Below are 57,671 nucleotides of genomic sequence, written 5' to 3' on the forward strand. Positions count from 1 at the left end.
CAAAGTGGACAACAATACGTGGATCGCTCGGGCAGCTGCCACGGATGAGCACCTTGGGACCGTGGTGCTGCGCCGTGACCGAGATCTCAGTGCGTCTGAGATTCGCACCTTGGAACGTGGCGCGTTGGTCGTCGCCTTGGTTTTGCTGTTTCTCCGTGTCGAGGCGGAAGCGGAGCTCAGGGTACGCGGGGACCTGCTGAGCGACATTCTTACCCCGACTGCCGTGGATCCGGAGCGCCTGACCGAACTCGCGCGTAGACACGGCGTCCTCCTTGGCGCGGGCGTGTCCATCGCCGTGGCTCACCCACTTGGGGGGTTGAAGTCCGAAAGCCAGGCTTCTCGCGCAGCCGCAGCGCTGGCGTCCGAGGTGAAGGGGCTCGGCGGTGTGCACGAGCGTTCGATCGTCGTGCTGGCGGCTACGCCTCCTCGAATCCTTGGTCAACGTGTCGCCCAACGCTTTGCCGGCGCGACGGTCGGCGTCGCAGCGTGTCGGGACGGCGTCCAAGGCGTACGGGAGGCCTACCGCGACGCCGCGCAAACGATGACGGCGCTGCTGCGGCTGGGTCGAGAAGGCGACGTGTGCGACTCCGCGGACCTTGGTCTCACTCGCCTACTGCTCGGCGAATACAGCGCGGAGGACCTTGACCATTTCCTGGTGAGCGTGCTCGGTCCGCTACTCGAACACGATAGCAAGCGAGGAACTCAACTCCTTGAAACGCTTGCCACATGGTTCTCGACAGGCGGTTCCATTCAGGAGTGCTCGAGGAGGCTCCACGTTCACGCCAACACCGTCAAACAGCGACTCGAACGCGTCGGCGTTCTGTTGGGGCCTACGTGGCGCGACCCCGAGCGGCGCGTTGACCTGCAGGTCGCGATCCGCTTACACCGCTTGCGAGCGCATGGCTAGAACGACATAGGGACACGCTCATCTGTGTACCACCAAGCCACTGCCTGAACCCGCATGCCGTTCTAACGTCGTTGACGCCGAAGCAGTTGTCCCCTCGGTTCGTAGGGGCCGGGTTTGAGCAATTAGGGGAGTCGGCGTGGCGAACTTGCGGCGTGACTCGTTCCAGGGTGGCGGCCTTGCGGTTTTGCGCTTACCGCGCTGAAAGCCTTGGTCGCACCGATGGGGAACGAGATAAACCTGCTCGACCAGTATTCCTGTCGCGCTTGCGGTTGTCCTTGCTGCGAAACGCCTGAACGCGTACAACATGAACGCGCAATCATCCACAAGGGGCTAAATGGATGGAACTCCATCCAAGTTCGGGACGATTCTGGCGCACCCTTGAAAGGTTGAATTGCCGTGTATGAAGTTCAGACCGCGCGGGGACCCGTGCCGACAGACCAACTAGGCGCCACGCTCATGCACGAACACATCTTCGTTAGAAACGCTGAGCTCGAAGAGAACTTTCCGATAGCCAGGTGGGACGAGGAACGAGCCCACGAGACGGCGGTCGAGGGGCTGAATCGACTCCACGACAAGGGCATCCGGACGATCGTCGACCTTACGGTCATGGGGCTGGGAAGGTCTATTCCGAGAATTCAGCGTATCGCAAGGGCAGTAGATGTAAACATTGTACTGGCGACGGGCTACTACACCGCGCGTGACCTGCCCGGATACTTTCAGCACCACGGGCCCGGTCGTCTCGTCGATATGCAAGACCCGCTGGAGAAGACATTTCTTCGGGATATCCAGGTCGGAATCGGTGAAACCGACCTGAGAGCCGGCGTGATCAAGGTCGTTACCGATGAGCCAGGGCTGACGCCAGACGTTCAGCGTGTGATGCGCGCCGCGGCATGCGCCCAAATGGAAACCGGCGTGCCTATCAGCACCCATACGAATGCTCAGGCGCGAACCGGCCTGCTGCAACAGGAATTCTTCCGTCAGCAGGGCGTGGACCTGACGAGGGTTGTGATCGGACACTGCGGAGATACCACGGATGTCGACTACCTGATGGAGCTCATGGATAACGGCTCGTCGATTGGGCTCGACCGTTTCGGTGTCGACTGGGTCCTCCCTGACGATGAACGGATCGCCACGGCTGTGCGGTTGTGCGAGCTCGGATATGCGGATCGGATTACCCTTTCTCACGACGCTGCCTTCTTTCTGGTCAATTCGCCGCCCCGTCCGCGATGGACCCACTTCCGCATTTCTGACGAGATCTTGCCCGCTCTCCGTACCCGTGGCGTGAGCGAGAATACGCTGCAACAGATCATGGTCGACAACCCCGCGCGGATTTTGGGTGCGCGGTGAAGACGACTTATGCCCGCCGCGTCAATTCGGTCGTTGGAGCTTCTTGATGGCAGATACAGCCCGCGAAGTCTCGGATGTGCGCGCCGATCGGTCGGGGCACGTACTTGTCGTCCAGGTCGATCGCCCGTCAGCGCGAAACGCGTTCAGGTGGGAAACATGGACCGAACTGAACGCCCACCTGGCGGCCGGAGAAGCTGATCGCAGCGTGCGCGCCGTTGTCCTGACCGGGGCGGGTGGCGTCTTCTCATCCGGCGGCGATGTCAAGACCAGCGCTGCGGGTGGAACTGGCGTAATGGCGCCGGTGGCGAGACTTCAGCACGCTCATTCGGCACTTCGGTCGCTGGTCAACATGACGACGCCGGTCCTGGCGGCTATTGAAGGCTACGCGGTCGGAGTTGGTTGGAGCCTGGCTCAGGCCTGTGACCTGATCATCGCCGCCGAGGACAGCTACCTTTACGCACCCTTTCTCGAACGCGGTCTCGTGCCGGACGGCGGACTCGCATGGTGGCTCACCCGAAATGTCGGGCACCAGGCCGCCTTTGAGGCGCTTGTACTCGGTGGCCGGATCGCGGCGCCGGACGCTTTGCGTCGCGGGCTCATATCCCGGACGACCCCCAGGGGAGACGCGCTGCGTCACGCCGTCGAGATGGCCGAGGAGTTGAGCAAACTCCCGCCCGACACCGTCGCTCGTACGAAGCGCATGTTGCGTACCGCGCAGACCGACACCTTCCCCGCGTTCCTCGAGACGGAACTCATGAGCGCGGCCCTGAACGCGTATACCGACGCGCCTGACGAGGGGCGACGAGCCTTCAGCGAAGGACGCCAAGCCAAGTTTGGCTAGGAGCGATCCGTCGCCGGGTCGGGTGCTTCGAAGTGACGTCCACACGGGAGCTCCGGCGGCTTCTCAAAATGGGCGCACCCACGCAGGCCAAACGATCGAACCGTTGGAGAGGAAACCAATTGAATACGTCGGCGAATATCGCCACAACCATGATGACGGGGCACGCGGCGATGGCGCGAACGCTTGCCGACTGTGGCGTCGACACGATGTTCGGCGTCCTCGGTGACGCCAATATGTATTACGTGTCGGAGTTCCTCAAGCTTCCCGACACGCACTACGTCGGCTCCGCGATCGAGAGCGGGGCTCTGGGCATGGCGGACGGCTACGCGCGTACGACCGGTCGCGTCGGCGTGGCCTCGGTCACGCACGGCCCCGGCGCCGCGAACTGCATCAACGCCATCATCGAAGCCGTACGGGCGCGCACCTCGTTGGTCCTGCTTTGCGCGGACCCGCCTCCCGTGAAGCACTATCCCCAGGAGATCGACCTTCCCAGTCTCTTCGGCGGCACGGGCGCCCGGTACCACGTAGTGCTGGCCCCCGAGCATCTGGTCGAAGACATCGAGTCCTGCATCGCGTTGGCCAGCCGCGCGCGGGTACCCGTCGTGCTGAACGTTCCGTGGAGGATCGCGGACGGAGAAGTTCCCTACCAGCCGCAGAGTCCGGTGGGGCCGACGATCCGCGGTGGTAATCCGTCGCTCGACGATCTCGACGAGGCGCTTGGCGTCATCCTGAGCGCGCGGCGACCGCTGGTGGTGGCGGGGCGTGGCGCTGTGGAAGCGGGGGCGGGTCCCGCCCTGTCCCGATTGGCGGACCTCCTCGGCGCTCCGCTCGCTACAACCGCCGGCGCCAAGGACCTTTTCAAGGGCCATCCGTACAATCTCGGCCTGACGGGCGATGTGTCTGCGGCGTGGGCGTTCGACGTCATGAATGAAAGCGATTGTGTCATCGCGTTCGGCGCGAGTCTCACGCAGTTTTCGACATCGAACTACTCCCTGCTCCGCAGCCGCCGGGTGGTTCGATGTGACACAGATCCGACCAAGTTCGGACTGTACTGGCGCGCCGACGTCAATCTCTGTTTCGACGCGCGGGCCACTGCCGAGGCGATGATCGGGCAAATCGAAGCCGCTGGCACGGCCCCGTCGCCATTCCGGATCAACGCTTTGGGAGAGGGAACGCTGTCCCGGAATCCCCGCGAGGAATTCGTAGATCAAAGTTCGAGCGAATTCATCGACATGCGTGCTGCGATGGTACAGCTTGAGGAGCTGCTCCCGGCGAACAAGACGCTCGTCTCGGATGGAGGACGTTTCAAAATCGCCCCGTGGCGCTACCTTCACGTCGAGGACAGCAAGCGGTTCGTGCAGACCCTCGGCGCATGGGGATCGATTGGTCTAGCCATTCCCGTGGCCATCGGCAGTGCAGTCGCGTTTCCCGGCGACTTGACCGTATGTGCCTGCGGTGACGGCGGCGCCATGATGAGTCTCATCGAATTCTCAACGGCCGTCCGGCAGGGTTTACGGCTGGTACTGATCGTCATGAACGACGGAGCCTACGGTCCGGAAGTTGTGAGGCTCCAGGCCAGGGGATACGACCCCGCACCCAGTCTCATCGCTTGGCCAGAGTTCGCTGCGGTGGCCGAAGCCATGGGCGGACATGCACGTACTGTTCGGTCCGTGGCCGACTTGGTCGGTCTCCGCGAGCTGATCGCCGATCTCGATCGCCCGCTGCTGATCGACTTCAAGTGCGATCCGTTCGTGGATCCTCGCGTGTTCTAGTTCGGCGCTGGTTCTGTGCGCGGCGAAACACGGCGCAGTTCGGCGACCACCTCTGATAGATAACCGCAAGTCGGGCGGGCCGGAAAGTGTGGGCGAATATGAGAAATGTGACGGATGGCAAACTGCATTCTCTGCTCGAACCGGAGGGCATTGTCGTCTACGGCGTTTCGACACGTGCGGCCACTCCTGGCCACCGTATTATGCGATATCTTCAAGAATACGGTTTCTCAAAGCGTGTGGTCGGTGTCAGCCGCACGGCTGAAGAAGTGGCCGGCTTTCCCTGTGTGCCGGGCCTTGAGGATCTCGAAGGTGACGCACCTGAGCATGCTGTCGTCGTGGTACCCCAGAACGTCGTCGCGGAGGCCCTCCGCGATTGTGGCAGGCGCGGCGTAAAGACGGTGTCGGTGCTTGCCGCCGGCTATTCGGAACTGGGCAATTCTGGCCGTCAAATGGAGGTGGAGCTCACCGACATCGCTGCGGAATATGGGATGAGGGTTCTCGGGCCGAATTGTCTGGGAGTCGTGAACGCTCATACCGGGATGGTTGCCTCAGCCGGAACTGCGTTCGAGGTGACTCGGGTGATCCTCGGGCCCGTGAGCATCATTAGTCAAAGCGGGCTGGTAGGGACATATATCGCATCTCGCCTGCTTGATCAGAAAATCGGTATCCGATACCTCATCAGCACGGGCAATGAGGCGGACATCGACTTGGGTGAAGCCCTCGGTGCGGTGGGACGGGACTCGCACACGGACACCATCGTCATCTATGCCGAGGGACTGCGGAACGGTCCGCGTTTTGTCGACGGTCTGAGGACCGCACGCCAACTCGGCAAGCAGGTCATCGTACTGAAGGTGGGACGTACAGAAGTCGGCGCCGCCGCTGTCAGGTCCCACACTTCAGCCCTTGCCGGCGACGACGCGGTCTTCGATCACATGCTCGAGCGCTTGGGTGCCATGCGCGCCCACTCGATCACGGAAGTGACTGAAGCTGTCTCCCTGGCCTGTGATCGGAGCGCGGCACGAACGAGCGGGACCGACCGGATCGGAATCCTGACTATCTCCGGGGGGCTGGGCGCCATCGGGTCGGAGTTGCTCGTGGATCGAGGCTTTTCAGTTCCGCCCATGCCTCATGCGGTCCAGCAGGCGATGCGGGGTCTGCTTCCCTACTGCACTCCGACGAACCCTATCGATGCCACCGGGCAGATCGTCAGCGAGCCTGAGAAGTTTGCGGAGTTCCTGGCGATGACGGCTGACTCCGGATCGGTTGACGTCCTGTTCGTCCTGCTCGCATACGCGGGAGTTGGGCCATCGTTCCCCGTGCTGCGCCTTGGCATCGAGCAGATCGCGCGGTCGGGACCGCTGCGAGTCGTGTTGGTCGGGCAGTTCGGGGCTCGTGATCGGCAGGAACTGCGAGGGGCCGGCGTCTTGGTGGTCGATGAAATTGAGGATGGTGTGCGGTGGCTCGAGGTGCTCCGCAAGCTTCGGCGAGCGGAATCTCGAGCGAACGGCGTCGTTGAGCTTGTTCTGCCGCGCGGCCGTGCGACGGCCGGGCAACCCATCGACGAAGCGCGTGCCATGACGCTCCTGGCCGAATGCGGCGTCCCGGTTGCCCGCTTCGCCGTGGTGGACGCGGCTCGCGATGCACCTGGCGCGGCGGACCGCCTTGGCTTCCCCGTGGTGTTGAAGCGACTGGAGCCGGGCGTCGTACACAAGTCCGACCTGGGCCTGGTTCGTGTCCGCCTCGAAGATCAAGACAGTGTCGCTGCGGCCGCGGACGAGCTTGAGCAACGAGGCTCATCCGAAGGCCGATTCCTCGTGCAGGAGATGGTGCCGGGACCCCGTAACGAGTTGATCGTGTCAGCGTGGTACGACGACGTATTCGGACTCAGCTTTTTGCTCGGTTTCGGAGGCGTGCTCGTCGAACTCCTCCACGATCGCACAATTATGCTACCCCCGCTCTCAGCAGACGTCATCCGAGATGCCGTCGGAAGACTGCGGGGCGCTCAACTCTTCTCGGGTTATCGGGACCGGCCGGCCATCGATACGAGCCAGGTTCTTCGTGTGCTGGAGAAATTGCACGAATTTCTCATGAAGAACGATGACATCGTCGAGGTCGAGCTAAACCCGGTGCTCTTCGGAACCGCCGACGATTCGCCGGTTGCCGTTGATGCCGTCCTCCGCTCAAGGCTTGACCGCCCTTAGGCGCCGGTGTTCACCTGTGGAGCCCTTGTCGTAGATTGCACGAAGCATCTACACCGTCATTTTGTTGGTACCGAGGAACTGTAGGAGTTTGCAATGTACGAGGGTCCGGTGATTGATGCGTTCTTCCATCTCGGATGGACCAATAACGGGCCTGATGCTCCAACTGACCGGGAGACCTGGATGAACGACCCGATGAGAAGCCGGGTGATGCGTACGTTCGGTCAGGCAGGCATGGAATCCCGAACTAGCGAGGAGAGCATTGGTGACACCATCGGACTGATGGAAGACGCCGGTGTCGAGCTCGCGGTTCTCCAGGCGGGGCTCTTCTATTCGGGGTCGGCGGACGACGTCGAGGCGGCAGTCGCCAAGCATCACCACGTTGTTAGCACGACGGATAAATTCACCCATATCGGCACGATTCTGCCACCCCGGCAGGGGCCCGCAAGCTATTGGGACCTTCTGGAGAATCCTCGGTTGATTGCAGCGCACAAGGATCGGTTCGACATCCGGGGAATTCACATCATGCCGAGTCCCTGGGGAACGCCACCGAATGACAAGTGGTTTTACCCTTTGTATGCGAAGTGCGTCGAACTTGATCTTTGCGTCTTCTCCTACGTCGGTATGCCGGGGCCACTCTGGCCGACGTATCCGAACTATCCGCTGCACCTTGACGACGTCTGCATCGCCTTTCCGGAACTTCGGGTCGTAGCGCACCACATCGGTGACCCCTGGGTGGAAATGATGACACATCTGGCGGCCAAACACCGAAATCTTTACATCTGCACGTCTGCATGGTCTCCCAGGAGATACCCTTCGGAACTCGTGAAGTTCATGGCTGGCAGATGGCACGGTCAGGCGGGGGCCGACAAGGTGATCTTTGGAAGCGACCATCCACTGCTCCATATGACCAAGACTGTGCGAGATGCTCGAAACCTCGATCTCCCCGAAGCGGTCGTCGAAAAGTTCATGTATTCAAATATCAAGGCGTTGCTCGCACGGTGACTCATTCGCGGGTGGTCTCGACGGATCAATCTCAACCGGTGTCGGCGGCCTACCGTTGGCGCTAGGTATTGACGAAAGGTGTCATTTGAAGGTTGGCATTTTCACATACTTGACGGACTACGGGCCCAGCCCGATAGACGTTGGCCGCGCCGTGGAGCTCCACGGCTTCGAGTCGCTCTATGTTCCGGAGCACACGCACATTCCTGCGATTGGAAGTAGCTCGTGGCCGGGCGGCGGGACGCTCCCTCGTCGCAACGTCCGAACCTTGGATCCTTTCATTGCGCTGACGGCAGTAGCGTCGACCACCGAGCGGCTTCGGGTGGGGACCTGCGTGTCGTTGGTCGCGCAACGGGATGCAATTATCCTGGCGAAAGAGATCGGAAGCTTGGACCGCATCGCGCCGGGACGTTTCGATTTGGGGGTCAGCCCCGGCTGGAACGCTGAAGAGGCCGCCAACCACGGGGTAACCAAGCACCGGACCGCCAGGATGCTTGAAACAATCGAGGCGTTACGTGCCATCTGGGCCGGCGACCCTGCCGAATTTCACGGACGCTTCATTGACTTCGACCCAATCTACTCATGGCCAAAGCCTCGCGGCGATGTTCCGATCTTCGTGGCGGGGGGTGGACCGACGGTCCTGGAGCGGGTCCTGTCGCACGGCGACGGTTGGATTCCGCCTCGCTTCCCACTGTCGGACCTGCCCGCGGTGAGCGCTCGTATCCGCGAGTTGCGCGATCGAGCGGGCGAGCAAGGACGCGAACTCAGCGTCACCGTGTATGGGGCAGCGAACAGCGCAGCCGGTCTCGAGGCGTATGGCTCCGCCGGCGTCGATCGTGTGCTCCTCGAGCTCGAGGATCACGGAGGCGATCACGCGGCCGCATTCCGGCAACTGGACGATCTAGCACGTCTCTTGCGGGATCGCCGATGAAGACTGCGAGCCGTTGCGGGCGAGCGGACGACCAACGAAGCACGGCTGAGCGCACAGAAGGGAGAGGGGAGATGATCTTCAGCGGTTCGGGCGCGACCATGCCTAGTCGGGCTGCTCCGGCTCTGGGTGTGTGGTCCCTCATCGCGTCGGTAGATGTGTTCTATGCGCTTTGCTTGAGGGCACCCGATTTCGTCGTCCTCGACTGGGAGCACGGAAGCTGGAGCGCTCCAGACACGGATGTCGCGGTTCAACTCGCTGGACGCATGGGGATCGCGACCGTTGTCCGCTGCTCGGGCCCCGGTCAGCACGAGGTGCAGCGCGCGATAGATACAGGCGCTCAAGCCATCCAGGTGGCGGGCCTGCACGACGCCTCCGCGCTTGATGAGTTGGTCATTTCCTACTGCGAGCCCCCTCGCGGTCGACGTGGGTACTCCCCGTGGACATATCGCGCTCTTGGAGTAGGTGGGCCGTTTCCCGCGTCCCCGTTGCTGATCGCCCAGGCCGAGTCAGAGGCAGTTGCGAGGCTTCTTCTCGACGACGATGGGGACCGGTGGCCGGAGATCGGTGGCGTCTTCGTAGGGCGTTACGACCTCAGCGTCTCGATCGGCGAGCCGGGACGAATCGCTGCTGCAGGAGTACTTGATGTCGTCGCAAAGCTTGCCCAGCACTCGTCAGTTTCCGGTCGCTTGCTCGGGACAGTCGCAGTCGACCACGAGGACGCCGAGCGCGTCATGGCCCTTGGCTCCGTCTTCACCTCTGTTGGATCGGACAGGGACCTGCTGGTGCGCGGCTCCGTATAACAAGATAACAAGGGCCAAATGGCCCGAGTCGGCCGCGAACCGCAGATAGTCGGTTCACACATCCGGCGGCCGAGCGCGGTCGGCTTCCGGCCGATCCTGGACCTCCCGGTCTGCACACCCTGGTCGATCCCGGCCGGGCCCGGCCCGCAACGCGGGCAGCATCCGCGACGCTCGTGAGCGCCAGCAGCGCGCCGGCCACCTGACCGGGCCACACCCGGGCGCCAGCTCACCGGCGGCGGCCGACATCGGCAAACCCCGAATCCGCGAGGACGGCACCCGCCCGGCGTGCGCGGCGGCGACCGCACCGGCCGACATCGCCACCTGGCGTGTCCTGCACGGTCTGGCCGCCTGTGCCGCCGTGCACTCTCCTACCTGGATACCGCCGCCAAGCACGGGCAAGACAAGCCCACCGTTCGTCGAACGGCACCGACTGCCGAGTAGCCGCTCAAGGTGCCGCACTAGATCGACGTTTCCGCGCGAATTGGGGCGTCCCGGCGTTTCGCCGCCTCGCCGCCGGATTTACGCCCGATGGAGTCCAAACCGTAATGCACCGCCGAGTGCCATCAGAGCCGGTCCAGTGTCGCAATTCGCCGTCCCACGCGATGCGCGAACCATGTCCCTCCGGGACACCCAGTGACTTCATGTATGTCGGTTTGGCCATGGCGACGTCGGCGAACCCGATCTAGTGTGCAGACGGTGGAACACAACGGTAACCGGAGGTTCACGTGAACTGGGCCCCGTTGTGGGAGCCAATTCAGTCTGTACCGGCGGTTGCCCGGCTCGTTCCAGACGCCTCGCACCACCCGAAAGGCCGGGGAACCCGGCATCCAGCCACCTGACGCTTTGCCCAACGAGAACACCCCTAAGCACCCGCGTGTCCCGGTCAGCCGCGGCGCAATTCCCGGACCTAGCCGATGCAGGCCAGGGAAAGTGTTCACGATTCAAGGAGACCCAATGAAGGTGCGCAAGCGCGGTTCCAACGTCCGCTACGCAATCGGCTTATCTACTGTTCTGATCATGGGATCGCTCGCCGCGTGTTCGTCCGCCGGCGGCTCGGATGGTTCCGCCACGGGTGCCACGAAGGGTGACCCGATCGAGGTCCTGCAGACCGGCACCGTCGATAGTCCAATTCTCAGTGTTCCGGGTACGCAGATCGGCGGGGAGGTCGCGGTCGCGGCAATCAATGCGGCGGGCGGAATCAATGGACGCCCACTGAAGGTTGAGTTCTGTGACGACAAGTCGAACCCGTCCCTGGCGTCACAGTGCGTGCAGAAGGCCATGTCGAACGGGGCGGTCGCGCGGGTCGGCGGCTATGGCGTAAACGGAAATACAATTCTTCCGATCCTCGACAATGCGAGCATGGCAGACTTCGGCGGCTACCCGGCCACGCCGGTCGAAAACTCAAATCGAGTGTCATTCCCACTCGCAGCCGGTGCAAACATTTATGCGGGCTTCGGTGGGTTGGCTAAAGCGATGCACTCGGATGCACAGAAGTACCTCGTCGTGAACTCGGTCCTGAACGGTGTGGAAAAGCGTATTGAAATTGTCGACAAGAGCATGCAGGCGGCAGGTCTTGAGAGACTGAGCGGTGTAACCGTGCCAAGCAATACTGCCGACCTGTCGTCGATTGTCGGGCAGATCAAGCGGGCCGACCCCGATATCGTGATCGGCCTGCTGAGCCCGTCGGATCTGACGAAGTATTGGTCGGCCGCCAACGCCCTTGGCCTGACCAAGCCGCTCATGACGCAGACGAGCGGGCTTACGCCTGACGTGTTGAAGACGGCTGGTTCCGGACTGGCGTGGACAAGTTTCGCCACGGGATACCCGTCCTACAACGGCTCGGCACCAGGAGCTGCCGACTTCCGTTCCCAGATGGCGAAGTACGCACCTGGCAAGGAGCTCACCCTCGATGCTTGGGGGCCCTGGGTCGCGATGAATGCTCTCGCCTCGATCCTCCGGTCGATGAGTGGGCCAATCAACAGTGAGACCGTCCTGGCCGCGGTGAAGGGCACCAACTGTTTGAACGCCGCGTACCTCAAGTGCCTCGACTTGTCGAAGCCAGGCCCGCTCTCCGATTCGCCAGCGCTCCGCGTGGGCACGGTCTATCTGCTCACGGCCAAGGACGGTCAGTTCTATCCGACCGACTTCTCGGCCAGCATCTTCCCGGGCAGCAAGTAGGGACTGCGCAAATCGCCGGAAGGTCCGCTGTCGCGAGCGGACCTTCCCCAGGAGGTCTCTGGACGAAGCGGCGACGGTGCTCGCACCATGAGAGTTAGGCGGGGCACAGCGGCCGTCCCATCGAGACGCGATTGGCGGACCGTTTCGTTCCTGGGAAGGGTGACGGTGGAGTGTCGCGAAGCAGCGAAGGAATAGCCGCTCGGCTGATCGAACAGCAGATCCTTCAGCCCGTGCACGTCGAAGAAGTGGGTCCGTAGGAGGGCACCTGTGACAGAGCACTTGTCAATTCTCGTACTCGCCGCCGCTCCAGGGGCCATGATCGGGCTCCTGGCAATGGGCCTTATCACTGTCCATCGCAGTTCCGGGGTGCTGTACCTGGCTCAGCCCACGGTGGCGACGGCGGGCGGGTTTCTCTTTGTTGAATTCTCTCAGCGAATTGAGCCGCTTGCGGCAGTAATTGTGGCTTCGGCGCTCACCGGTGCCCTGTCGGTATTGATCCGCTTTATCGTAATGAAGCCGCTTCAGAACGCCGCCTCACTGACGAAGCTCGTGGCATCTATTGGCGTGTCCGAGATTCTCGCGGGAGTCCTCCTGATCCGGTACGGCCCCACCGTGTATCCAGCGGTGCCCGTTCTTCCCCAGGGCTCCGTCGAGCTCCCATTCGGTATTGCTGCGGGCATCGATCGCCTGCTGCTCTTGGCCATTGCCGTAGCCGTCACCGGCATCCTGTGGGCGGTCTACCGGTACACCAGATTCGGGCTGCAAACCAACGCGATCGCCGAGTCTCCATTCTTCGCCGGCCTGTTCGGTCTGCGCTCCGGAAGACTGGCCACGTTGAACTGGCTCATCGCCGGCGTACTTGCCGGATTCGCCGGATCTATTCTGACGTCGGTGAACGGGATCAGCGCCACTCAACTGACCGGACTCATCATTCCAATTCTGGCGGCGGCAGTGATTGGGCAGATGAGCTCGTTCCCGTTGGCCATGATCGGGGCGATTGGAATCGCATTCCTGCAAGCCGAGGCTTCGAATCAAACGAGTACACCGGGGGCGGCCGATCTCGCGCCGTTCGTGATTCTGCTAGCGGTTCTCATGATTCAGGGCGACAAGTCGGTCATGCGAAACTTCACCGCCCCGCGGCTACCCGCTCTTGGTTCGGGGCGTGTTCGGTGGGTGACCGCGGCGATAATATCCGGAGTTGTCCTGGCGTCGATCTACACGTGGATTTCTCCCACGCTGCTGCATGCGCTGCTGACCAACTTTGCCGTCGCGATCATTCTGCTGTCCATCGTCGTCATCACGGGCTTCGCCGGACAGCTACCACTCTCGAACATGGTAATCGCCGGGTTTGGCGCCTTCTGTGCTGCGAACGTTGCCGCGAAATGGGCCTGGCCGTTCCCGGCGGCCCTCCTTTTGGGCGTCGTCGTTGCGGGAGCACTTTCCGGTCTGCAGGCAATTCCCGCAATGCGGCTCAAGCCCGTGAACTTCGCTGTTGTTTCGCTCGCGTTCGGGGTGTTCATGTCATCGGCCGTCCTATTGTCGACCGAGGGGATCGCCGTCCCGGCGCCGACAGTCTTTGGCTTCGATGTCGGGATCATCAGGCATCCGGAAAACTATGCGGCCTTTGTGTTTGTGATCCTCGTCCTTGTCATGATCGCAGTTACCAACCTGCGCAGGAGCCGCTCCGGTTTGCGAATGATTACCGTGCGAGGAAACGAGCGCGTCGCCAGTTCGATAGGCATCAAGGTCTATTGGACCAAGGCGGTCGCGTTCGTGATCTCCGGCGCGGTAGCCGGCCTGGGCGGCGTGTTGATGGCCTACCAGGCGATCTGGCAGAGTTTCGAGGCGTTTACGCCTTGGGGATCCGCCCAGCTCATCTCATGGGCGACCGTAGGAGGTGTCGCATTGACGCCTGGTCCCGTCTTGGGGTCCTCGCTGGCGCCCGGAAGCCTTGGAACCCTGGTCGGTACCGCAGTTTATGATGACGCGGCCATTTTGGCGGCCGTTGGCGGAGTGCTGCTTATTCTCACGCTGATGGTTCACCCGGACGGCGCCGCAAACCTCGTTTCACAAGTGCGAGAGCGGGTTCGGCGCCGACGGGCTCCGGTCGCCCTCATCGCAGGAACTCCCAGAAGCGAATCCGTGGAGCACCAGAAGGCTCCTTTGATGCGAGCGGAAGGAGATCGCCACACTGGTCGCACCCTTCACGTGTCGGGTATCAGCGTCAACTTCGGGAAGGTTCAAGCGCTGACCGACGTGTCGTTCCACGTTCGGCCCGGAACGATCCATGGACTGATCGGATCAAATGGGTCGGGGAAGACTACCCTTCTGGATATCATCAGCGGCTTTACCAAGCCCAGCAGCGGCCAGATCCGTCTTGGCGACCAGCCGATCGACCATATGCCGGCGTGGCGCCGAGCCAGGCTTGGAGTCGGCCGATCGTTTCAAAACGGGCAGCTCCTGAGTGACTTCAACGTGCGCGAGAACATCCTCATCACAGGTGTTGCCACGGGAGGGTGGGCCGTCGTCGATCTTGTCGCGCCAAGGACTCCAAAGCTGGGGTCGACCGGTCTGGCGGTCGCACGAAAACTCGAACTCGATGAGGTGTTGGACGCGCGGATCGATTCGCTGACTCACGGCCGGCGCCAGATGGTGTCGATCGCAAGAGCGCTGTCGGCCGCCCCCGCGCTCGTGTTGCTCGACGAGCCGGCTGCCGGCCTGGACGACACAGAACGGCAGGAACTTCGTGACCTCCTGCGGCAGTTGGCGAGCGAGCTCAACATCGGCATCCTGCTGGTCGAGCACGACGTCGCTCTCGTGCTCGAGGTATGCGACATCGTCACCGTGCTCGACGGCGGATGTGTGATTGCTGAAGGTCCGCCGAGCTCCATTCGTGAGTCAGCAGCGGTGCGCGCTGCCTATCTCGGGGAGGAACTGGCCGCCGCAGAAGCTCGCGTCGAGGGAGTTGGAGGCGTCTCGTCGTGATCCCAGAAGGTGGCTCGCTGCCGCATACCAATTTGTCGAGGGGTCGAGGCATGGAGTCTGTTTTGTCCGCGCACGAACTCAGTTCGGGGTACAACCGCGTCCCAGTTGTTCGAGATGTGACTTTCCATCTGCATGCCGGAGAGGTGATGGCTCTGTTGGGAGCCAACGGCGCCGGAAAGTCGACGTTGATCATGACGCTCGCGGGTCAGATCCGGCCGTTGTCGGGCGAGGTGCGTATCCGCGGCAACACCGTGACCAACGGACTCGAAAAACGCGTCCGGGACGACAGGATCGCTGTGCTCACACAAGAGCGATGCGTGTTCATGACGCTCACTGCAAGCCAGAACATCATCTTGGGGGGTGGGACGGTCGATGAGGCGCTGACGATCTTTCCCGAACTGGAGCCCCACCTTGGGCGAAAGGTCGGCCACCTGTCTGGCGGTCAGCAGCAGATGGTGAGTGTGGCGCGAGCGATCTGTGGGCGACCGGCTGCGATTCTCGCTGATGAGGTGTCGCTCGGCCTCGCACCCAATCTGGTGGATCGGTTGTTGAGCGTGCTTTCCAGCGTTGCTCGGGATCGCGGCATCGCGGTTCTCATGGTTGAACAATTCGTTGGGAAGGCGCTGCACTATTCCGACCGAGCCTGTGTCCTCAGCCGCGGTTCCGTCGTAATGGAGGGGCCCAGCCAGGAACTGAACGAGCGGCAGTCCGAACTATATTCGCACTACGTCTGAGTTGTGGCGGACTTGCGGACCATGGCCGCGACCAGCACGGTCGCGACCGCCAGCATGATCGCGCTGGAGGCGAAGGGGCCGAGGTCGACATACCCTTCCTCTAGGACGTTGAGGTGCCGGTCCGCCCTTGGCTGGTCGCCCAGCTGCGGAAGCTCGCTGACACGGTTGCCTGGCCCGGTGGGGCTGCGCTCACGCTCATGCAGGGTGCCGTCTGGGGCCCTGCATGACGCGCTCGAGCGCGACCGCTGTCTCATGCGACTACGCGAGCGGCTGTCGGCGCCCACGGCTTCGACGACGCGACGAGCGCCAAAGGCATCTGCGGGAAGCCGCCGAAGCCCCGCAACCGAGAATCTGGATCGGTTCGTGACGACGCGCGGGAGCGACAGCGCGGCGGGGCGGATGTATTTCTCCGTGATCATGATGTCAGCGGTGGCCGTGCTACGGGTTTTCATGATCCCGGAGACTTGTGGTACGCGGGTGTACATCAGCGCTCCGTGATCATGAGAAACCGTGGTGTCGGTGCCGGGTGCGGCGTGATCGCGGAGAGTTCCGGTCGCTGGGCCGTGCGGCGGCCGACGCGTGGGGACGTGCGTCGCGGATCGTGCTCGCGCCGGGCGTTGGCACGCGCGGGGCGGGCGCCGGAAACCGGCCGCTGGGGTGTGGATGGGCCGCAACGGTGGCGACTACCAGCGCCGGCGCATTCGCCGGGGCTACCTGGAAGTCATCCACCCGGCTGTCCGGGTCGCGGGTGGAAGGTGCCCCCTGTTGCTGGCGCCGAAGTGCCGCACCTTCCACCCGCGCCCTGCTGCTTCACGCACGTTGCGGGGTTTGGGTACCTCATTCAACGTGCGTTTCACGCAACGCTCCGAGGATACGCCGGGTCGATAGGCGCCTGTCAACGCGTGCATGGCCGCGCCTATACTCTCCGCGACAGCGTCTGCGCGGCTGCGGAACGGTGGGAGCCACAGGCATGGGGGGACGACGCTCGCTGGCGGATCGCCTGAATCTGCTCTTCGCGACCTTCAAGCCCAACGACGGCGTCAACCGCGCCCGTTCCGACGGCGAGTATTTCAACAGCGAGATCGCCGAGCGGATCAACAAGGGAGCGCTCGCCGACCGGCTCCGGCAGGAGATGGACGCGCCGGTGACCATCAGTGGGGCGTACATCGGTGAGCTGCGCAGCGGCAAGGCCACCGACCCGCGGCTGAGCCACCTCAAGGCGCTCGCGATGGCGTTCGGCGTGCCGACGACCTACCTCGTCTCCGCCGACGACGACCCGGCCCTGGACGACGTCGAGGGCGACCTCTCGCGCCTGCGTACCATGCGCGAGCTCAACGTGCGGCAGGTTGTCCTCCGTGACGTCATCGGCCGCACCGGGCTGTCCTCGGCCAGCCAGCACGCGCTCAACTCCGTGCTGGCGCAGCTGCTCGAGCTGGAAGGCATCGACAACCCCGATCCGCCCGGGCGGGCTCGGCCGGAGCCGCCGGCGTGACCCGGCGCGGCCGCGTCGTCGCCGGGCTGTCCCTGCCGAAGCACGTCACCGCGGACACCCTCTGCGACGCCGTCAGCGCGCGGGTGGGCAAGCCGATCCGCCGGCTCTACGTGGCGATGCCGCCCGAGCTGCCCAGCGGCTGGGTCGCGGTGCGCGCGACGAGCCTGAGCATCATCATCGACGCCACCGCGCCGCGCTGGCTGCGCGACATGGTGCTGTGCCACGAGCTCGCCCATCTCGTCCACGGCCACCATCTGCTCGAGTTCGACGATCCCGAGGCGATCCGGCGGCTGCTGCCCAGCCTCGATCCGGCGGCGGTGCGCACTACCCTCGGCGAGCCGGTCGAGGGTGCGCTCGCCCGCACCTGTTTCGAGGGTGCCGCCGAGCGCGCGGCCGAGGAGCTCGGCACCGAGCTGTTCGAGCTGCTCAACCCGTGGCGCGGCGAACAGCGGTGGGACGTGCCGGAGCGCGCCGCCGGCGTCATCACCCGCATCGAACGCGCGCTCGGAGACTCCGAATGAGGCCGGCGTGAACGGGCTGCTGTATCCGCTCGCCGCCGCCCTCGCCTGGATCGCGCTGGCCTACCGGCTCGTGCGGGGCCTGCGCCAGGATCGCCGGGATCCGTCGCTGTACTCCGTCGGCGCGGCGTTCGCGTTGCTGGGCATCATCTTCACCGTGTCGACCCCCGCGGTGTGGGCGCGGATCGACCGGGTGGTGGCGATCCCCAACCTGTCGCTGCTCATCAGCCAGGGTTGCGTCATCGCCTTCTCCGGCACGATCCAGTGCATCATCATCTTCTGGACGCATCCGCGTCCGGGCGGCTGGCGGCTGGCGCGCCGGCGGATCGCCTGGGTGCTGGTCGTCCTTGTCGCGATGACGGTGCTGTTCACCGCCGCCGGCCGGCAGGACGAGCACCCGACCGACGCCGCCGCCACCTACGCGCAGGACCCGGTCTACGCGGCGTACCTCGGCTGCTACATCGCGATGGTGGCGCTCGGCTTCACCGACATCGTCCGGCTGTGCCTGCCCTACGCCCGCGCCGCCGGCCGCGTGTGGCTCAGCCGGGGCCTGCGGCTGACCGCCGCCGGTGCCGGCCTCGGCCTGCTCTACTGCGTGGTCCGCGCGGCGACCCTCGTCGAGGGCCGGCTCGGCACCGACCCGAAGCGGCTCGAGGCGCTCGTGCCGATATTCGCCGCGCTCGGTGCGATGCTCGTCATCGTCGGCCTGACCCTGCCGTCGTTCGGCCCGCGGCTGTCGCGCGTCGCCGCCTGGCACGCGCAGCGCCGTGCGTACCGTCGGATGTACCCGCTGTGGGAAGCCGTCACCGTCACCGTTCCCGAGGTCGTGCTGGACCCGCCGGCCTCGCCGGGCCGCGGCATCCTGCGCCACGTGGATCGGCGGCTGCGCCGGCGGGTGGTCGAGATCGGCGACGGCCTCCGCCAGTTGCGCCACCAGATGAGCGAGCCCGTGGCCGGTCGGCCGCAGGACGCCGCCGCGCAGATCCTGGTGGCCGGCCTCGCGCACGAGGCGGAGCGCCGCGCCCGGTTCGATGCGTCTGTGGCCGGCGGTACCGCCGGGGAGACCTCACGCGGCGACGAGCCGCAGCGGCGGGCGCGCTGGGACGCCTGGCGGGCCGCGCTGCCGGCGATCGGCCTCCGCTCGACGACCCCGGCCGGCGCCGGTGCACGGCCGACCGGGTCGGGCGTCGAGCACGAGGACTTCTCCGCCGAGGTGCGCCGGCTCGTCGCCGTCGCCAGGGCACTGCGCGGATCATCGATTCCAGCGGCCGAGGCCGCCGACCCGGCCGACATCGGCCAGATCGGGAGCAGGACATGACCACCGCCGCGATGGACGCGCTGCTCGCGGACCCGCACGGGTTCTCCGCGACGCTGCGCGCGAGCGGACCCGCCCATCGGTTGACGCTGCCCGACGGTTCGCCGGTCTGGCTGCTGACCCGCTACGCCGACGTCCGCGCCGCGCTCGCCGACCCGCGGCTGTCCCTCGACAAGCGCAACTCCGCCGGCGGCTGGGCCGGTTTCTCGCTCCCGCCGAGGCTGGACGCCAACCTGCTCAACATGGACGCACCGGACCACACCCGGATCCGCCGGCTGGTCGCGCCGGTGTTCACCCCGCGCCGGGTCGAGGCGCTCCGCCCGCGTATCGAGCGGACCGCGAACGACCTGCTCGACCGCCTCGCCGCCGCGGACACCGACGCCGACCTGGTGAGCGGATACGCCACGCCGCTGTCGATCGCGACGATCTGCGACGTGCTGGGCCTGCCCGACGCCGACGTGGATCAGATGCGCGCCTGGACCAACACCCTCATGAGCCCGCCGCCCGACGACCCGAAGGCCCCGGCCCGCGCGGTCATGGCGATCGAACGGTTCCTCGTGGACCTGATCCACCGCAAACGCGCCGAAATCAGCCGCAAGGGCGCCGAACGCAGCAGCGGCGAGGCCGGACGCGCAAGCGGCGAGGCCGGCGACGACCTGCTGACCGCGATGATCACGGCCCGCGACGCCGACGACCGCCTCAGCGAGGAGGAGCTCACGTCGCTGGCCTTCCTCACGTTGTTCGCCGGCTACGAGAACTCGATCAACCTGATCGGCAACTGCGTCCTGGCCCTGCTGCGCCACCCGCACCTGCTCGACGACGTCCGCGACGACGCCGGCCTGCGCCGCGCCGCGATCGACGAGACCCTGCGGCACGAGCCCGCGGCGCAGCTGTCGATCCGCCGGTTCGCCCGGGAAGACCTGGCCTACGGCCCGGTGACGATCCCCAAGGGCGCCACGGTCCTGCTGAGCCTGGCCGCCGCGAACCGCGACCCGTCGGTCGTCGACGACCCCGACGCATTCCGCTTGCGCCGCCCGAGCGCGCCGCACCTGGGCCTTGGCCACGGCCCCCACCACTGCCTGGGCGCGGCCCTGGCGATCCTGGAGACCGACGTCGCCGTCGGCGAGTTGCTGCGCCGCCACCCGCGCCTGACCTTGGCGGAGCCGTCCGGCGGCCCCGCGTGGCGCCGCTCGTTCCGCAGCCGGTCGTTGTCGGCGCTGCGCGTCGCGCTGAAGGGCTGAGCCAGGGCGGGCGCGAAAAAAGGGGCCGGCCCGCAAAAAAGGGACCGGCATCCACGGGGGAAGACGCCGGTCCCATCAACCACTGTACGGCACATGATCCTCACGTACCAAGACCTATCAATGAGCGCAGATTAGAACCAGTTCGTGCAGTACCTGCCGCTCGAACCGCCGCCGTCGCTGCGGAACGTGACGCAGGCGTGGGCGATGTTGGACGGGGAGTGGAGCATGTTGCCGTAGTAGAACGTCGACCAGGGTGCGTCCTCGATGCGCAGGGCGCGCCCGTCCGGGCCCGGCTGGCGCTCGACCAGGATGCGGTAGATGTGCCAGCCGGCGGTCGTGGCCGACGCCTTGGCCCAGTTCGCGCCGCAGTTGGTGCTGTAGTGCAGCTCGACCCAACCGGCACCGGGCACCGTGAGCCGCGGCGGGCCGACGGCGTCGGCGCAACCCTGCTCGACCGGGTCCGTGCCGTTGCAGTTGTCGTCGCCGGGGCTGCTCGCGCAGCGGTGCGGCACCTGCGGGTACAGCGCGTTGATCAGGCTGAGGTCGGTGAAGGTCGCCTGCTTGATCGGGTCGCCTTCCAGGAACTTGGCCTGGGTCGAGCCGCGCATCATCGGCTGGAGCGGGCCGTTGAAGTGGCTGTTGTGGAACAGCCCGAGGTTGTGGCCGAGCTCGTGACCGATGAGCGCCGTCCAGGTGTCCGGGTTGGCGCTGCAGCCGAGGGTCTGGGCGTTGAGGCTGATGCGGTAGCGCAACGCGTCGCCGGAGGTGCCGCCCCAGGACTTCGCCCAGGCGGAGGTGCCGCAGTCGGCGCCGAAGTTGTCGGTGCCGATCGTGATGAGGTTGGGGTACCCCGTGGAGCCCACGCGGGTGAGCCGCAGGTGGGCGCCGGAGGTGTTCCAGTTGGCGATGGCGTCGTCGACGGCGGTGCCGCGCAGCGCGTCGAAGCCGGCGGCGTAGACGTTGACACGCAGGAAGTCGCCGGCGGGCTGCGCGAAGTTGGTGATGTCGTAGACGCAGCCGTCGTAAGGTTCACCGAGATTCTGCCGGTACTGCGCGAGCGTCAGCCCCGGCCCGCAGTCCGGCCCCTGGTCGTCGGCGGCGGCGACCCCGGGCGTGGCCAGCACGACGGCCGCGGCCAGGGCGAGCAGCGCCACCCCGGCCCGGCCGGCTTTCGCGGGTCCGCTCAGCACTGCGGGACCAGCGTGCGCACGTCCGACGAGGTCTCGATCCAGGCGTCCGAGCCGTAGCCGGCCGATCCGGTGTTGTCGTCGACGATCTTGTCCCAGATCGCCGAGGGCCACTGGCCCTGGTCGATGTACTCGCCCCAGGTCCAGCACGAGATCTTCACCGGGTCCAGATGGTTCGCGTGGCCGATGGGGCTCTGGGAGCGGTCCGGGGTCGCGCGCACGCTCAGGTAGGGATCGGCGACGATGGTTCCCCAGGTGCCGCAGAAGTTGTCCGGGCAGCTGGCGTGGGCGGGGGCGGTGGGCACGACGGCGGCGGTCACGGCGACGCAGATGCCGGCGAGCACGGCGGTGGCGCGTCGGGTCACGAGCATGGCGCTGTCCTCCAGGGAAGAGGGCCCCGAGCCGGGGCCGATGCGAGCAGTCTGTGGCCCGCGCACCGTGCCGGTCAGGTCGGCAATTGCCGGGACGGCGCGTCCCCCATTCGCCCCACATCGATGTCGGTACGGCCCATTCCCCGGCCCGCGAGGCCGCAGGAAGATATGCACCGGCGTCGTTCGGTATGCGGAAAGCTCCCAGGCGGTGATCCGAGATGATCCAGGTCGCGGTCCTGGACGACCATCCGATCGCCCGGCGCGGCATCGAGCAGGTGCTGGCCGAGTCGGCGGAGTGCACGGTGACCGCCTCGGCGGGCAGCGCGGCGGAGCTGGCCGGCCTCATCGCGGCGCCGCCCGGGCCCGACGTGATCGTGCTCGACCTCTACCACGACGGCGACCGGCCCTGCGTCGACGCGGTGGCCCGCTTCTCGGTGGCGTCCCGCGTGCTGGTGATCTCCGCCTTCGGCCGGGCCGCCGACGTGATCGGCGCGATGCGGGCGGGCGCCGCCGGCTACATCACCAAGCACGCCGCCCCGGACCTGTTCGTCGCGGCGGTCCGCACGGTCGCGGCGGGCGGGTTCGCGCTCTCCGCCCAGCTCGCCGACCTCGTCCGCGCCGCCCTCGCCGAGCCCGCGGCGGCCGCGCCCGCCGGCGGCGGGCTCTCGCCGCGGGAGCAGCAGACGCTCGAGCTGATTGCCAGCGGCTTCACGCACTCCCAGGTCGCGAGCCGGATGGGCGTGCGCACGGCGACCGTCGACACCTATGTCGAGCGGATCCGGGCGAAGCTGGGGCTGGGCAACAAGGCGGAGCTGACCCGGGCCGCCCTCGACCCGGCCAACCGGCCGCGCCCGGCATGAGGCTCCGGGCGTGCCGCGGATGAACCGCTCCGCCGGGGTCGGCATCGAGCGGTGGCTGGCCTACCTGGGCACGGTGTACCGCATCTTCGGCCTGGTCCACATCCTCTCGACCGTCTGGGCGGGCTGGGCGCGCTACCCGGGGCTGACCGGCACGCTGGTCTTCTCCGCCGCCATGATCGTCGAGGCGTTCGCGGTGATGGCGGTGTGCCTGCGGGCCCGGCGCCTGCCGCACGCGGTCATGACGGCCGACCTCGCCTGGTGTGTGCTGGCGCTGTGCGTGGGCGCGCGGCTGAGCTGGGTCGCCGACGGCTCGACGTGGGTGAGCTACCTGTATCCGTACACCATCATCAGCTCGGTCGTGTATGGCATCGCGTTCCGCCGCTATCTCACGGTGTTCGCCGCGGCGGCGCTGCTGGCCGGCGCCTACAACGCGGGCGACCTGCTGTGGCACCACGAGCCGGCGATCGCCTTCTTCCCCAACACGATCGCCTACTTCACCAACACCACCATCGCCTATCTGTGCGCCCGCCTGCTGCGCCGGCTGGCCCGCCAGCTCGACGCGAGCCGGGCCGAGGCGCTCGCCCGCGCGGAGGCGCTGACCCGCGAGCAGGAGCGGCTGCGCCACGTGCGGACGCTGCACGACCGGGCCCTGCAGACGTTGGAGACGCTCAGCCGCGGCAACTGGGTCGCCGACCCGCAGGTGCGCCGGCACGTCGCGGCCGAGGCCGCCTGGCTGCGCGCCTTCGTCGCCGGCGACGGCGCGGGCGAGGGCGCCGGCGACCTCCTCGACGGGCTGCGCCGGCTCGTCTACGACAAGGCGCTGGCCGGCCTGCACGTCGAGCTCAACGTGGCCGCGCTGGACGGGCGCGACGACTGGCGCCGCGGCCTGGCCCCCGAGGCGACCGCCGCGCTGCTGGACGCCGCCCACGAGGCGCTGAACAACGTGCTCAAGCACGCCGACGTCGACCGGGCCACGGTGCGGGCGACCGTCTCCGCCACCGAGCTGCGATTGTCCATTCAGGACAGCGGCCGCGGCTTCGATCCGCAGCGGCAGCCGCGCGGGGTCGGGCTCGCCGAGTCGATCGAGCGGCGCATCCGCGACGCCGGCGGCCGGGCCCACCTGGACAGCGGGCCGGGCCGTGGCACGCTGGTCGAGCTGGCCGTGCCACTCTCCGCCGCATAGCCGCAGGGCCTACAGTTGGCGCGTGACGCCCGTCCGGGTCCGGGAAGGATTGCTGGCCGCGGGTCTCGTCGTGGTGCTGGCGGCGGGCACCGCCGGGGCCGCGGCGCGGCAGGTGCCGCCCCGGCATCCGCTGGACGGATGGGCATGGCTGCTGGTCGGCGCCGCGGTCGCGGTCGTGCTGGTGCGGCGGCGGTGGCCGGTGGGCGCGCTGCTGGCCGGGGCGGCGATCGTGGCCGGATACCTCGCCGTGGGGTACCCGTACGGCCCGGTGATCTTCGTGGTGTGCCTGCTGTCGTATTCGCTGGCCCGGCACGCGGGGACGCGGCGCACGGTGTGGGCCGTCGGGCTGGCGACGATCCTGCTCGTGCCGGCGCTGGTGCGGCCCGCGCCGGTCAGCACGCTGCTGGTCGAGGCCGCCGTGCTGCTCGGGGCGGTGCTGGCCTGGCTGGGCGTGCCGGCGTGGCTCGCCGCCACGGTCCGGCTCTACCGCACCCACGCCGACGACGTGGCCGACCGGGCGCTGGCCGACGAGCGGCTGCGGCTCAGCCGCGAGGTGCACGACGTGGTCGCGCACAGCCTGTCGCTGATCACCCTGCAGTCCGGGGCGGCGCTGCGGGTGTGGGACCACAGCCCGGCCGACGCCCACGCGGCCGTGCAGGCCATCCGGTCCACCAGCGTGGAGGCGCTGCGGGAGCTGCGGCAGACCCTCGGCGAGCTGCGCGGCGAGGTGCCGCCGCGCGGGATCGGCGACGTGGGCGGGCTGGTCGGCCGGCTCGACGGCGAAGCGCTGCGGGTGACGCTGACCGTGACCGGGCCGCCGCGGCCGCTGCGGCCGGAGGCGGACGCGTGCGCGTACCGGATCGTCCAGGAGTCGCTGACCAACGTGGTGCGGCACGCGGCGGCCGGCAGCGCGGCGGTGACCGTGGCCTACGAGCCGGGCGGCGTCGGGCTGGCCGTGGAGGACGACGGCGCGGGGGTGGCCGACGGGCCCGTGCCCGGCCGCGGGCTGCAGGGGATGGGGGAGCGGGTGGCCGAGCTGGGCGGGACGCTCTCGGCCGGGCCGCGCCCCGGCGGAGGGTTCGCGGTGCGGGCCTGGATCCCGCAATGATCCGGGTGGCCCTGGTGGACGACCAGCCGCTGGCCCGGGCCGGGCTGCGGGTGATGCTCTCGGCCGAGCCCGACGTGGAGGTCGTGGCCGAGGCGGCCGACGGCGCGGAGGCGCTCGGCGTGGCCCGCCTGCACCGGCCCGACGTCATGATCATGGACGTGCGGATGCCCGGCGTGGACGGCATCGAGGCGACCCGGCGGATCACCGCGGCGGTGAGCGGGGTCCGGGTGCTGGTGCTCACCACGTTCGACGTCGACGAGTACGTCTTCGCGGCGCTGCGCGCGGGGGCGAGCGGCTTCCTGCTCAAGGACGCCGAGCCGGCCGCGCTGATCGACGCGGTGCGGGTGGTGGCGCGCGGCGACGCGCTGCTCGACGCGGCGGCGACGCGCAAGCTGGTGGCGGCGTTCGTGCGGCGGCCGGCGGCGCGGTCGATGGAGGCGGCGCGGGCGCTGGGGCGGCTCACCGAGCGCGAGCGGGAGGTCGTGCGCCTGGTCGCGCAGGGGCTGACCAACGAGGAGATCGGGGCCCGGCTGGGGATCAGCGCGGCGACCGCGCGCACGCACGTGAGCCGCAGCATCGTCAAGGTCGCGGCCCGGGACCGGGTCCAGCTGGTGGTGTACGCCTACCAGTGGGGCCTGGTCGAACCCTGATCCCCGTACACGATTTTGCGTACGCCGGGCGCCGCGATGCCGCGTCCGGGCGGACGAGCCGCGGCCCGGGCGCCCATAGCGTCGGCGGCATGAGTGCTCGCCGCTTGCGCAAGGTTCTGCTCACCGTGCACGTCTGCGCCGCCGCCGGCTGGCTGGGCGGGGCGCTGACCCTCGTCGCCCTCGGGCTGTCCGGCCGGGACACCGCGCTCGACGCCATGCGCACCATCGATCAGTACGTCATGATCCCGGTCTCGATGCTGGCCCTGCTGGCCGGCCTCACGCTGGCGCTGACCTCGCCGTGGGGGCTGGCCAAGCACTACTGGGTGCTGACCAAGCTGGTGCTCACCATCGCCGTCATCGTGTTCGCCGCGGTCTACCTCGCCCAGCAGGTGGAGGCGGGGTCGCGGGCCGGTGCGACGGCGGGCGCGGTGGTCCTGCTCGCGGTGCTGGTCACGAACGTGACCCTGGGGGTGTTCAAGCCGTGGGGCCGCACCGCGCGGGGGCGCCGCGCGGCCGGCGCGGCACCGGCCCGCACCCCCGAGCGGGTCGGCTAGGCCAGGGCCAGGGCCCGGTCCAGGAAGCCGGCCACCATCGGCGCGGCCTCGTCGAGGTGCGACTCCAGCAGGAAGTGGCCGCCGTCGAGCAGCCGCACCTCGGCGCCGGGCAGGTCGCGGCGGAACGCCTCGGCGCCGGCCGGGCCGAAGATGCGGTCGTTGCGGCCCCACATCGCCAGCAGCGGCACCTGCGAGGCGCGGAAGTAGTCGTGGACGGCCGGGTACAGCGCCACGTTGCTCGGGTAGTCGGCGAAGAGCGCCAGCTGCACCTCGTGGTTGCCGGGCCGGCTCACCTGCGCGTGGTCGTGCAGCCAGGAGTCGGGGTCGACGACGTCGGGGTTCGGCACGCCGTGGACGTACTGCCACCGGATCCCCTGCTCGCTCAGCGCCTCGAGCAGGGGTTCGGCGTCCTGCGGGGAGCGGCTCTCGGCGTACTGCCACAGCGGTTCCCAGAACGTGTCGACGAAGCCCTCCTCGTAGGCGTTGCCGTTCTGCGACACGATGGCCCGCACGCGGTCGGGGTGGCGCAGCGCGAGCCGCCACCCGGTCGGCGCGCCGTAGTCCTGGACGTACATCGCATAGCCGGCGATGCCCCGCTCGGTCAGGAACGCCTCGACGACGTCCGTCAGCTTTTCGAAGGTGTACTCGAACTCGCTCACCGGCGGCGCGCTGCTCAGCCCGAAGCCGACCAGGTCCGGCGCGATGACGTGGTAGCGCGCGGCGAGCCGGGGAATGAGCCCGCGGTACATGTGCGAGCTGGCCGGACAGCCGTGCAGCAGCACGACGTGCGGCGCGGCCGGGTCGCCGGCCTCGCGGTAGAAGACGGTCTGCCCGCCGGCCTGCTCGGTGCGGTGGTGTACCTGGGTCACCGCCGCCTCCTGCCCACGCTCCCGCCGGGAAAACCCGCGTGCGACCTAAGGCACAGTTAAGGTTCACCTGGCTATCACCTGTTCGGTCAGCCATTCCTGCTGAATGGCCTGTTCTTCGTTTCTCATTGTTATTCCAAGCCTGCCGAATTCGGGCCTGAATGTTTATGCGCACGGGCGGCGGCCCATTCTGTGTTTAACCCCCGAAACGGTCGCGATCGACGTTCGGCGACCCACGCTTCGTTCGGCGTTCACTATCTCTCCCTCAGCGCTTGGCTCTGCCTTGCAAGGTTCGGCATTGCGCCCGGGCGCGATCGCACGGGAGTGCGCAGAGCGAGGCTGGAGATGGGTTAATGCCCCAGGTACGGATCCAGGTCCTATGTGGGCCGGCTTCGGTGCATCCGCACCGAATGGGATGGTCGTTGGCGACGGTGCCGGTCGAGGCACTGGCGCCGGCCGGACCGGCCGGGCCCGCCGCACGGGGAGCGATCTGGCCCGGCGAGTGGTATGCCTGGCGGCTGATCGGCGCGAACAACCACGAGCTGGGGCGCAGCGCGCTCATCTTTCCGAGCTACCAGCTGGCGATCGACGGCATCGCGGAGCTGAAAGAGGGTCTCGCCCGGCTCGTCCAGCTGCCGATCTACGACCGGCCGACCGGTCGCTGGGGCTGGCGGCTCGAGCTGGACGGCGCGGCCGTCGCGACCAGCGGCCGCTGGTACAAGCGGGACCACGACAGCGCGCTCGGCGCGGCCAAGTTCGTCGCGCTGTCGCCCGAGGCGGAGCTCGCCGACAGCGTGGTGCCGCTGCATGATCGCCGGCCGCTCGGCATCGTGCGTCAGCCCGTCCGGGGTGTGCGATGAGTACCGAAACGGCGCCCCGGCCGGCGAAGCGGAAGCTGGCCGACAACGCGGGCCCGGCCGACAAGGTGTTCCGGGGCGTGTCCCGCGGCGGCGGCAGCCTCGTGCTGGTGCTCATGGTGCTCGTCGGCACGTTCCTCGCCTACCGGGCCTGGGAGGCGCTGAGCCGGGCCGGGGTCAGCTTCATCACCACCGAGGACTGGAACCCGGACGGCGGCGGTTTCGGGATCGCCGCGGTGATCGTCGGTACCGTGCTCATCGCGCTCGTCGCCATCGTGGTCGCGGTACCGCTGGCCATGGGCACCGCGCTCTACATCTCCGAATACGCGCCGCGCTGGCTGAAGCGCACGCTGGTCACGGTGGTCGACCTGATGGCGGCCGTGCCGAGCGTGGTGTTCGGCCTGTGGGGCGCGTTCTTCCTGCAGTGGAAGATCGTCGACCTGTCCCGGTGGATCTCCGACTGGTTCGGCTGGATCCCGATCTTCGCGGTCAGCGGGGTCACGCGGGACGACCCGCTGGGCACGCAGACGGCGTACACCTCCTCGACGTTCATCGCGGGCGTGGTCGTGGCGCTCATGGTCGCGCCGATCGCCTGCTCGGTGATGCGGGAGGCGTTCGGCCTTGCCCCCGTCGGCGAGCGGGAGGGCGCATACGCGCTGGGTGCCACCCGGTGGGGCATGATCCGCAGTGTCGTGCTGCCCTTCGGCCGGGGCGCCGTCATCGGCGGCACCATGCTCGGCCTGGGCCGGGCGCTGGGCGAGACGATCGCCGTCGTCATGATCATTTCGCCGCGCTTCGAGATCCAGCCGCACATTCTCGAGCACGGCACCAGTTCGGTCTCGTCGCTGATCGCCCTGCGCTACGGCGAGTCGAGCCCGTTCGGCATCTCCGCCCTCATGGCGGCCGGCGTGGCGTTGTTCGTGCTGACCCTGATCGTCAACTTCGGTGCGGCATCGGTGGTCTCCCGATCCCGGTCCGGCGCCGTGAGCGAGGTGTGACGGTGCTCCCCCAGGCCCAGGCCCAGCCACCGGCCGGCACGACCGCGGATACGGCCGGGTCGGGGGCCGTGCGGAGCGAGGTCCCGGCATCCACCACCGTGCCGGCGCGCCCCGCGGTGCCGAGCGCGCAGGGCCGGCGCCGCACCGGCGGGATGCGCCGCACCGACTGGCTCGCGATCGTCGGCGCCCTCGCCGCGGGGGCCACCACGACCGGCGTGCTGTGGACGCAGCTCGGCCCGTTCACCGGACTCCTCGGGTACATCGTCATGACCTGGCTGGTGGTCGTCGTCTGCTACGCGGTGCTGGTCTCCTTCGACGAGAGCCGTGCGGTGCGAAGCGACCGCGTCAGCGCGTTCATCATGCACTCACTGGCGCTGTTGCTGGTCGCCGCGCTCGTGTTCGTCATCTCGTACACGGCCGTTCACGGCTGGCGCGCGCTGGTGCACCTGAACTTCTACACCGAAGACGCGCGCTTCAGCCTGGAAGACGACCCGCTCAGCAAGGGCGGCATCCTCCACGCGATCGTCGGGACGCTCATCGAGCTGGGTATCGCGCTGGGCATCGCGGTGCCGCTGGGCCTGATCGCCGCGGTGTACCTGCACGAGGTGCCCGGCCGGTTCTCCCGGTTCATCCGGACCGTGGTCGAGACGATGACCGCCCTGCCGGACATCATCGCCGGCCTGTTCATCTACGCGACCCTGATCCTGATCTTCCATCTCGGGCCGTCGGGGTTCGCGGCCGCGACCGCGCTCGCCGTGACGATCCTGCCGATCATCATCCGGGCGGCCGACGTGGTACTCCGGCTGGTGCCCGGGTCGCTCAAAGAGGCGTCGCTGGCGCTCGGCGCCAGCCGCTGGCGGACGACGTGGTACGTGCTGTTGCCGACCGCCCGCCCGGGGCTCGCGACCGCCGTGATCCTCGGCGCGGCCCGCGCGGTCGGCGAGACCAGCCCGGTGCTGCTGACCGCCGGGGCGACCAACTACCTGAACCTCGACCCGTTGCACGGTTCGATGATGTCGCTGCCGCTGCTGGCGTACACCCAGGTGCAGTCGTCGCACCCGAACGAGCAGGCGCGCGGCTTCGGCACGGCGCTGGTCCTGCTGATCCTCGTGGTGCTGCTGTTCACCATCACTCGCATCATCGGCGGTCGTGCCCCCGGCGAACTCTCCGCGGGCGCGCGCCGCCGCCGCGCGGCCGCCTCGCAACGTGACGCGGCGCGCATGGTCCAGCGGCACCAGCAGTTCGGCGCGGTCAACCTACCCGCCGCTGACAGCGTGGCCACCCCACCCACCGTTGAGAGGCAGGAAGAGGCCCGACCATGAACCCTCGGCGTTTTCGATGGCGTCGCCGGTCGGCGGCGCTCATCACGGCGCTCCTCGGCGCGATGGTGAGTCTCGTCGGTCCCGCACGACCCGCGGTCGCGGCCGACTACGTGCCGATCTCCGGCGGTGGCTCCACCTGGTCGTACAACGCGTTCCACGCGTGGATCGGCAACGTGGCCCAGTACGGGATGCGGGTCGACTACGAGCGCAGCGGCTCCACCACCGGCCGGTCCAAGTTCCGCGAGGGCACCCTGGACTGGGCGGCCTCCGACATCCCCTACGGCGTCAAGGACGGCATCAGTGACGACCCCCCGCCGCCGCGCGGGTACGTCTACATGCCGGACACCGCCGGCGGCACGACGTTCATGTACAACCTGAAGATCGGCACCAAGCGGGTCACGAACCTGCGGCTGTCCGGCGAGAACATCGCCAAGATCTTCACGGGTGCGCTCACCAAGTGGAACGACCCGGCGATCAAGGCCGACAACCCCGGGCTCAACCTGCCGGCCCTCACCATCGTCCCGGTGGTCCGCTCGGACGGGTCCGGCTCCAGTGCCCAGTTCACCCAGTGGATGGTCGCGACCCAGAGCCAGTACTGGACGGCGTACTGCGCCCGGGTCGGCCGCAACCCGTGTACCCAGACGTCGGCCTACCCGGTGCTCAACGGCTCGCCGATGATCGGGCAACCGGGCGACCTCGGCGTCTCCGGCTACGTCAGCCAGGAGGGCGCCGTCGGTTCGATCGGCTACGTGGAGTACTCGTACGCGATCCAGGCCGGCTTCCCGGTGGCGAAGGTGCTCAACCCGGCGGGCTACTACACCGAGCCCACCGCCGGCCACGTGGCCGTGTCGCTGCTCGCCGCGGAGATCGACATGGACAAGAACAACAGGGCCACCTACCTGACCCAGAAGCTGGGCAAGGTGTACAGCAACCAGGACCCGCGGACGTACGTGCTGTCCTCCTACTCGTACATGATCCTGCCGACGACGACCGACTACGGCTTCAGTACCGCGAAGGGCTTCACCCTTGGCGACTTCGGCAAGTATCTGCTGTGCCAGGGGCAGAGCCAGGTCAACGCGCTCGGCTACTCGGCCCTGCCGATCAACCTGGTCCAGGCGGGCTTCGGTCAGCTGGCGCTCGTCCCCGGGGCCAGCGTGCCTCCGCCGTCGGACATGCGTACCTGCAACAACCCGACGTTCTCCACGGACGGCACCAACACCCTGGCCAAGAACGACCCGAACCCGCCGGAGTGCGACAAGAAGGGCGGCCCCACCCAGTGCACCACCGGCACCGGCGGCGCCGGCGGCAACAACGGCGGCGGCGGTAGCAACGGTGGCGGCGGCAGCAACAACGGCGGCGGCAGTAACGGTGGCGGCAACGGCGGCGCGGGGAGTAACGCCGGCGGCAGCGGCGGCGCGGGCAGCAACGGCGGCGGCGCCGACGGCGGCGGCGCCGGGTCCGGCCAGACGTGCGATCCGGACACCGGCATCTGCGAGGGCGACCTCGACCTCGCCGGCGACAGCGCAGGCAGCGGCGGCGGCAGCGGCGGCGGCAACGGGGCCCCGAGGACGGTCGACGCGTCGGCGGTGGACACGTCGACCGACCTGGTCCCGGGGTTCGAGAAGGTCCTCATGGTGGTCGCCGCGGCGCTGCTGATCGGCCTGAGCCTGGCGCCGCCCCTGATCGCGCAGATCGGTGCCAATCGCCGCGCGAGCCGCGACGAACGCGACCAATGGGGGGGCAAGTGATGCTCAGCATGGCAGCACGCTGGCGCACGGCGAGTGCGCTCGTCGCCGCCGTTGCCGCGCTCGGGCTGATCGCGCTCAGCCCGGCCGCTCCGGCGCGGGCGGGGGACACCGTCGACCAGATCACCGGCAACGGGGTGACCGACTCCTTGGTCACGGTCCGCTGGGACGCCGGGCTGCTCGGCCCGGACAACCGGACGGTCGTCAAGCCGCGCGATCCCAACAGCCCGTACGCGTTCATGCACGACGACTTCAAGAACCTCGAGGTGACCGTCGGCCAGACCGAGAACGTGGTCCACCAGGCCATCAAGGTCTCCTGGAAAGGCGGCAAACCGGGGGACCCGGGGTTCAACAAGAACTACATGCAGTTGATGGAGTGCTACGGCGACGCGCCCACCGGGCCGGATCCGGAGAACTGCCAGTTCGGCAGCCTTGAGCTCAAACAGCCGAGCACCGGCGGCACCAACATCGGAACGCGGAGCGGCCTGGTCTGCGCCGGCCACACGCCCAGCACCACCGAGCCTCCGCGGACACGGGACGACCAGACGGCGAGCACCGGTTGCGACCCGGCCGAGGACCCGGACGCGGCCGGCTACACCCACCAGGATCCGGCCTCGACCAAGAACGTGTACACAGTGCCCTTCGTCCCGGTCAACACCACTGACAAGCTGTACCAGGCGGCGCAGTGGCCGTTCAACAAGTTCAACAGCAACGAGATCCAGCAGGCCGGCACCCGAGCGGACGGGACCGGCGAGGTGTACTTCAACACCCTCACCAAATCCGAGGCGCCCGGGCTCGGCTGCGGTGCGCTGCAGAGCGACGGCCAACCGCGGGACTGCTGGCTGGTCATCGTGCCGCGCGGCGAGTTCGAGCCCAACGGGTGGAAGCTGTCCGGCTTCGGCCCGGAGGCGATCATCCAGGAGTCGCCGCTCGGCGCCGCGTCGTGGGCGCAGCGGATCCAGATTCACCTCGGCTACAGCCCGATCGAGCCGAACTGCCCCATCGGGTCGGCCAAGGAGCGGCAGACCCAGGGCACCACGCTGGTCGCCCAGGCGGTCTATTCGTGGCAGCTGGCGCTGAACTCGGCGGCGAACTGCAAGACGCTCTACGGGTTCGCCCCGACCCCCGAGGCGTCGAACACCGCTGAGCTGGCGAGTTCACTGTCCGAGACGGGGCTCGCCTTCACCACTGTCCCGATCGGCAGCGAGGCCGCGCGATCCGGCGGGACCCCGCCCACCTTGCCGCCGCTGGCGTACGCGCCGATTACCGTATCGGCGGTCACGTTCGGCTTCCACGTCAATCTCGACGGGTACCGCACCGCGCCGGTCAAGCTGACACCCCGGCTGGTTGCCAAGGCACTGACCCAGTCCTACGGCAGCGACCTCACCGAAGCCTCGAGCCCTCCGGAATGGGCCAGGACGAACCCGCTGTTCATGACCGACGACCCGGAATTCATCAAGGTCAATCCGGATATCGGCCACCGGGCGGGCAGTAACCTCATGGCACCCCTGCTGACGGGGGACCACTCCGGCATCATCCAGCAAGTCTGGGCCTGGGTCCTGACCGACCCCGGGACGCGCGCCTGGCTCGGCGGCGCCGCGGACGAGAACGGCATGGTGGTCAACCCGCTCTACAAGGACCTGAACCTGGGCGGCACACCGGTGGACTCGTTCCCGCGCGTCAACAAGTGCTTCGCCACCGCCACCCCGCCCAACGAGACGAAGCCGCGTCCCGACCGTTGCACGCTCGATCTGCTGCCCTACATGGAGAACTTCGACGAGTCCGCGAGCCACGTGCGGGGCGCCAACAGCCCCGAAGGGGCCGACTGGGACCCGACCGCGAAGGCGCCGGACGGCTCGGGGGGCTGGTGGCGGGTCCTCAATCCCATCCAGTTCCCCGGCCAGATCTTCATGTGGGGGGTCATGGACTCCGCGAGCCTGGCCAACTACGGGGTCGTCCCGGCCCAGCTGTGCAAACCGGACGGCACCGGATGCGTGTCGCCCACCGAAGCGTCGGTCACCGCCGCCGTCGGCAGCGCCAAGCCGGACGCCAGCGGGCTGCTGCAGGTGGACCCCGCAACGGCCGGGGCGGGCCAGTACCCGCTGGTCTCGGTCACCTACGCGGCGATCCGGAAGAACCAGGACGCGGCGGCGCTGGCCGACTATGCCGCGTTCATCAAGTTCGCGGTCAACGAGGGCCAGACTCCCGGCGTCGACCCCGGCCAGCTGCCGCGCGGCTATCTTCCGCTGCCCGAAGGCCTGCGCGCCGCCGCCACGGCCACCGCCATGGCACTGACCACCCCGAGCGGCACGTCGGAGGCTCCGGACGACGAGCCGACCACCACCGGCACCAACACCGGCAACAACGGCAATGGCGGCAACGGCGGAGGGGGCTCCACCACCGCCGGCAGCACGGCCAGCGGCGTGCCCAACCCCGGTGGACGACCGGTGGCGTCGAGCTCGTCCGGGGGGCCCTTCACCACCACCAAGGCGAGCCCGGTACCCGCCTCGCAGATCACCCCGCCCGTGTCGGTGGGCGCGATCCGGTGGGCGCTGGCCATCGTGGTCATCACCGGTCTGGTCGGTGCGGTGGGCGGACCGCTGCTCCGGTTCTTCCTCAGCAGCCGCCAGCCTCCGCCGTGACGACCCACGCGCATTGACATCCAGCAATGACCGTCGCGGTGAACGACAGGCGACGGTCGGTGTAACGAAATTCTATATCCAGTTCACCTGTCCTTCATTCGGGCGTGCCCGCACGTATCGCGAGCCTCCATACACATCCGGTATCGGCCCCGGCGCTTGTTTCCAGAAGATGATTCCGCTCGCTCCGAGCCGGGAGCGGCATTGCGGCCCCCATTGCAGAAAGGACGCAAATGATCAACACGAAGCGGCTCGCGCAGAGGTTGCTGGTCGGCGGTATCGCCGCGGCGACCGTTGCCGCGGGTCTCGTCGTCGGTGTGGCCGGGCCGGCCTCCGCCGACCCGGTGGGTACGTATGTGGGTGCAGGCTCCGACACCACCCAGGATGTCCTGAACGGCGTCGCCGACGCCATCGGGCTCGGCATCGTCAGCTCCTGGGACGCCGTCGACCCGGTCACCCACACGGCGCACCTCGGCATCAACCCGAAGCGCAACTGCACCGCGACCCGGCCGAACGGGTCCGGCGAGGGCGTCACCGCGGTTCGTCAGTCGGCCAACGTGGCGGCTGCCATCGGCAACCCGTTCGCGGGCGAGACCGACCAGCCGGAGCTGGGTTGCGTCGACTTCGCCCGGTCGTCGAGCGGTCCCAACCCCCAGTCCAACACCGGCCGGTGGGTCTTCATCCCGTTCGCGCTGGACGCGGTCGCCGTCGCGAGCCAGCACACCGGCGACCCCACCGCCGTCGGCTACAGCCAGCTCAGCTTCGACCCCACCAACCTCCCCACCGGCGCGGGCACGCTGCAGAAGCTCTACCGTGACGGCCTGCAGGTGACCCTCAACGGCACCCTGTACGACCCGCGGTGCCTCCAGGCCCCCTGCACCGGCGGCGCCACGCCGATCCACCTGTACATCCCGCAGTCCGGCTCCGGGACGCGCAGCTTCTGGCTCGCCCAGATGGGCATCGGCACCGTTCCCGCCTGGCTGCACGACCGCGCCTTCAGCACCAGCTGCGCGGCTCCCTTCAACACCGTCGACTTCTGCGGCGCGAGCGTCGAGGAGCACGACGGCACGGTGCTGCAGGGCGACGCGCAGGGCATCGCCCCGTTCTCGATCTCGCAGTGGGTCGGGCAGCGCAACGGCCACAACGACCGGCGTCACGGCGCGCACCTGTACAGCCTCGTGAACGCCACCACGAGCGCGACCGTCAACCCGCTCACCGGCAACTTCCCGACGGTGGAGACCGGCGCCCTGAACACCAACTTCCTCATCCGGCGCGAGGTCTTCAACGTCGTCGAGTGGTCGAAGGTGACCAGCGGTCAGCCGAACTTCGACCCGACGCTGCTGTCGGTCTTCGGGCCGGGCGGCGCGATCTGCGGCAAGGCCTCGACCATCGCGAACTTCGGTTTCGGCCTGCTCAACGCGACCACGCCGCACACCTGCGGTGCGATCGTCGACAGCCTGCGGGCCTTCGCCACCGACTAGTACCACGTACCGGGCCGGTGCCTAGTCGGCAGGCCGACTAGGCACCGATCCCTCGGCACTGATCCCTGGATCGATCGCCAATCCACAGACTCCCTGGGGGCCTATCCCAGGGTGATCCAGGGCTGTGCAGCGGGCATTGCCCTCTAGAGAGAAAGGAAAGTGTAGCCCCTGATGAAGACCAGTTCGCTCAAGCGCCAGGCCCTCGCGGCCGCGGTGGTGCTCGGCGCGATGGGCGCGGCCGTGCTCGCTCCCTCCGTCGCGCAGGCCCAGCTGCCGAACCCGTTCCCTGCGGGGATCACCCTCGGTGGCCTCCACCTGTCGGTGACCTCCGGCGACGGCAGCGAGACGCCGAACTTCACGGCGGATCACGCCTGCCCGGCGGGCACCAACCTGGCGAACGTCAACACGATCGACCTGAGCAACGTCGAGCAGACGATCTCGGGCAACGCCATCGGCGTCGTGCCGCTGTCGCCCGGTTTCGCCATCGCGGGTAACACCGACATGAGCACGGTCCAGCTGGTGGCCGGGAGCCTCGGCACCGACGAGTCGTTCCTGTTCCTGGTCGACTGCCGCACCGGTGCCGGCCACGGCACCTACACCGACGCGGTGCAGGTCGACTTCGCCGCTGACGGCAGCTGGCAGGTCCACGGCTCGGGCCCGGTGGTCCAGCCGACGACCACCACGCTGTCGCCGGCCACCCAGACGGTGGCGCCGGGCACCAACGTGACCGTTACGGCCACGGTGAGCCCGGCGAGCGCGACGGGCACCGTCGAGTTCAAGGAAGGCGCCACCACGCTGTTCACGACCCCGTCGGGCAGCGGCACCTTCACCTACTCGTCGACCGCCCTGGCCCTGGGCACGCACAGCATCACCGCGACGTTCCACTCGGGCAACGCCGCTGCTTTCTCGGACTCGGCCTCGACCTCCCCGGCCACCGTCACCATCGCGAGCGACACGGCGACGGCGTCGGAGAACATCCAGGTCTCGGTTCCGCTGGAGCAGGGCGTGTTCACCATGACGGTGGACCCGGGCATCGTCGACATGGGCACCGCCCACCTGCAGGGCACGGCCGGCGCCCAGCACTTCCACGCTGAGGGCAACCTCAAGAACGTGAACGTCTCCGACGGTCGCGACCAGACCGTTCCCGGCTGGTCCGTCACCGGCCAGGTCGGCGACTTCACCAACACCACCGACGCCACCAAGCACTTCTCCGGCACCAGCCTCGGCTGGGTCCCGGCCGTGGTGGCGCAGAACCCGGCGGCCGACGTCGTCGCGGGTCCTGGCGTCGGCACCGGGGTGACCCCCGGCCTGACCGCCGCCAGCGTCCTGGGCGGTGCGCAGGCGGGTAAGGGTCTCGGCGACAGCAAGCTCGGTGCGGCCCTCACGCTGGACTTCCCGCGTGGCACCACCCCGGGCACGTACGCCGCGACGATCACGATCACCGGCCTCGGCGGCACCCCGCTCGCCTAGGTCCTGACCGCAACGGTCGCGTTGCGCAGCAACAAGGGGAGGGGTGCGCGATCCGCTCGCGTGCTCCTCCCCGACCCACAGCCGTAGGACTGCAGTCGGCACGCTGCGGCACTCCGTCGATCTGAATGGACGTACCGAGATGACCACTCCGCGCCACCTGCGCCGAGCGAGCGCAACCAGCGTCGTGTTTGGCTTGTTGATCGCCTTCGCGGTCATGGTGACGGGGAGCCCGGCCGTGGCAGAGCCCGGGCCGTCGCCCACTCCGCCGGCCCCGGCCCCGCCGACCGGGACGGCCGCCCAGACGCCGCAGGGCTCGGTCACCTGGTCGGTGCAGCCGTCCAGCGCGCAGGGACCGGATGGTCGCAAGGAGTTCTCGTACACCGACATCAAGCCCGGCACCGTCGTGCGCGACTACGTCGCCGTGACCAACTTCAGCGCGATGCCGGTGACGTTCCAGCTGTACGCCACCGACGCGCTCAACGGCAACAACGGCGCGCTGCAGTTGCAGCCGGCCGCCGACAAGCCGCATGACATCGGCTCCTGGGTGTCGATCCTGAAGAGCAGCGTCACCCTCAAGCCGAACGAGCGCGCGATCGAGCCGATCACCCTGACCGTCCCGGACTCCGCCACGCCCGGCGACCACACCGGCGGCGTCCTCGCCTCGATCGGTGTCGAGGAGAACGGCGCCAACGGCCCGGTCAAGGTCGACCGCCGGCTCGGTGTCGCGATGTACCTGCGGGTCGCGGGCCCGCTGAACGCGGGCATCGCCATCGCGTCGGTGAGCGCCAGCTACCACGGCAGCGCCAACCCGATCAGCGGCGGCGACGGGGACGTGACGCTGACCGTGCAGAACACCGGCAACGTCCGGCTCAACGTGGCACCCGAGGTCGCCGTCAAGGGCCTGGTCTGGCTGCAGGTCGCCAGCACCCGCCCGGCGCCGATGCTCAACCTGCTGCCGGGATCGTCGGTGCAGATCACCGTGCACCTGACCGGCATCTTTCCGCTCGGTCCGATGACCGCGAATGTCCGCGTGACGCCGAGCCAGATCACCGCGCTCGGGCTGCCGCCGGCGCCGAGCGAACCGAAGGCCGCCGAGTCCGACGCGTTCGTGTGGGCCACGCCATGGCAGGTGCTCGTGATCCTGGTCCTGCTCGCCGGCGGGTTCTTCGGCGTCCGATGGCTGCGGCGGACGCGGCGCGGCCGGCAGAGCCGGGCGGTCGCCGACGCGGTGGCGAAGGCGCGCCAGGAGACGGTCGAGCAGCTCAGGCAGAAGGCGCTGGCGGCGAAGGCGGGCGCCGGCGCCCGGACCGGGGGCGGCGGCGCGAACGGTGGCGGCGACACCGGTACCGGGGCGTCGGGATGAGCCGCATCGAAGGGTCGAGTGATCTGGTGAGGCGCCCATGACCGCGTCCGACGTGCTGCCGGCCCACGGGCCGGCGGCATCGCCGCACGTCATCCCCCCGGGACCGGGACCCGCCGGGCCTGCGCGGCGGGACCGGCGCCGGGCGTCGCCGGCCGTCCAGTTGATCACGACCGCTATCACGATCTTCTCCGTGACGCTCCTCGGGTTCGGCGTCTACGTCGCCTTCCTGTCCCGGCTGCACCACGACCGCGTCCAGCTGACCGCCTACGCGGACTTCCGCAAGGATCTCGCCTTCGGTACCGCGCCGACCGGACAGACCAAGCCGACGGACTTGACGCAGCTGCTGGACCCCGGCACGCCGGTCGCCGTGCTCGACATCCCCAAGCTGCACCTCAAGGAGGTGGTCTTCGAGGGGACGACGAGCGGCGTGCTGCAGAAGGGACCGGGCCACCGGCGGGACACGCCGCTGCCGGGGCAGGCCGGCGTGAGCGTGATCATGGGCAAGTCCACCACGTACGGCGGACCGTTCGGGAGCCTCTCGACCCTGGTGCCCGGCGACGAGTTCACCGTCACCACCGGTCAGGGCCAGGGCGTACACCACTACAAGGTGCTGGACGTCCGGCATGGCGGCATGCCGGTGCCCCGGCCGCCGGCGGCGGGAGCGGGGCGGCTCACGCTGACCACGGCGTACGGCGGGATGTTCGCACCCTCCGACGCGCTGCGGGTCGACGCCGATCTGACCTCCGAGGTGAACCCGGCGCCGCTGTCGGTGTTCAAGGCATCCCAGCTCCACCCGGCCGAGCAGGTCATGGCGATCGACACCGGGGTGTGGTTCCCGCTGGTCTTCGTCGGCGAGGCGCTGGTGCTCGCGGTCGGCCTGCTCTCCGCCGCGCGCGTGTTCTGGGGCCGCTGGCAGACCTGGATCGTGGCCGTTCCGGTGGTCGGCTTCTTCGGCATCGCGACCGCCGACCAGGTCGCCAGGCTCCTACCGAACCTGATTTAACCGACGGACGAGGGATGTTGCACGGTGACCCGACCAGCCAACGACGACACCGCGGCCTTGCCACCGGCCGCCCCGGACCACAGCGACGCCACCCTCGCCGACGCCGGCTGGGCCAGGCCGGGCGCCCTGGACCCCAGTGACACCGGCTGGGCCAGCTCTCCCGAGGCGCTCGCCGTGTACGACGAGTACCTCGGCACCATTCGCGAGCGGCCCCCGCTGGCCGGGCTCGACGCCAGGGACATCAGCGCCTGGTTCGGCGACCACCAGGTGCTGGACCGGGTGACACTGTCCATGGCGGCGGGCAAGGTGACCGCGCTGATCGGCCCCTCGGGCTGCGGCAAGTCGACCTTCCTGCGCATCCTCAACCGGATGCACGAGCTGATCCCGGGTGCGTCGCTCGCCGGTGAGGTGCTGCTGGACGGCCGGGACATCTACGACCCGGCCCGGCGCCTGACCGACGCCCGCCGGCAGGTCGGCATGGTGTTCCAGAAGCCCAACCCGTTCCCGGCGATGTCCATCTACGACAACGTGGTCGCCGGCCTGAAACTCACCGGCCAGCGGCTCGGCCGCGCCGACAAGGACGCCCTCGTCGAGGAGTGCCTCACCAAGGCCGGGCTGTGGCGGGAGGTGCGCGACCGGTTGCGCCAGCCGGGCGGGGCGCTGTCCGGCGGCCAGCAGCAGCGGCTGTGCATCGGCCGGTCGCTCGCGGTCCGCCCGAGGGTGCTGCTGATGGACGAGCCGTGCTCGGCGCTGGACCCGACCTCGACCCGGGTCATCGAGGACACCATCCAGGAGTTGGTGGCGGAGGTGACCATCGTGATCGTCACCCACAACATGCAGCAGGCCCAGCGGATCAGCGACCACTGTGCGTTCTTCCTCGCCGAGCAGGGCACACCGGGCTACATCGTCGAGCACGGCCCGACCGACGCGATGTTCACCACGCCGCAGGACCCGCGCACCTCCGACTACGTGAACGGCCGGTTCGGCTGAGTCCAGAAGAAGGGTGCGTACTCGCTCATGAAGACCAGTCCCCTGCAGCGGCTCGCCCTCGCGGCCGCGGCGGTGGTTGCGGCGATGGGTGCGCCGCTGCTCGCTCCCTCGGTCGCCGTGGCCACGCTGCCGAATCCGTATCCCCCGGGTATCACCATGGGTGGCCTCCACCTGACGCCGGCCTCCGGCTCCGGCACCGACGTGCCGGCATTCACGGCGGACCACCCGTGCCGCCCGGGAACCAACCTGGCGAATGTCAACACCATCGACCTCGGCAACGTCGAGCAGACCCTCTCCGGCAACGTCGTCGGCGAGGCGGCACAGGTCAAGGGCTTCGGCGCCCCGTTCAGCACCGACATGAACACGGTCCAGCTCGCCGCCGGCACTCCCGGGACGGCCGAGCAGTTCCTGCTCATGGTCGACTGCCGGACGGGGCCGGCCCACGGCACGTACACCGACGCCGCGGTCGTGGAGTTCGATGCCGGCGGCAACTGGTCGGTGCGCAGTTCGCCGCGGTCGCCGGACACCACGTCGAGCGGTGGCGGCCGCACCACGGCCGTCGTGGCCGGCATCGCGGTCGTGGTGATCGGCGTCGGGGCCGGTTTGTGGTACGTCATGCGCCGCCGCCGCACCAGGTCCACCGCCTGATCGATCCGACGCCAGGTGGCCCGTGCGGGCCCTCGCTGGCACTGCCCTACCAGAAAGGTCAGCGTCCCCTCTCATGAAGACCACGCGCTCGAAACGGCTGGCCCTCGCGGCCGCCGCGATCCTCGGGGCGATCGGGGTGAGCCTGCTCATTCCCTCGATCGCCATGCCTGCCCTGCCGAACCCGCCGATTGCGGGTATCACCATGGGTGGCCTCCACCTGACCCCGTTCTCCGGTGACGGCAGCGAGACGCCGAGCTTCAACACTGACCACGCCTGCCCGGCGGGCACCACCCTGGCGAACGTCAACACCATCGACACGACCGGCGTCGAGCAGACGATTTCCGGCAACGCCACCGGTGTCGTGCCGACGCTGCCCGGTTTCGCCATTCCGGGGAACACCGACATGAACCTGGTCCAGTTCGTGGCCGGGACTCCCGGGACCGACGAGTCGTTCCTGTTCATGGTCGACTGCCGCACGGGTGCCGGCCACGGTACCTACACCGACGCCGTGCAGGTGGACTTCGCCGCCGACGGCAGCTGGATGGTCAGCGGGACCCAGCCGGGCACGCCGACTCCGTCGGCATCCGCGTCGTCGAGCCACTCGCCGTCCGCGTCGGCATCCGCGTCCGCGTCGCCGTCCGCGTCGCCGTCGCCGTCGGCCTCCGCGTCGTCGAGCTCGCCGTCGCCGAGCGCCGCGGAGTCTTCCTCGTCGCCGGCGCCCTCGGAGTCCGTCTCCCCGAGCCCGTCGCCCACCTTGCCGGTGACCGGCAGCAACGTGAGCGCCCTGACCGGCATCGCGCTCACGATGATCGCCGTCGGGGTCGGCCTGCGGTACGGCGCGCGCCGGCGCGGCCCGCAGTCCCGTACCTGATCGAGTTTGCAGGGGGTGGTCGGCCCGGGCGGCTGACCACCCCCTCTTGTGTGCCGATACCAGCGGGGCGGCCTCCTGGACACCCTACGGTCGTCGATGCGACAGACCGATTGGTCCGGTCCAAGTGGTCCGATCCTGGCCCGTCCGCCGGCCTGGACTCGCCGTCCGGAGGGCGTCCGCGGCGGGCATTCGCCCGCAATTCAGGCGTAAAGCTGGCCTAAGACACAGTTAAGGCGAACTTGGCTATCGCCTGTTCGGTCAGCCGTTTCTGCTGAATGGATTACTCCGCGTTTCTTGATGTTCATCTCGTGCATGTCCGGCGTGCGGTCAGGTACGCGCGGCGCGTCATCGCCGATATCGAGGGTCAGCACGGTGGCCTGCGCGCCGGACGGGCTACAAGTTGCCCGGCGCGCCGGCAACGAACATTCGGGGAGGAATGTCCAGATGCTGCCGCCGCGGTTCATTTTCCTGGCGATCGTCACACCCGACAATGACGAGTCTGTTGCGGATCGACAACAACGCACCGCATGGATGTTGTGCTCACCCAACAATCGGATCCTCGGCCGCGGGGAGCACCCCTTCGACACGGAGGCCGAGTGCCGCGAGGCGGTCCTCGGACTGGTGAGCGCGGCCGACCGGCTCGTCCCGGTCCCGACCGCGCTGGGCACCAGCGGGCACTGGGTGTGGCGGGTCGAGCTGGACGGGGTGCCGGTCGCGGTCTCGCACCGCTCCTACCTGCGGGCGCGCGAATGTCAGTACAACGTCGGGCGGTTCCTCGCGGCGCTGCCCGCCGCGCTGCTGACCGAGGGCCGGCGGCTGCTGCGGGAGGCGCCGCGGGCGGTCGAGCGGCTGACCCACGGCGTGGTGGAGCAGTCGGCGGCGCAGCGTCGCGTCCGCGGGGAGGCGGCCTGGCGGGTGATTTCTACCGCCTGACGGCCTCCGCCACGTCCGTTTCGCCGAATGGTGCACGCGGCGTTGCGTCGGCGCTGAGAAAATGCGGTATCCGTCATTCACGGCGATACCGCCGACATGGGTCCGCGGGCATTCGCGGAAACACGATGCCGGGCAACTCCGGCAAAGGTTGAAGGGCGCGAAATGAGAAGACTCAGTGGGTGTTCACCGGTTCGCCGGTCGGTGTGCCGGTGAAGGACACCCCGCCGACGCAGGATGGCCGCAACCTCGGCATCTCGCGGTATCCCCTGTTGCGCCGGAACGGACCAGTGATGAAGCCAGTCCGCACGAATCAGCCGTACCTCCGTCTCGCCCTGATGTTCGCGACCGTCGCCGGGTTTCTGCTGGCCGGCGCCCCCGCGCGCGCAGAGCCCGGCGACGTCGGGGTGCCGGTGCGTGACGACGGGATGCCGATCGTGGTCGTCGTGAGCGGTAGCCCCGAGTCGACCACGAGCCCCGCCCCCGGTGGCGGCGGTGGCGGCGGTGGCGGGCTGCCCAAGACCGGCCTCAACATCCTGCTCATCGCCGGCGCCGGCGCCGGCCTGGTGGCGCTCGGTGCGGCCGTGCGGGTCGCGGCCGGGCGGCGCCGGCTTCAGGGCGGGTCGTCGCTGAAATAGACCGGCGGCCGTCGCGCCGCCGCTGCTACGGTGGCGCGCGTGAGTGGCCGGTTGCGGGAGATCGCCCGCCAGACCGTGGCGATCGCCGAGCGCGGCGACTACGTCACGCCCTCCGGCGCGCCGGTGTCCATCGCCGCGGCGGTCTCGGCGGCGCTGGGCGGCACGCGGCTGTATGAGCCGGACGCCCCGCTGCCGCCCGCCGCCGCGGCGGGCGGCCCGCCGGCGATCGAGGTGACCCGCGAGTCGACCCTGCAGGCCGCGCGGCGCCTGGGCGACGACACCGCGACGCTGGTCTTCGCCTCCGCCAAGAACCCCGGCGGCGGCTTCCTCGGCGGCGCGCAGGCCCAGGAGGAGAGCCTGGCCCGCGCCTCGGCGCTCTACGCCTGCCAGCGCACCGCACCGCAGTTCTACGACTTCCACCGCGCCCAGCGCGACCTGCGCTACAGCGACCGGGTCATCTACTCGCCGGGCGTGCCGGTGTTCCGCGACGACCAGGGCCGGTTGCTCGACGCGCCGCACCACACGGCGTTTCTGACCTCGGCCGCGCCCAACCTCGGCGCGATCCTGCGCGACCAGCCCGCCGACGCCGCCGACGTGCCGGCGGTGCTGCGCCGCCGGGCCGCGCGGGTGCTCACCGTCGCGGCCGCGCACGGGCACCGGACGCTGGTGCTGGGCGCGTGGGGCTGCGGCGTGTTCCGCAACCTGCCGTCGGACGTGGCCGCGGCCTTCGCCGCCGCGCTGCGCGAGGCCCCCGGCTTCGACCGCGTCGTCTTCGCCATCTACGACCGGCTGCCGCACACGCCCGTGCACGCCGCCTTCAGCGAGGTCCTCGCCCCGTCCGCCTGACGGCCCGCCGCTACAGCGGCCGGCCGTGCCGGGGGACAGGGCCGCCAGTGCTGCACGTTCTTCCAGACTCTGGCGTCGATGCTGTCCCGGGTCGGTCGGAGGGCCACGTCCGTCGCCACGGTGCTCGTCAGCGTGAACGGCGTCCACGGCGGGCCGGCCGCGTGGCCCGGCCGGCGGGCCGGGCCACGCGGTCAGCGGGCGAACTTGGCGACGTTGGCCTTCTCGCGCGCCTGCATGATCTCCGCGGCCTTGAGCACCGCGCCCTTGATGCCGTTGAGCAGCGTCTGCAGGTCGGTGGCCGCAGTGGTCCACTCGGCCTTGCGCTGCAGGAACGCCTCCTGCGCGTCGCTCTCCCACGTCGCGACCATCGGCTGCACCGTGGAGTTGATGTTGTCGAGCTCGGACTGCATCGACGACAGCGCGCTGCTGATGTCGGCCGCGGCCTGGTTCAGCGCGGCGAATTCGACGATGATCTCGTCACCGGCCATGATGTTCTCCCCGTCTCGGCTCAGTTGATCATCAGGGCGCGGGTGATCTCGCCGGCGCTCGCGCCCGCCTGCTGCATCTCCTGGCGCATCTCGTCGTCGCTCAGGGTGTAGTCGCGGCCCGCGGTGGACACGGCCTGGGCGATGCTGCGCAGCGCGACGTTGAGGTTGGCGACGTCGCCGTCGAACCGGTCGCGGATCTGCTGGAACGACGACCCGCCCGCGCCGACCCACGCCGACTGCAGCGGGGTGAGCTCGCCCATCAGCTTGTTGAACATGCCGGTGAGCCGATCAGCGGCCCCGTCGATCTCCGCAGCGGTCTTCGCCATGACCGCGGCATCGGTGGTTACGCCCTTGCCAGCCATCGTCAGACCCACCTCCATTCGGTCTGTCCGCGCCTCCCCGTAGGGCGGCTAGCCGAGCCGTGCCGGATGCCCCGCACGACGTATCGCTCTACACGGTATCGAAGTTCGCCCACTTCCTGCAGGCCCAGGGGCCCTTCGGGGCCGGCTCAGCCGCTCAGCGGGCGCTGCGCGACCCGCGGGTCGAGGCTCGGCCCGGACGGGATCCGGGCCACGACCGCGGCCGGCAGCACGATCGGCTTGACCGAACCGTAACCGAACCAGGCCAGCTGCCCGGGGCTGGTCAGCGCGTAGCGCCGCCCCTGGTCGGTGACCAGGAACACGGTGCCGGCGTCGGTCTCCGACGAGGGCGCGGAGCGCACGACCGCGCCGCTGCCCGGCGGTACCACCACCCGATCGACGACCTCGTCGGTGCTGCTGCCGTTGGTGGCGATGCCCGCGTTCTGCGGCTGCGGGTCGCCGTTGACGAGAAACGTCGGGTCGGCGCGGCCGTCGGCGAACGTCGAGCAGATGGTCCCCGAAGCGTCGGCGCCGGTCATCGCCGGCACCTCGGCCGGCGCGTCGAGGTCGGTGGCGGCCGGCTGCGCGGCCTTGGGGGCGTTGGCCACGTCGGCCGGCTGGACCGGCAGCGCCTTCGGGGCCGTGCCCGGATAGGCGCCCGCGGTGTCCGGGTCGGCGAGGATCAGCGCCTGCTGGATCGGCGTGATCCGCAGCAGGTCGGCGGCGCGCACCAGGTAGCTCACGGTGGTACCGCCGCTGGTCGTGGTGAGCACCTGCCCGACCAGGCGGTCCTTCACCGCGGTGGACCCCTTGCCGCGCCCGTCGACGGCGGGCTGGCTGATCTGCACGCCGACCGGCACGGTGTTGAGCCACGCCCCGTCGACGGCCAGCTTGGGCTGCTGGTCGATGCCGAGGGCGGCGAGCTGCTTGGCGTTGCCGAACAGGAAGCGGTGGCCGTGCCAGATGAGGTACGTCCGCTGCGACGTGTCGCGGACCAGCACCCCGCTGTCGCCGAGCTGGTGCCCGCCGCCCGGCGTGCGCCCGACCAGCAGCAGGCTGGTGACGGTGGGGGCGCCGGCGTCGTCGCGGCCGCTCATCGCGCACGTCGACCAGGCCTCCCGCAGCAGGCGGCCGGCCGGCGGCAGCGCGTCGGGCGCGCCGGCGATGCCGATGAGCGGGCCGCGGGCGGCGCCGACCAGGGACTCCCGCGACACGGTCACGGTCGTGACCGGACGCCCTATCGCGAGTACCGCCGAGGCAAAATTGGCGACGGGATAGAGCACGCCGTCGCGGTAGACATATCGGGTCCCGGTCTCCTTCTCGATGACCACCGCGCCGTTGTCCTGCCAGCTGGTGTTGCCGCCGTGCTTGACCAGCCCGATCACGCCGAACACGGCGAGCGCCAGCACGGCGGCCATGACGCTGGCGAACCCGGCCCCGGCCAGCCGCCGGGTCGGTGACATCGACGGATCGGCCTCGCCCGATACGAACGCGTTCACGACGCGCTGCATGAGGTACTGGTACGACTGGATCTGTTCCCGACGGGACGGCATGTGGGTTGGTCCCCTCCCCATGGCCCTCGCACTGCGCGCGACGCTCGGCTGCATACGATAGGCCAGCGACGACGGAGGTGCGGCATTGGTGACGCCTGATGAGGCCACGCGGATCGCCCGTCCCTGGGCGCTGGCCAGCCTCCCGGTCAGCGGGGGCGAGGTCGGCCTCTACGAGTTCGACCTCGGCTACGTCGCGTGGGCGAAGGTGCCGCCGTCGGATCCGGCCCGCCCGCCGGAGGTGATCGGCGCGCCGCTGGCCGTGGTGGACAAGGAGACCGGCGAGCTTTCGACGTGGCCGTCGCTGTCCCCGCAGGACGTGGCCGGGCTCTACGAGCTCGAGATGGCCGCCCGCCGGCGTTTTCCCGATGAGGTACGCCGGGTGCTCACCGAGGCCGGCTGGCGCTCCGACCGCAACGTCGGCGCCTGGGTCGCGTCCTGGCTGCGCGACGTCTACGCCGCCGATCCGGAGACCGGGCAGCGCCTGCCGATCTTCCCGGCCGCCCGGGTCCTGCTGGAGGAGTTCGGCGGCCTGGCGTTCCGGCAGCTCAAGAAGCCCGGCGTGGGGACGAGCGGCTACGACGTGCAGTTCTGGCCGCTGGAGGGCCGGGTGCGGACCGACCTGTTCACCGACTTCGGCGCCGACCTGGGCGTGCCGGTGTTTCCCGTGGCGTGGTACGAGGACGGCCCGAGCGACCTGGCCATCGCCGCCGACGGCCGGGTCTTCCTGCTGCACGAGGCCGGCGAGTTCCTGGTCGGCGCGACGCCCGACGAGGCGATCGTCAACCTGGTCCGCGGCGAGCGGTTCCCACCGGTCGACGAGTACGGCGAGCTCGTCGAGGGGTGACTCACCCGGCCAGGGCGCGGACCCAGGCGTAGACGCCCAGCACCTGGCAGACGATCGGGATGCTGGCGAGCACCAGGACCACGTCGAGGATGTCGGCGAGCCGGCCCAGGTACACCGACGGCGGCCGCGCGCTGTAGCGCATGCCGGCCGTCACCGCCGCGACCGCGACGAGCAGCAGGGCCACGCCGACGCCCACCTGCACCGGCACGCTCGCCCCGGCGAGCCTCGCCATCAGCAGCGCCGCCCCGGCCAGGCCGGTGAGCAGCAGCGGCACGCGGTGCCGGACGGTGGCGAAGAGCCGGGCGCGCAGCAGGCCGGCCGCCGCGACCACGCCGACGAGGATGCCGGTGAACAGGCCGGCCTCGCGGCTGATCAGCCAGAACGACGCGACGTTGAGCACGGCGAAGGCGAAGAGCAGGCCGGTGAAGATCTCGTCGGCGCGGGCCACGGCGGCGTAGGTGGCGGCGGCGGGCGGCACCGGATCCTGCTGGAGCAGGTCGTCGCTGGTGCGCGGTAGCTGCGGCACGGGAACCTTGCCCAGCCGCACCGCGGCCAGCGGCAGCGCCGGTGCCAGCAGCACCAGCACGCCGACCAGCGCGGCGGCGCACTCGGCGGCGCCCAGCGAGGTCAGGCCGAGCAGTCCGGCGAGGACGCCGAGCGTGCCGATGGCGATGCCGGCGGCGAAGAGCCGGACGTTGGCGCCGACCGCGAGGTAGCCGACGATGGCGAAGACCAGCAGGGCGCCGGCGCCGGCGATCGTGTGCGGCGCGCCGAGGCGGGACAGCGGCTCGTCGCCGCCGAGCAGGAGCAGGCCGCCGGCGAAGGCGTAGACGAGGCTCGCCGCGCCGAGCGTGGTGCCGGCGGTGGCGTCGGACAGCGCCCGCGACAGCGCGAAGCCGCCGGTGAGCAGGCCGGCCGCGATGACCAGGGCGATGATCGCCGGTACCGTCCAGGCGGGACCGGCCAGCAGCAGCAGCGTGAGCGTGCCGAAGAGCAGGAACAGGCCGGCCGCGAGGCCGGTGACCCGGGTGGCGGCCGGGCTCCACGCGACGCCGTAGCGGCGGGCGCCGGCCGCGATCGCGTCGACCACGTCGTCGTACTCGAGCTCGGGCCACTCCTCGTAGCGCGGCGCGAGGTGCAGGATGTCGCCGTCGCGCACCTGTTGCGCGGCCAGTGTGCGGCTCAGGTCCAGGGTGCTGCCGTCGGTGCGGCGCAGCACCCAGCCGCCGTGGTCGAGCCCGTCGTCGGCCAGCGCCTCGCCCGCCCGCGGCAGGACACCGGGCAGCAGCATCGCCAGCGGGATCTGCTCCGGCAGGGCGAGGTCGAGCCGGCGCTTCGGCGCGGCCAGCACGACCCGGGCCAGCCCGGCACCAACGTTCTCGGCCATCGCCACGTGCCTTCCTGCATTCGTCTGCGTGACTGAATTTGTACTGTGTGTGCCGTAAGCCATCGAGAGTGCCCAACCTAGCAGCCACCTGGATAGCATGTGCGCATCGACGGGTTACGGGGAGGATGAACCCAAGTGAGCACTGTCGTGCGCCGCCGGCCCTCGCGCCGGGCCGAGCCCGAGTATCCCTCGGGCGAGGTCCTCCTGGAGGCGCCGCCCGAGGTGCCGGCGCCGACCGGCCGGGGCTGGGCGCAGATGCTCATGATGATCCCGATGCTGGCCGGTTCGGGCTCCATGGCGCTGATGTTCGCCGGGCAGCGCGGCGGCCCGCTGGCGTATATGACCGGCGCCATGTTCGGCCTGTCCGCGATCGGCATGCTCGCCTCGCAGTTCGGCCAGCACAGCGGGCCCGGCCGGCAGGAGATGCTGCTCGCCCGGCGCAACTACATGCGCCACCTCGCCCAGCGCCGCCGCCAGGTGCGCCGGGCCGGGCAGAAGCAGCGGGCGGCCCAGCTGTATCGCTACCCCGACCCCGACGCGCTGTGGTCGATCCCGGCCAGCCAGCGGCTGTGGGAGCGCCGCCCCGGCGACGCCGACTTCGGCATGGTGCGCATCGCGCTCGGGCCGCAGGATCTGGCGACCCCGCTCGTGCCGCCGCAGAGCAAGCCCCTGGAAGACCTCGACCCGATGAGCGCGGTGGCGCTGCGCCGGTTCATGACCACCTATGCCACCGTCGACGACCTGCCGATCGTGATGGCCCTCGACGGCTTCGCCCGGGTCTACGTGCAGGGCGACCCGGAGCGCACCCGGGCGCTGGCGCGCGCGATCGTCGCACAGGCGGCCGCCTTCCACGCGCCCGACGACCTGCTCGTCGCGGTGTGCGCCGGCCCGGGCGGGGCCGCCGCGTGGGAGTGGGCCAAGTGGCTGCCGCACGCGCTGCATCCGGGCCGCAGCGACGCCCTCGGCCCGCTGCGCCTGGTGTCGCCCAACGTGCCGGGCCTGGAGGCGATGCTCGACGACGTGCTGGCCAACCGGCCCCGGTTCAACCCGGTCAGCGGCTCCGACCGGGTCGGCGGCCCGCACCTCATCGTGGTGCTCGACGGCGGCGACGTGCTCGGCTCCGACCATCTGATGACGGAGGGCGGCGTCGAGGGGGTCACGGTCCTGGACCTGTCCACCCCGGCGCCGCGGCTGCTCGACCAGACCGCGCTGGTGCTCGGCATCGACGCCGACGGCACGCTGTCCAGCAGCACCTTCGAGGGCCGGGCCGAGGTGGGCCGGGCCGACCGGCTCAGCCTCGCCGAGATGGAGGGCCTGGCGCTGCAGCTCTCGCCGCTGCGGCTGTCCGCCGCCTCGCGCACCGAGCAGCGCACCAGCGGCACGATCGACCTGGCCGACCTGCTGGAGATCGGCCCGCCCGAGGACTACGACCCCAACCGGCACTGGGTGCCGCGCCCCCAGCGCGACCGGCTGCGCGTGCCGATCGGCTGGTCGCCCGACGGCACGATGGTGGAGCTGGACCTCAAAGAGTCCGCGCAGGACGGCATGGGCCCGCACGGCCTGCTCATCGGCGCCACCGGCTCCGGCAAGTCCGAGCTGCTGCGCACGCTGGTGCTCGCGCTGGCCGTCACGCACAGCTCCGAGCTGCTCAACTTCGTCCTCATCGACTTCAAGGGCGGCGCGACCTTCACCAAGCTCGACGTGCTCCCGCACACCAGCGCGGTGATCACCAACCTCGAGGACGAGCTGCCCCTGGTCGACCGCATGACCGACGCCATCAACGGCGAGCTGCTGCGCCGCCAGGAGCTGCTGCGCAAGGCCGGCATGTATGCCTCGCAGCGCGACTACGAGAAGGCCCGCACGGCCGGCGCGCCGCTGGCGCCGCTGCCGAGCCTGCTCATCATCTGCGACGAGTTCAGCGAGCTGCTCACCGCCAAGCCCGACTTCATCGACATGTTCGTGCAGATCGGCCGGGTCGGGCGCTCGCTCGGGGTCCACCTGCTGCTGGCTTCCCAGCGGCTCGAGGAGGGCCGCCTGCGCGGCCTGGACACGCACCTGTCCTATCGCATCGGGCTGCGGACGTTCTCCGCGGTGGAGAGCCGGATCGTGCTCGGCGACGTGGCCGCCTTCGAGCTGCCCCGCTCGCCCGGCCACGGCTATCTGCGCTTCGGCACCGAGCCGCTGAAGCGGTTCCGCGCCGCATACGTCTCCGGGGTGTATCGCCGCGACACCTCGGTGGCGCTGGCCGCCGCCGGCGGGCCGGTCGTGCGCGACTACGTCAGCGGTTACGTCGCGCCCCCGGTGACCGAGGAGCCGGTCGCCGCGCAGCCCGACGAGAACGCGGTCGGCGAGAGCATGCTCGACATCCTGGTCGACCGCATGCGCGGCAAGGGCGTCGCGGCGCACCAGGTGTGGCTGCCACCGCTGTCCGACCCGCCGACCCTCGACGCGCTGCTGCCGTCCCGCGTCGCCGACCCGGAGCGCGGCCTGACCGTGCAGGTCGCGGAGCTGCAGGGCAGCCTGCACGCGGTGGTCGGCATCGTGGACCGGCCGCTGGAGCAGCGCCGCGACCCGGTGTGGTGGGAGCTGGCCGGCTCGGCCGGGCACGCCGTCGTGGTGGGCGGGCCGGGCAGCGGCAAGAGCACGGTGCTGCGCAGCCTGATCCTGAGCCTGGCGCTGTCGCACACGCCGCGCGAGGCGCAGTTCTACTGCCTGGACTTCGGCGGCGGCGCGCTCGCCTCGCTGCGCGACGTGCCGCACGTGGGCGGCGTCGCCAGCCGGCTCGACCCGGGCGCCGTGCGGCGCACCGTCGCCGAGCTGCAGGTCCTGCTCGGCGAGCGGGAGCGGCGCTTCGCCGCGGCGGCGGTCGACTCGATGGCCACCTACCGCCGGGCCCGCCGCGCCGGTGAGCACGCCGACGACCCGTTCGGCGACGTGTTCCTGGTCGTCGACGGCTGGTCGACGATCCGCTCCGACTTCGAGGACCTCGAGCCGGCGATCAACGACCTGACCAACCGCGGCCTGACCTACGGCGTCCACGTGGTGGCGTCGGCGACCCGGTGGAACGACGTCCGCCCCGCGATCCGCGACCTCTTCGGCAGCCGGCTGGAGCTGCGGCTGGGCGATCCCAGCGACTCGCAGATCGACCGGCGCGCCGCGATGAACGTGCCGGACCGCACGCCCGGGCGCGGCGTCGTCCCCGGCGGCCTGCAGTTCCTCGGCGCGCTGCCCCGCGTCGACGGGCAGCAGACCGTCGAGGACCTCGCCGACGGCGTGGAGAAGCTGGTCACCGAGATCCGCGACGGCTGGCCCGCGGCCGGCGCCCCGCCGGTGCGGCTGCTGCCGGCGATGCTGCCCTACGAGAGCCTGCCGGTCACCGACCGCGAGCGGCCGGGCCTGCCGATTGGCATCGCCGAGTCCGACCTGCGCCCGGTGTGGGTCGACTTCACCGCCGACCCGCACTTCCTGCTCTTCGGCGACTCGGCGTCGGGCAAGAGTGCCTTCCTGCGCGCATTCGGGCAGTCCATCATCGATCGGTATGAGCTGGTCGAGGCCCGCATGATCGTCGTGGACTACCGGCGCAGCCTGCTCGGGGCGTTCGACAGCCCGCACCTGATCGGCACCGGGACGTCCGCCCAGACGGCGCAGACGATCATGGACGAGGTCGTCGGGGTGCTCAAGGCGCGGCTGCCCGGGCCCGACGTGACGATCGAGGAGCTGCGCACCCGCAGCTGGTGGAAGGGCCCGGAGCTCTACGTCCTGGTCGACGACTACGACCTCGTCGCCGCCGGCAGCACCAATCCGATCACGCCGCTGCTCGACTTCCTCAGCCAGGCCCGCGACGTCGGCCTGCACCTGATCCTGACCCGCCGCACCGGCGGCGCCAGCCGCGCCCTCTACGAGCCGGTGCTCATGCGCCTGCGCGAGCTGGGCTCACCCGGCGTGCTGCTGTCCGGCGAGCGCGACGAGGGCGCTTTGCTCGGCAACGTCCGCTCCGCGCACCAACCTCCCGGCCGCGGCTACTACGTGACCCGCAAGGAGGGCGGCCGCCTGGTCCAACTGGCCTGGCGCCCCCCGCCGGCCTGACCCTGCGCGCCGCGCTTCCCCCCGGCCCCCCGGCCCCCCGGCCCCCCGGCCCCCCCCGGCCCCCCCGGCCCCCCCGGCCCCCCGGCCCCCCGGCCCAGCCCCTCCGCCCGCGCCACCCCCCGCCGGGCCGCGCCACCCCCCGCCGGGCCGCGCCACCCCTGGCCTGGCCGCGGCCCATCGCCCGGCCGCGCTGCCCGTCCGCGCCGCTCCCCGCCCGGCCGCGCTGCCCGTCCGCGCCGCTCCCCGCCCGGCCGCGCTGCCCGTCCGCGCCGTTCCCCGCCCGGCCGCGCTGCCCGTCGGCCGTCCGCGCCGCTCCTCCTCCTGCCGCGCCACCCCTCGCCCGTCCGCGCTGCCCGTCGGCGGGCCGCGCGCTCCTCGCCCATCCGTGCCTCCTCTGTCCGCGCCACCCCTCGCCCGTCCGCGTCGCCCCTTCTCCGTCCGCGTTGTCCCTCACCCGGCCGCGGCCCGTCGGCCGTCCGCGCCGCTCCTCGCCCGGCCGTGCTGCCCGTCGGCCGTCCGCGCCGCCCCTGGTCCGTCCGCGCCGCTCCTGGCCCGGCCGCAGCGGTCCGCAGTCGGTGGCGGTAGCGATCTGGGGCGGCGCGGCGGTGGGACGTTCCGGAAATTTCGCCCTACAGGCGAAATCTCTGCCCGGCCCCGACCGCGGGCGGACGAAACCTTCCGTGATCATGATGCTCGCGGTGGCCGCACCAACGGTTTTTCATGATCTCGGAGACTTGTTGTACACAGGGGTACATCAGCACTCCGTGATCATGAAAAACCGTTGGTGTCGGTGGCGGGTTCGGCATGATCGCGGAGACTTTCTGCCGCTGGGCCGGCGTTGAGCTGGAGCGCCGGGGTGGCGTGCTCGGATATGATTGAGTAGGTTCGATCAGGGGTTCGACCTGCGGGGAGGGCGAATGAGAGACGACTACGACTCCGGTGATCTGCCCGGCCACGACGCCTGGCAGCCGGTCGATCATTCGCCGATCCAGGTCAACGTGGCGAGCCTTGCCGACTATGTGAAGCTCGTGGGCAAGGAGCTCGAGGACTACAACGAAAACCTCAAGTCCGGGGTCCTGCCGATGATGCGGGTCCAGTCGGCGTTCGCCGGGTTCGGCGAGGGCAAGCTCTACCGGGGCACGCACGCCAAGGCCGTCACCGCCGTCACCGACCTGCTCAAGGACGTGTCATTCAGCCTCAACTCGGTCGCGCAGGCGGCGCTGGGGATCTATTACGAGTACATCGGCGGAGACGACCTGGGCAAGGCCAAGGTCGACGACGTCTACGACGTGTTCTGGCCCTCCGACGGGCGCCCGATGGTGCAGGACGACACGCAGCCGTCGCAGCCCGAGACCGACCCCAACAAGTTCACCGGGTCCGCCAGCACCACCGACTACCTGCACATGACCGATCCCGCCACGGTCACCGACCCCGGCGACAGCTACTTCAACACGTGGGACCAGGGCTTCACCGTCGGCGACGGCGGCAACAAGTACGACGTCTACGGCAACCAGTCCGACATGATGGGCGCCCCGGCCGACCCGTTGAAGCCGCAGGACTGAGGGGCGGCGAGATGACCGACGAATACTACGGGTATACGCGGGTCCAGCTGCCCGGCAGCATCGCGCAGTACGACGACTACACCTACGGCACCGGCATCGTCGACTACCAGCCGACCGACTGGAATGCGGAGTCGACCACCATCGAGATGATGTGGCCGTGGATCCAGATCGACTCCGACGCCCGCGCGACGGCGCTCGCGGACATGTGGCGCCGGGTTCACACGCTGCTGGACAACACCGGCCGTAACCTGCGCCGCTACTCCGACGCGCTGGCCGACAACTGGAACTCCGACGCGAGCAAGGTCTTCCTGCGCGAGATCGGCGCGGCGCTGTCGTCGATCGACGAGTGGAAGGAGATCGCGAGCACCAACGCGACCGGTCTCGACGTGCTCGCGAGCACCATCGCGTGGAATCAGAAGAACGCGCTGCGGGTCTGGCGCGAGTACGTTTCGGCGATCAACAACCCCGGCAGCGTGCCCGGTAGCGCCCCGACCCAGGCCGGCCGGAAGGCCCAGCCGGAGAAGGAAGACCACCGCAAGGCGCGCCTGATCAAGAAGTACACCGAGGACATCAAGCCCTACGTGAAGGACCTCGCCGACACGTATCTCCTCGTGTACTTCAACTACCTGAGCTGGGGCACGCGCTTCAAGGGCCCGACCAACGCCGCGAAGGCGCAGGAGCCCACGATCCGCCCCGGCGGCCCGGGCGGCCACCTGCCGCCCCCGCCGATCCTGCCGCCGCCGGCCTTCCCCGACCCGGACCGGCCGGACCTGTCGAAGCTCGCCCTGTCCCAGCTCGGGATCGGCGAGCCACCGCTGCCCACCGGCGACCACGCGCTGACCCTGGCCGGCGGCGCGGTCGTGCCTTCGCTGCCGACGCTGCCCGAGTTCCCCACCGTGACCGGTGCCGGCGTGAGCGCGGCGCTGGCCGGCCTGCCGCCGCTGCCGGGCCTGTCCGGCCTCGGCCGCGGGGCCCTGCCGCCCGGCGTCGACCCCGGCGAGCTCAACTCGCGCCTGTCCGGCCAGCCGGGCGCCGGTGCACGCCCGCCGCTGCCCGGCCGGCCCAACCTGTCCGGCCTGCGCCCGCCGCCCAACGGCGGCGCTCGCCCGCCGGTGCCGCCGGGCCGCGGCAACCCCAACCTGCGCGGCGCCCGCGGCCGCGGGTCGGCGGTCACCGGCCCCGACCTGAGCGAGGAGATGCAGCGCCCCGGCTCGCCGCGCGCCCCGATGCCGCCCCGCCTGGCCGGCCGCCGCGGCTCCGGCCCGGCCGGCCACATGGCCCCGGAGAACGAGCGCCTGGGCGGCCGCGGCCTGCCGCCGGGCGCCCGCGGCTCCGGCGCCCCGGGCGAGCGGCTCACCGGCCGCCGCGGCCCGGCCGGCCTGCCGGCCGAGGAGCAGGAGGCCTTGAACCGCCGCGCCCAGGCCCGCCCGGCGCTCGAGGGCCGCGGCGGCTTGAAGCGCCCGGCCGCCCCGCTCGCCGACGACGCCGGCCGCGGCCCGACCCTGCGCGGCCGCAACGCCACCACCGAGCCCCATCACCAGCGCCCCGCCGGCGACCGGCACGGCGATCACCGCGCCGCCCACGATCCCGAGGTCGTGGCGGGCGAGGACGAGCTGTGGGCCCTGGACGGCTCCAACCCGGCGGTCATCTACCGCCCGCACACGCCCCCGCCCCCGACGGACCCCGGCCCCGCCATCGGCCGCCCCTGACCCGGCCCCGCCATCGGCCGCCCCTGACCCGGCCCCGCCATTGGCCGCCCCTGACCCGGTCCCTTCGCTAGCGTCTCTGCCAGCGGCGCGCCGCGGGGTCCGCTGTTGGCGGGCGAACCGCGGGCAGCCCCGCGACGCCTTCGGTGTCGCAGCGGAGCCCTGCGCCGCCGTGGCCCCCATGCCGGCCGGCCCGAAGCCGCCGTGCTCCGCCCGCACCCGCACCGGCCAGCGCCACCCTGGGGCCGGCACCGCTGGCCGCCATGACTGTCGGCGGCCGCGGTGCCCGGGCCTGCGCGTCCGGGCGCCCCACGGCGAGCGCGATCCGTGATGCGGTGGGTGCTGCATGCCGCGCGGGCCCAGCGTAGCGACCGGAAGTCTCCGTGATCATGCGCAACTGACACCGGCACCAACGGTTTTTCATGATCACGGAGCGCTGATGTACCCCTGTGTACAACAACCTTCCGAGATCATGAAAAACCCGTGACACGGCCACCAGGAGCATCATGATCACGGAGACATTCAGCCGCCGCGGCGGGGAGGTGTGGAGCGTGCAGCGGGGTGGTGATCAGTCCGCGGGGGTGCGGCGGGGGAGGGCGAAGAAGACGTCCTCCGGCTCCTCGTCCGGGTCGTGGGCGGGGCGGGGCGGCTGCGGGACCTCGCCCGGGCGCCAGGAGCGGGCGCGGCCTCGGCGCACGGCGTGGCGCAGGGCGAAGATCACCGCGGCGGCGAGGAGGACGGCCAGGCCGAGGGTGATGCCGATCCGGGCGGTGTCGTTCCAGCGGGCCAGGCGGGCCGCGGCGGCCGGGTTCTCGGCGGCGGGCGGGATCGGGGCGGGGGTGCTC

49 protein-coding genes (2 of these 49 running past the window's edge) are annotated in these 57,671 nt (G+C 69.7%); 39 read left to right on the forward strand and 10 right to left on the reverse strand.

What is annotated here, in order from left to right:
• From ACQPXD_RS04990 to ACQPXD_RS05040, 11 genes are all read left to right on the forward strand, one after another.
• A protein-coding gene (locus tag ACQPXD_RS04990; protein WP_432835259.1) for a helix-turn-helix domain-containing protein crosses the window boundary here: on the forward strand, positions 1-907 show its 3' end. 959 nt of this gene lie to the left of the window's left edge; only the last 907 of its 1,866 coding nucleotides appear in the window; its start codon lies beyond the left edge, outside the window; the stop codon is at positions 905-907.
• A gap of 396 nt (positions 908-1,303) precedes the next feature.
• The gene (locus tag ACQPXD_RS04995; RefSeq protein ID WP_432835261.1) at positions 1,304-2,254 is read left to right on the forward strand and encodes a phosphotriesterase family protein; all 951 of its coding nucleotides are present in this window, start codon (positions 1,304-1,306) and stop codon (positions 2,252-2,254) included.
• Positions 2,255-2,300: 46 nt separating this feature from the next.
• On the forward strand, positions 2,301-3,095 hold the full coding sequence (locus ACQPXD_RS05000) for an enoyl-CoA hydratase/isomerase family protein (protein ID WP_432835263.1): 795 nt from the start codon (positions 2,301-2,303) through the stop codon (positions 3,093-3,095).
• Between the two features lie 119 nt (positions 3,096-3,214).
• Positions 3,215-4,867 (forward strand): thiamine pyrophosphate-binding protein, encoded by a 1,653-nt coding sequence (locus tag ACQPXD_RS05005; protein WP_432835265.1) that lies wholly within the window; start codon positions 3,215-3,217, stop codon positions 4,865-4,867.
• Positions 4,868-4,974: 107 nt separating this feature from the next.
• On the forward strand, positions 4,975-7,068 hold the full coding sequence (locus ACQPXD_RS05010; RefSeq protein ID WP_432835267.1) for an acetate--CoA ligase family protein: 2,094 nt from the start codon (positions 4,975-4,977) through the stop codon (positions 7,066-7,068).
• A 93-nt stretch (positions 7,069-7,161) separates the two neighbouring features.
• The gene (locus ACQPXD_RS05015; protein ID WP_432835269.1) at positions 7,162-8,070 is read left to right on the forward strand and encodes an amidohydrolase family protein; all 909 of its coding nucleotides are present in this window, start codon (positions 7,162-7,164) and stop codon (positions 8,068-8,070) included.
• Positions 7,991-8,998 carry an LLM class F420-dependent oxidoreductase gene (locus ACQPXD_RS05020; RefSeq protein WP_432835271.1) on the forward strand — a complete coding sequence of 336 codons (1,008 nt, stop codon included), beginning with the start codon at positions 7,991-7,993 and terminating at the stop codon, positions 8,996-8,998. The genes ACQPXD_RS05015 and ACQPXD_RS05020 overlap by 80 nt, the downstream gene beginning before the upstream one ends.
• Before the next feature lie 98 nt (positions 8,999-9,096).
• On the forward strand, positions 9,097-9,798 hold the full coding sequence (locus ACQPXD_RS05025; RefSeq protein WP_432843649.1) for an aldolase/citrate lyase family protein: 702 nt from the start codon (positions 9,097-9,099) through the stop codon (positions 9,796-9,798).
• Between the two features lie 954 nt (positions 9,799-10,752).
• Entirely contained in the window at positions 10,753-11,976 is a 1,224-nt protein-coding gene (locus ACQPXD_RS05030; RefSeq protein WP_432835273.1) for an ABC transporter substrate-binding protein, read from the forward strand.
• 267 nt (positions 11,977-12,243) lie between these two features.
• Entirely contained in the window at positions 12,244-14,961 is a 2,718-nt protein-coding gene (locus ACQPXD_RS05035) for an ABC transporter permease subunit (protein WP_432835275.1), read from the forward strand.
• A 50-nt stretch (positions 14,962-15,011) separates the two neighbouring features.
• Positions 15,012-15,695 (forward strand): ABC transporter ATP-binding protein, encoded by a 684-nt coding sequence (locus tag ACQPXD_RS05040; protein WP_432835277.1) that lies wholly within the window; start codon positions 15,012-15,014, stop codon positions 15,693-15,695.
• Here the strand turns inward: ACQPXD_RS05040 and ACQPXD_RS05045 are convergent.
• On the reverse strand, positions 15,686-16,180 hold the full coding sequence (locus tag ACQPXD_RS05045; RefSeq protein ID WP_432835279.1) for a hypothetical protein: 495 nt from the start codon (positions 16,178-16,180) through the stop codon (positions 15,686-15,688). The genes ACQPXD_RS05040 and ACQPXD_RS05045 overlap by 10 nt on opposite strands.
• Positions 16,181-16,665: 485 nt before the next feature.
• On the opposite strand from ACQPXD_RS05045, the gene ACQPXD_RS05050 reads away from it, so the two are divergent.
• The 4 genes from ACQPXD_RS05050 to ACQPXD_RS05065 are packed head-to-tail and all read left to right on the forward strand — an operon-like array spanning position 16,666 to position 20,261.
• Positions 16,666-17,187 carry a hypothetical protein gene (locus ACQPXD_RS05050; RefSeq protein WP_432835281.1) on the forward strand — a complete coding sequence of 174 codons (522 nt, stop codon included), beginning with the start codon at positions 16,666-16,668 and terminating at the stop codon, positions 17,185-17,187.
• Complete coding sequence (locus ACQPXD_RS05055; RefSeq protein ID WP_432835283.1) at positions 17,184-17,708, forward strand: hypothetical protein; 525 nt, start codon at positions 17,184-17,186, stop codon at positions 17,706-17,708. Before ACQPXD_RS05050 ends, ACQPXD_RS05055 begins: the two co-directional genes overlap by 4 nt.
• 7 nt (positions 17,709-17,715) lie before the next feature.
• On the forward strand, positions 17,716-19,023 hold the full coding sequence (locus tag ACQPXD_RS05060; protein ID WP_432835285.1) for an MAB_1171c family putative transporter: 1,308 nt from the start codon (positions 17,716-17,718) through the stop codon (positions 19,021-19,023).
• Complete coding sequence (locus tag ACQPXD_RS05065; protein WP_432835287.1) at positions 19,020-20,261, forward strand: cytochrome P450 family protein; 1,242 nt, start codon at positions 19,020-19,022, stop codon at positions 20,259-20,261. Before ACQPXD_RS05060 ends, ACQPXD_RS05065 begins: the two co-directional genes overlap by 4 nt.
• Positions 20,262-20,392: 131 nt before the next feature.
• Here ACQPXD_RS05065 and ACQPXD_RS05070 read toward each other — a convergent pair whose 3' ends face one another.
• Positions 20,393-21,451 (reverse strand): M57 family metalloprotease, encoded by a 1,059-nt coding sequence (locus ACQPXD_RS05070; protein WP_432835288.1) that lies wholly within the window; start codon positions 21,449-21,451, stop codon positions 20,393-20,395.
• Positions 21,445-21,819 (reverse strand): hypothetical protein, encoded by a 375-nt coding sequence (locus tag ACQPXD_RS05075; protein WP_432835290.1) that lies wholly within the window; start codon positions 21,817-21,819, stop codon positions 21,445-21,447. The genes ACQPXD_RS05070 and ACQPXD_RS05075 overlap by 7 nt, the downstream gene beginning before the upstream one ends.
• Positions 21,820-22,037: 218 nt before the next feature.
• Between ACQPXD_RS05075 and ACQPXD_RS05080 the strand changes: the two genes are divergently transcribed.
• The 5 genes from ACQPXD_RS05080 (at position 22,038) to ACQPXD_RS05100 (ending at position 26,174) form a co-directional block, all read left to right on the forward strand.
• A complete protein-coding gene (locus ACQPXD_RS05080; protein ID WP_432835292.1) occupies positions 22,038-22,679 on the forward strand; it encodes a LuxR C-terminal-related transcriptional regulator in 642 nt (213 codons plus the stop codon).
• Positions 22,680-22,698: 19 nt separating this feature from the next.
• A complete protein-coding gene (locus ACQPXD_RS05085; protein WP_432835294.1) occupies positions 22,699-23,862 on the forward strand; it encodes a sensor histidine kinase in 1,164 nt (387 codons plus the stop codon).
• A 22-nt stretch (positions 23,863-23,884) separates the two neighbouring features.
• On the forward strand, positions 23,885-24,970 hold the full coding sequence (locus ACQPXD_RS05090; RefSeq protein WP_432835296.1) for a sensor histidine kinase: 1,086 nt from the start codon (positions 23,885-23,887) through the stop codon (positions 24,968-24,970).
• The gene (locus tag ACQPXD_RS05095) at positions 24,967-25,620 is read left to right on the forward strand and encodes a response regulator (RefSeq protein WP_432835298.1); all 654 of its coding nucleotides are present in this window, start codon (positions 24,967-24,969) and stop codon (positions 25,618-25,620) included. Before ACQPXD_RS05090 ends, ACQPXD_RS05095 begins: the two co-directional genes overlap by 4 nt.
• A gap of 89 nt (positions 25,621-25,709) precedes the next feature.
• Positions 25,710-26,174: a hypothetical protein gene (locus ACQPXD_RS05100; protein WP_432835300.1), complete on the forward strand. Its 465-nt coding sequence runs from the start codon at positions 25,710-25,712 to the stop codon at positions 26,172-26,174.
• Here ACQPXD_RS05100 and ACQPXD_RS05105 read toward each other — a convergent pair.
• Positions 26,171-27,043: an alpha/beta fold hydrolase gene (locus ACQPXD_RS05105; protein WP_432835302.1), complete on the reverse strand. Its 873-nt coding sequence runs from the start codon at positions 27,041-27,043 to the stop codon at positions 26,171-26,173. The two genes, ACQPXD_RS05100 and ACQPXD_RS05105, sit on opposite strands and share 4 nt — an antisense overlap.
• Before the next feature lie 419 nt (positions 27,044-27,462).
• Between ACQPXD_RS05105 and ACQPXD_RS05110 the strand changes: the two genes are divergently transcribed.
• The 12 genes from ACQPXD_RS05110 (at position 27,463) to ACQPXD_RS05165 (ending at position 42,427) form a co-directional block, all read left to right on the forward strand.
• Positions 27,463-27,900, forward strand: coding sequence for a hypothetical protein (locus ACQPXD_RS05110; RefSeq protein WP_432835304.1), 438 nt, complete (start codon positions 27,463-27,465; stop codon positions 27,898-27,900).
• Positions 27,897-28,895: a phosphate ABC transporter permease subunit PstC gene (gene pstC / locus ACQPXD_RS05115; RefSeq protein WP_432835306.1), complete on the forward strand. Its 999-nt coding sequence runs from the start codon at positions 27,897-27,899 to the stop codon at positions 28,893-28,895. The genes ACQPXD_RS05110 and pstC overlap by 4 nt, the downstream gene beginning before the upstream one ends.
• 2 nt (positions 28,896-28,897) lie before the next feature.
• The gene (gene pstA / locus ACQPXD_RS05120) at positions 28,898-30,217 is read left to right on the forward strand and encodes a phosphate ABC transporter permease PstA (RefSeq protein ID WP_432835308.1); all 1,320 of its coding nucleotides are present in this window, start codon (positions 28,898-28,900) and stop codon (positions 30,215-30,217) included.
• The gene (locus tag ACQPXD_RS05125) at positions 30,214-31,965 is read left to right on the forward strand and encodes a phosphate ABC transporter substrate-binding protein PstS (RefSeq protein ID WP_432835310.1); all 1,752 of its coding nucleotides are present in this window, start codon (positions 30,214-30,216) and stop codon (positions 31,963-31,965) included. Before pstA ends, ACQPXD_RS05125 begins: the two co-directional genes overlap by 4 nt.
• A gap of 8 nt (positions 31,966-31,973) precedes the next feature.
• Positions 31,974-34,604: a hypothetical protein gene (locus tag ACQPXD_RS05130; protein WP_432835312.1), complete on the forward strand. Its 2,631-nt coding sequence runs from the start codon at positions 31,974-31,976 to the stop codon at positions 34,602-34,604.
• Positions 34,605-34,834: 230 nt separating this feature from the next.
• Entirely contained in the window at positions 34,835-36,082 is a 1,248-nt protein-coding gene (locus ACQPXD_RS05135; RefSeq protein WP_432835314.1) for a hypothetical protein, read from the forward strand.
• Between the two features lie 171 nt (positions 36,083-36,253).
• Positions 36,254-37,552 (forward strand): Ig-like domain-containing protein, encoded by a 1,299-nt coding sequence (locus tag ACQPXD_RS05140; RefSeq protein WP_432835316.1) that lies wholly within the window; start codon positions 36,254-36,256, stop codon positions 37,550-37,552.
• A 235-nt stretch (positions 37,553-37,787) separates the two neighbouring features.
• Positions 37,788-38,915 carry a WxL protein peptidoglycan domain-containing protein gene (locus tag ACQPXD_RS05145; RefSeq protein WP_432835318.1) on the forward strand — a complete coding sequence of 376 codons (1,128 nt, stop codon included), beginning with the start codon at positions 37,788-37,790 and terminating at the stop codon, positions 38,913-38,915.
• A 190-nt stretch (positions 38,916-39,105) separates the two neighbouring features.
• Positions 39,106-39,918, forward strand: coding sequence for a sortase (locus ACQPXD_RS05150; RefSeq protein ID WP_432835320.1), 813 nt, complete (start codon positions 39,106-39,108; stop codon positions 39,916-39,918).
• Positions 39,919-39,942: 24 nt separating this feature from the next.
• Positions 39,943-40,908 carry a phosphate ABC transporter ATP-binding protein gene (locus ACQPXD_RS05155; RefSeq protein WP_432835322.1) on the forward strand — a complete coding sequence of 322 codons (966 nt, stop codon included), beginning with the start codon at positions 39,943-39,945 and terminating at the stop codon, positions 40,906-40,908.
• A 27-nt stretch (positions 40,909-40,935) separates the two neighbouring features.
• On the forward strand, positions 40,936-41,556 hold the full coding sequence (locus ACQPXD_RS05160; RefSeq protein ID WP_432835324.1) for a hypothetical protein: 621 nt from the start codon (positions 40,936-40,938) through the stop codon (positions 41,554-41,556).
• 73 nt (positions 41,557-41,629) lie between these two features.
• The gene (locus tag ACQPXD_RS05165) at positions 41,630-42,427 is read left to right on the forward strand and encodes a hypothetical protein (protein ID WP_432835326.1); all 798 of its coding nucleotides are present in this window, start codon (positions 41,630-41,632) and stop codon (positions 42,425-42,427) included.
• 200 nt (positions 42,428-42,627) lie between these two features.
• Here the strand turns inward: ACQPXD_RS05165 and ACQPXD_RS05170 are convergent, their stop codons facing one another.
• Positions 42,628-42,975: a hypothetical protein gene (locus ACQPXD_RS05170; RefSeq protein WP_432835328.1), complete on the reverse strand. Its 348-nt coding sequence runs from the start codon at positions 42,973-42,975 to the stop codon at positions 42,628-42,630.
• Here ACQPXD_RS05170 and ACQPXD_RS05175 point away from each other — a divergent pair.
• The 3 genes from ACQPXD_RS05175 to ACQPXD_RS05185 all read left to right on the forward strand — a co-directional run bounded on the left by ACQPXD_RS05175 (position 42,959) and on the right by ACQPXD_RS05185 (position 44,841).
• Positions 42,959-43,360 (forward strand): hypothetical protein, encoded by a 402-nt coding sequence (locus tag ACQPXD_RS05175; protein WP_432835329.1) that lies wholly within the window; start codon positions 42,959-42,961, stop codon positions 43,358-43,360. The two genes, ACQPXD_RS05170 and ACQPXD_RS05175, sit on opposite strands and share 17 nt — an antisense overlap.
• A gap of 290 nt (positions 43,361-43,650) precedes the next feature.
• Positions 43,651-43,995, forward strand: a complete 345-nt coding sequence (locus tag ACQPXD_RS05180; protein WP_432835331.1) for a hypothetical protein — start codon at positions 43,651-43,653, stop codon at positions 43,993-43,995.
• A gap of 39 nt (positions 43,996-44,034) precedes the next feature.
• Positions 44,035-44,841 (forward strand): TIGR02452 family protein, encoded by an 807-nt coding sequence (locus ACQPXD_RS05185; protein WP_432835333.1) that lies wholly within the window; start codon positions 44,035-44,037, stop codon positions 44,839-44,841.
• 191 nt (positions 44,842-45,032) lie between these two features.
• On the opposite strand, the gene ACQPXD_RS05190 is transcribed toward ACQPXD_RS05185, so the two are convergent.
• The 3 genes from ACQPXD_RS05190 to eccB form a co-directional block, all read right to left on the reverse strand.
• Entirely contained in the window at positions 45,033-45,329 is a 297-nt protein-coding gene (locus tag ACQPXD_RS05190; RefSeq protein ID WP_432835335.1) for a WXG100 family type VII secretion target, read from the reverse strand.
• A gap of 20 nt (positions 45,330-45,349) precedes the next feature.
• The gene (locus ACQPXD_RS05195; protein ID WP_432835337.1) at positions 45,350-45,691 is read right to left on the reverse strand and encodes a WXG100 family type VII secretion target; all 342 of its coding nucleotides are present in this window, start codon (positions 45,689-45,691) and stop codon (positions 45,350-45,352) included.
• 146 nt (positions 45,692-45,837) lie between these two features.
• The gene (gene eccB, locus ACQPXD_RS05200; RefSeq protein ID WP_432835339.1) at positions 45,838-47,241 is read right to left on the reverse strand and encodes a type VII secretion protein EccB; all 1,404 of its coding nucleotides are present in this window, start codon (positions 47,239-47,241) and stop codon (positions 45,838-45,840) included.
• Positions 47,242-47,329: 88 nt separating this feature from the next.
• Here eccB and ACQPXD_RS05205 point away from each other — a divergent pair, with 88 nt between their 5' ends.
• The gene (locus tag ACQPXD_RS05205) at positions 47,330-48,085 is read left to right on the forward strand and encodes an SUKH-3 domain-containing protein (protein WP_432835341.1); all 756 of its coding nucleotides are present in this window, start codon (positions 47,330-47,332) and stop codon (positions 48,083-48,085) included.
• Position 48,086: 1 nt separating this feature from the next.
• Here the strand turns inward: ACQPXD_RS05205 and eccD are convergent, their stop codons facing one another.
• Complete coding sequence (eccD, locus tag ACQPXD_RS05210; RefSeq protein WP_432835343.1) at positions 48,087-49,472, reverse strand: type VII secretion integral membrane protein EccD; 1,386 nt, start codon at positions 49,470-49,472, stop codon at positions 48,087-48,089.
• 135 nt (positions 49,473-49,607) lie between these two features.
• Here eccD and eccCa point away from each other — a divergent pair, with 135 nt between their 5' ends.
• The 3 genes from eccCa to ACQPXD_RS05225 all read left to right on the forward strand — a co-directional run bounded on the left by eccCa (position 49,608) and on the right by ACQPXD_RS05225 (position 56,829).
• Positions 49,608-53,558 carry a type VII secretion protein EccCa gene (gene eccCa, locus ACQPXD_RS05215; RefSeq protein ID WP_432835345.1) on the forward strand — a complete coding sequence of 1,317 codons (3,951 nt, stop codon included), beginning with the start codon at positions 49,608-49,610 and terminating at the stop codon, positions 53,556-53,558.
• Between the two features lie 917 nt (positions 53,559-54,475).
• On the forward strand, positions 54,476-55,120 hold the full coding sequence (locus ACQPXD_RS05220) for a hypothetical protein (protein WP_432835347.1): 645 nt from the start codon (positions 54,476-54,478) through the stop codon (positions 55,118-55,120).
• Between the two features lie 11 nt (positions 55,121-55,131).
• Positions 55,132-56,829 (forward strand): hypothetical protein, encoded by a 1,698-nt coding sequence (locus ACQPXD_RS05225; protein ID WP_432835349.1) that lies wholly within the window; start codon positions 55,132-55,134, stop codon positions 56,827-56,829.
• Positions 56,830-57,394: 565 nt separating this feature from the next.
• Here ACQPXD_RS05225 and mycP read toward each other — a convergent pair.
• Positions 57,395-57,671, reverse strand: partial view of a type VII secretion-associated serine protease mycosin gene (mycP, locus tag ACQPXD_RS05230; RefSeq protein WP_432835351.1) — the 3' portion only. The gene runs 1,052 nt beyond the window's last position; 277 of the gene's 1,329 nt are visible here — the last part of the coding sequence; its start codon lies beyond the right edge, outside the window; the stop codon is at positions 57,395-57,397.

This window comes from Dactylosporangium sp. CA-092794 (assembly GCF_050948465.1).
GTDB lineage: Bacteria > Actinomycetota > Actinomycetes > Mycobacteriales > Micromonosporaceae > Dactylosporangium.

Excerpts from the sequence above, each read along its gene's own strand:
- ACQPXD_RS05000 (WP_432835263.1), top strand. The coding sequence starts at position 2,301 with ATGGCAGATACAGCCCGCGAAGTCTCGGATGTGCGCGCCGATCGGTCG.
- ACQPXD_RS05015 (WP_432835269.1), top strand. The coding sequence starts at position 7,162 with ATGTACGAGGGTCCGGTGATTGATGCGTTCTTCCATCTCGGATGGACC.
- ACQPXD_RS05020 (WP_432835271.1), top strand. The coding sequence starts at position 7,991 with ATGCTCGAAACCTCGATCTCCCCGAAGCGGTCGTCGAAAAGTTCATGT.
- ACQPXD_RS05025 (WP_432843649.1), top strand. The coding sequence starts at position 9,097 with ATGCCTAGTCGGGCTGCTCCGGCTCTGGGTGTGTGGTCCCTCATCGCG.
- ACQPXD_RS05030 (WP_432835273.1), top strand. The coding sequence starts at position 10,753 with ATGAAGGTGCGCAAGCGCGGTTCCAACGTCCGCTACGCAATCGGCTTA.
- ACQPXD_RS05040 (WP_432835277.1), top strand. The coding sequence starts at position 15,012 with ATGGAGTCTGTTTTGTCCGCGCACGAACTCAGTTCGGGGTACAACCGC.
- ACQPXD_RS05045 (WP_432835279.1), bottom strand. The coding sequence starts at position 16,180 with ATGTACACCCGCGTACCACAAGTCTCCGGGATCATGAAAACCCGTAGC.
- ACQPXD_RS05050 (WP_432835281.1), top strand. The coding sequence starts at position 16,666 with ATGGGGGGACGACGCTCGCTGGCGGATCGCCTGAATCTGCTCTTCGCG.
- ACQPXD_RS05065 (WP_432835287.1), top strand. The coding sequence starts at position 19,020 with ATGACCACCGCCGCGATGGACGCGCTGCTCGCGGACCCGCACGGGTTC.
- ACQPXD_RS05075 (WP_432835290.1), bottom strand. The coding sequence starts at position 21,819 with ATGCTCGTGACCCGACGCGCCACCGCCGTGCTCGCCGGCATCTGCGTC.
- ACQPXD_RS05080 (WP_432835292.1), top strand. The coding sequence starts at position 22,038 with ATGATCCAGGTCGCGGTCCTGGACGACCATCCGATCGCCCGGCGCGGC.
- ACQPXD_RS05085 (WP_432835294.1), top strand. The coding sequence starts at position 22,699 with ATGAACCGCTCCGCCGGGGTCGGCATCGAGCGGTGGCTGGCCTACCTG.
- ACQPXD_RS05095 (WP_432835298.1), top strand. The coding sequence starts at position 24,967 with ATGATCCGGGTGGCCCTGGTGGACGACCAGCCGCTGGCCCGGGCCGGG.
- ACQPXD_RS05100 (WP_432835300.1), top strand. The coding sequence starts at position 25,710 with ATGAGTGCTCGCCGCTTGCGCAAGGTTCTGCTCACCGTGCACGTCTGC.
- pstC (WP_432835306.1), top strand. The coding sequence starts at position 27,897 with ATGAGTACCGAAACGGCGCCCCGGCCGGCGAAGCGGAAGCTGGCCGAC.
- ACQPXD_RS05125 (WP_432835310.1), top strand. The coding sequence starts at position 30,214 with ATGAACCCTCGGCGTTTTCGATGGCGTCGCCGGTCGGCGGCGCTCATC.
- ACQPXD_RS05130 (WP_432835312.1), top strand. The coding sequence starts at position 31,974 with ATGGCAGCACGCTGGCGCACGGCGAGTGCGCTCGTCGCCGCCGTTGCC.
- ACQPXD_RS05135 (WP_432835314.1), top strand. The coding sequence starts at position 34,835 with ATGATCAACACGAAGCGGCTCGCGCAGAGGTTGCTGGTCGGCGGTATC.
- ACQPXD_RS05140 (WP_432835316.1), top strand. The coding sequence starts at position 36,254 with ATGAAGACCAGTTCGCTCAAGCGCCAGGCCCTCGCGGCCGCGGTGGTG.
- ACQPXD_RS05160 (WP_432835324.1), top strand. The coding sequence starts at position 40,936 with ATGAAGACCAGTCCCCTGCAGCGGCTCGCCCTCGCGGCCGCGGCGGTG.
- ACQPXD_RS05165 (WP_432835326.1), top strand. The coding sequence starts at position 41,630 with ATGAAGACCACGCGCTCGAAACGGCTGGCCCTCGCGGCCGCCGCGATC.
- ACQPXD_RS05175 (WP_432835329.1), top strand. The coding sequence starts at position 42,959 with ATGTTGTGCTCACCCAACAATCGGATCCTCGGCCGCGGGGAGCACCCC.
- ACQPXD_RS05180 (WP_432835331.1), top strand. The coding sequence starts at position 43,651 with ATGAAGCCAGTCCGCACGAATCAGCCGTACCTCCGTCTCGCCCTGATG.
- ACQPXD_RS05190 (WP_432835335.1), bottom strand. The coding sequence starts at position 45,329 with ATGGCCGGTGACGAGATCATCGTCGAATTCGCCGCGCTGAACCAGGCC.
- ACQPXD_RS05195 (WP_432835337.1), bottom strand. The coding sequence starts at position 45,691 with ATGGCTGGCAAGGGCGTAACCACCGATGCCGCGGTCATGGCGAAGACC.
- eccB (WP_432835339.1), bottom strand. The coding sequence starts at position 47,241 with ATGCCGTCCCGTCGGGAACAGATCCAGTCGTACCAGTACCTCATGCAG.
- eccD (WP_432835343.1), bottom strand. The coding sequence starts at position 49,472 with ATGGCCGAGAACGTTGGTGCCGGGCTGGCCCGGGTCGTGCTGGCCGCG.
- ACQPXD_RS05220 (WP_432835347.1), top strand. The coding sequence starts at position 54,476 with ATGAGAGACGACTACGACTCCGGTGATCTGCCCGGCCACGACGCCTGG.
- ACQPXD_RS05225 (WP_432835349.1), top strand. The coding sequence starts at position 55,132 with ATGACCGACGAATACTACGGGTATACGCGGGTCCAGCTGCCCGGCAGC.